This is a genomic window from Euzebyella saccharophila, assembly GCF_014855495.1.
Classification (GTDB): domain Bacteria; phylum Bacteroidota; class Bacteroidia; order Flavobacteriales; family Flavobacteriaceae; genus Euzebyella; species Euzebyella saccharophila.
Genome location: NZ_JACYFJ010000001.1, coordinates 922,741 through 980,411 on the forward strand (window position 1 = coordinate 922,741; position 57,671 = coordinate 980,411).

The following is a 57,671-nucleotide window of genomic DNA, read 5'->3' on the forward strand; positions in this document are numbered from 1 at the left end:
GTAGGGTTAGGGACAATACTACCAAGCACACCTTACAAAACGTGCTACTGACCAAGGAAGTGGTCATCAATATGGTCAATTTTGATATGGTGCAACAGATGTCACTTTCCAGTACGGAATATCCTAAAGGCACCAACGAGTTTGAGAAAAGCGGACTCACCATGGTTAAGTCGGATGTAGTGCAGCCTTTTAGAGTGGGAGAATCGCCTGTACAATTTGAATGTAAGGTTACAAAAGTAGAAGCTCTGGGAAGGGATGGAGGTGCTGGTAACCTCATTTTTTCCGAGGTAGTCAAAATACATATAGATCCCGCAATTATGGATGCTAACGGAGCAATTGATCAGCGTAAAATAGACCAAGTGGCACGAATGGGAGGCAATTGGTACACTAGGGCGAATAAGGGAATGTTTGCAGTGCCAAAGCCCCTATCAAGTATTGGAATGGGTGTGGATGCCCTGCCCAGTGCCATCAGGAACAGTACAGTGCTTACCGGAAATGATTTGGGTCTTCTGGGGAATATAGAAGAAAAACCATCTTCTAATGAGGTGGATGAATTTTTAAAGGAAAATTCTGGTTACAAGGGGTTGGATACCGAACAATTGCATCAACAGGCCCAAAAGTTATTGGCAAAGGGTGATGTGGCCACCGCCTGGAAAATTCTAATGATCAATGAAACGAATACAGTTATTTGAGTTCGAGGATTTTTCATGGTTCCCCACTTCCGTACGAACTGGTATGACCAATTTAATTGAGGTACTGCACCGTATGATGGGTATTTCCAAGGTATTGTCCAATCACTTGGCAGGAATTCTTAAGGAAAATAATCTTAAACAAATTGTTGATTTAGGCTCGGGCTCCGGTGGGTGTATGCCAGATATCCTTGAGCAGTTGCATCAAACTGATGGGTTGCAACATGTTCAATTGTTGATTACGGATCTGTATCCCAATAAAAAAATCATCGAAAAATTTGCTGCGGACGGGAATCCTAAAACTTCCTACCATCACAGTTCAGTAAATGCTACCGATTTGTCTCAAGTGCCTGCCGGTCTCAAAACCATGGTGAATAGTTTTCATCATATGCCTCCTAAAGCAGCAAGACAGATTTTGAAAACTGCAAAGGATAATAACGAACCCATTTTAATCTATGAAATGGCAGAAAACAACATGCCGTTATTACTTTGGTGGCTTCTTTTGCCCATTTCATTGGTCCTGCTTGTAGTGATGGTTTTTTTCATGACGCCATTCGTAAAGAACTTAACTTTAAAACAAGTTTTGTTGACGTACCTCATTCCTGTAATTCCAATTTGTTATGCTTGGGATGGACAGGCTTCGTTACCTAGAATGTACGCCATGAAAGACATGGATGTACTTTTAAATGGGCTTCACTCAGATACGTATAGTTGGAGCAAAGGGCCGGCGTTAAGGGCAAACGGCAAACCATTGGGTACATATCTTTTGGGAATGCCCAAGGCTTGAAATTTTGCATTTTAACTAGGAGATGTTTTTGGGATACGATCATTAATAACTTCTTTTCTTTTTCTTAGGTGGATCATTACAATAACCCTACTTTTAAAAATTAAATAGTTTCAGTTAACATATAATTCGTAGTCATGGAAGTACAGGGAAAAATTAAGAAAATCGGCGAGGTTCAAACCTTTGGAAACAATGGTTTTAGAAAGCGAGAAGTGGTAGTAACGACGGAGGAGCAATACCCACAGCATTTAATGATAGAATTTGTTCAGGATAAAACAGATTTACTGAACAATTACAATATTGGACAAGATGTAAAGGTAAGTATCAACCTTAGGGGTAGGGAGTGGACCAACCCTCAAGGCGAGGTAAAATACTTTAACTCCATTCAGGGATGGAGAATAGAAAACTTACAACAAGAGCCTAGTGGCGGACAAATGCCTCCGGTTCCACCGGCAGATGCTTTTGCCCCCGTAGATGATCTAAATGAGGAAGATCATGATGATTTGCCTTTCTAGATTAGTATTTTAAAAATATTGACCCGTGTTCAACTTATGTTCACGGGTTTTTTTATGCGTAATCGTTTCTATGCGTAAGTTTTTCTTAGTTCAATTTATATACTTTTGAAACAAATAGCTTTAGATGTATATTGTTTCTGAAAAGCTTGAATTCCCACCCATTGAAAATGCAAATGAGGAGGGATTATTGGCTGTTGGCGGTGACCTTTCTCCAGAGCGTTTATTGTTGGCCTATAGAAGTGGAATCTTTCCTTGGTTCAATGATGATGCTATTATAATGTGGTGGTCTCCAGACCCAAGAATGATTCTAAGACCAAGGGAAGTGAAGATTTCAAAAAGCATGCGAAAGATTCTCAAGTCCGATAACTTCCAGTTAACTAAAAACAAAAGCTTTCAAGAGGTAATAAGAAACTGTTCTCAAGTTGCAAGAAAAGACCAAGATGGCACTTGGATTACCCAAAAAATGCAAAACGCTTATAGGGAGCTACACCTAATGGAGAAGGCCGTTTCATATGAGGTTTGGCAAGATACTACTTTGGTCGGCGGACTCTACGGTATAGATTTGGGCCACGTATTTTGCGGGGAAAGTATGTTCTCTACGGTGAGTAATGCTTCTAAATTCGCTTTTATAAAAATGGCCCAAGAATTGGAAAGCAAAAATTATCTCATGGTAGATTGCCAGATGTATACCGATCACTTGGCCAGTTTGGGTGCAAAGGAAGTGCCACGCGAGACGTTTTTGGAACTTCTAAAGAGAGAAAACAAGACTGGCCAATAAAAGCATGACATAGGCGGGTTCCTGCCCGTAATTTTCAATACGGTATTCCAGCCCTGTCTGTAATTTGGTTACGGGGTTTACCAGCCATCCAATTTGGGAGGTGAGCCTTTGATCAAATTCTGGTTTTTGTGACTTGGCTGCGCTGAGCAGAGCTTCCGTTGAAATCAAAAAATAAGCTTCGCCCACGTCTAACTTTTCACCGCTTAAAGGCGTATCTAAAGCAAATCTATATCGAAATCTATGCGTAGTAACAGACGGACTTATTCTTTGCTCTACCCTAAAACGGTTTCCCAACCTTAAACTCCCATTTCTATTGGTAATGTTATATTGTTCCGTAAGTCGCAATTCGTTTTCCTTGTCATTTTCAAAATGTTCCCGCCATCTATATTTTACCCCCAAAGCGATACTCTGGTCAAAGCCGATATTTAGCTTTGAGAAATGGGAAATTTCCAGTTGCCTCACCTTGAGTTGAAGTTCCTCATCATAGAGGTAACTTCTGTTAGCAAACTCAAAGTTATGGGAGTAGTTGGTAGCCACATCATAATTGATGGCCACATTGGGCTCTGTATAAAAAACAAAATTTTCCTGCCCCCGTAAACTTGTTGCCCAAACAATCGTAATGAAAATGAGCGTAAAAAGTCTAGTAAAGAACATGGTCATAATTAGGAGGAAGCGACTTTCTTATTTTTTCAAAACCGCCATTGGCATTAAAAAGTATTTCAAATTGTTCATAGCCAGAATCACCTTTACCAGAGACAATAAGTTCGTATTTAATGGTAGGAAGCATCAAATTTTGAAATGCATTTCTTAAGGTAGTTTCAATAGGGTCTGCGCCAACAGGGTATTGCTGTTGCATTCTCCTAATCCTATACCTTTTAAATTTCTTTTCCAGGTACTTGGTCATTAGGGAATAAGAATCATTGGGGATATCTATTGACTTTATGAGAATCTCAACATCTTCCAGAACTCCATCCTCATCAAACTCAACGCTGTAATGTAAGCGGTCTTTTTTAAATTTTGCCTCATAGCTAACCTTGGTGCTATCTGTTTCTTTGTAAAACCGTACACGTTTTGCATTTTCCAACTTAGTGGAAATAAGTTCAAGCGCCTTCTCCGGAAATTGCGATTTTTTTATGCGGTACTCACGCTCATATTTATTTTGGGCCGTACCAAATTGAACGAAAAATAGCAGGCAAAGACTTAATAGGGTGAAAAATGGTTTCTTCATAAATTTTTGACTAAACTTCATTATATCTAAAGCAATCTGTTTCGTGATCGTTTACCATTCCGGTAGCTTGCATAAAAGCATAGACAATGGTACTGCCCACAAATTTAAAACCTCTCTTTTTTAAATCTTTACTTATTTGGTCTGAAATTTCAGTGGTTGCAGGAGCATCTTTATAAAACTTTACGTTATTTTTAATCGGTTGGTGGTTTACAAAGTTCCAAATGTAATGGCTAAAACTTCCAAACTCTTCTTGAACTTTCAAGAATGCTTGAGCATTACCGACAGTGGCATTAATTTTTAGTTTGTTTCTAATGATGCCGGCATTCTGTCTCAAAGCTTCCTTCTTCGCCTCATCATAGGTGGCGATTTTTCGGTAATCGAAATGATCAAAGGCCTCTTTAAAATTTCCGCGCTTTTTTAATATGGTAATCCAGCTGAGTCCAGCCTGAAAAGATTCCAATAACAAAAATTCAAACAAAGTTTCGTCATCTTTCACGGGTACGCCCCATTCTTGGTCATGGTAGGCTTCATAAAGCTCATCGCCTAAGCACCATCCACATCGGTGTTTGCTCATATTTGAAATATTATAAGATAAAGATAAAAGATTTATGAAGCAATTAAAGAAGTTCAGAGCTAGGGAAAACCATAAAATGTTTGCTTTGACTTTCGCTTAAATAGTATATAACATTTTTTGTAAGTTTTTGGGCGCAACTACAACTAAAGTAACCCAATTTTAGAGTAAATTATTTATGTCCGTTTCCACTATTAAAGAAAAAACTGTTCGAGAATTAATCGATAATGCCCTTTCGCAGGCCATTTCATATGGCGATTATAGGGCCATGGTGAACCAATTAGCATTGGAGGGGAAAGCTACAGGTCCCAATCAAACCGAGGCTCTGGCCAATTATACGATGCTTAACGACAGACGTATGAAGCGCTTTGATAAAACCGTAAAGGTTTCTGATGCGCAAATCGAAACGATTAAGAAATTAGATAGAAAAATTACTTTTTTGGTGCTTACCGAAAGTTGGTGTGGCGATGCTTCCCCATCGTTGCCGGTGATGAACAAAATTACCGAGCATACTGAAAAGATAGACTTTAAGGTCGTTTTAAGAGATGAACACGAAGCATTGATGAATAGATTTCTGACCAATGGGGCCATGTCCATTCCTAAATTGATTATTCTTGATTCAGAGACAAAAGAAGTTTTAGGCGATTGGGGCCCACGGCCGCAACCTGCAGCTCAAATGGTTTTGGATCACAAAGCGCAATACGGTAAAATAATGCCAGAGTTAAAAGAAGAATTACAACAATGGTATAACAAAGATAAGGGGCAGACCATTTTAAATGAGCTCTTAGCGAGCCTTCCCTTGAAATAAATAAGTAATAGTGCCTTTTTGATTGGCTTTTGATGAAGAGCTAAACTTTGCTTTATAGGCGTAGGCGATAGCATTTTCTACCAAGCAGCCATTTGAAGTACCTGAACTTTTTGCGTTAAAATCGGCATCAATTACATTTCCTGCAGAGTTTACCTCAATATTGATAACAACTTTTCCGCCCTCAATACAGGTGTATATAGGAGGTGGCAATCTATATCCGTTACGCTCTACTAAAGAAAATGAAACCGAAGTACGCCTTTTGGCCAAATTATTGGTGAACTCTTGTTTCTGGGCCTCTTTTTCGCCTAGCATTTGTTTGGCTTCCTCCCGTTTTTTACGTAATTCTTTTACCCTTTCCGCATACTCCGAATCTGAAATTTCATCACTGTTTTCACCTTCTTCGGCAGTACTTCTTTCCTCTAAAATCTCTTGCAAGGTTTTTAAAGGTTCAGGATTACCGTAACTAGGTTTTGCAGTTTCGTTATAGGCCATATGGCTTTTTACCAATTCGGACTCTTCCATTTCTTCCTCAACTTCCTCCTCTTCTTCAAGTTCCTCCAAAATCTCATCTTCCAAAAGCATCTCTACCACATATTCATCCTCTTCTTCTGTTCCCCCCAAATGAATGTTGTAAAGGCACAACACCACGATTCCCATGGAGAAAAAGGTGATTAGAAAAGATAATTGTTTGCGATTGAGATTCATAGTATGGATATAACCATATTTTATTTAAAATATTTTATAGTGTCGACGAACGGGAACTTTTAGGTAAACAATGTTACATTTCATCAGGTTCACCCAATAAATTTTTGGCAAAAGTATTGGGGTCTAGGGCATTATTTACGTTGAATTCGCCTATTTTGGTTCTTCTTAGAGCCGTTAAATGTGCACCGGACGCTAACTTAAGCCCCAAATCATGTGCCAAACTTCTAATGTAAGTACCTTTGCTACATTGTACCCTAAATTCAACATGGGGCATTTGTATGTTGGTTATTTCAAAAGCGGCAATGTGCACGGTTCTAGATTTTATTTCTACCTCTTTGCCGGCCCTGGCGTATTCATATAAACGTTTGCCGTCCTTTTTTAAAGCCGAGAAAACAGGTGGTTTTTGTTCAATATCGCCCACAAAACTACGTACCGTATCATAAATCATTTGCTCCGTAATATGTTCTGTAGAAAATGTTTGATCCACTTCTGTTTCAAGATCATAAGAAGGGGTGGTGCCGCCCAGAGTAATGGTGCCGGTATATTCTTTTTCTTGCCCTTGTAACTCGGGTATTTTTTTGGTGAATTTACCGCAGCAGATAATCAATAGTCCTGTAGCCAGTGGGTCTAAAGTGCCCGCATGCCCAATTTTTATCTTTTTTAACTGAAATTTCTTTCTAATGGCCCATTTCAATTTGTTGACCGCCTGAAATGATGACCACGTCAGGGGTTTATCAATAAGCAAAATCTGACCGGAAAGAAAATCTTCTTTGGTTAGGGTATTCATTACCTGAATAAATTTTGTTTAGGGTTGGGGATGAATCGCTTAGCCCCAGATACCGTATGCCACGGCAATCAAGCCTACAATTAGGCAGTAGATGGCAAAATACGATAGTTTACTCTTTTTTACCAATTGGATCATCCAAGTACAAGCGATTAGTCCGGCAACAAAGGCAGCAATAAAACCTGCGCCCATGGCCATTCCATTATTACCGTTAAAAGCAAGGTCGCCACTTAAAAGGTCTTTGGCAATTTTACCGAATATCAGTGGGACCACCATTAAAAAGGAAAACCGGGCCGCCTTGGTCTTGTCTACCCCCAATAAAACGGAAGTAGATATGGTAGCACCACTTCTGGAGATTCCGGGAAGCATGGCTATAGCTTGAGAAACGCCAATGATAAAGGCATTGGTAAAACTTACCTTTTTATCGGTATCCTTGGCCTTGTCCGCCAAATAAAGCAGAACAGCAGTAATAATCAGCATAAAGCCTACAAAGCGAATATTTCCGCCAAAAAAGGTTTCCAGTTGTTCTTCGAAGAACAGACCTACAAACACTGCGGGAATCATCGAAATAATGATTTTTAAAGAAAACTGGGTTTCCTCGTTCCACTTAAAGCTTAACAAACCAGAAATAATTTCCCAAACATCCTTTCTAAAAACCACTAGGGTACTTAGGGCGGTGGCAAAGTGTAAAATGACGGTAAACAACAAACTTTCTTCGGGAACGGAGTTGTCTCCTAAAATGGCCTTTCCCAATTCTAAATGTCCGCTTGATGATACAGGTAAAAATTCGGTCAATCCTTGAATGATACCGAGAATGATGGCGTCTAAAGTATCCAAAGTTTATTTCTTCTTGTGCGGATTCAACAATATGGCGTAGATTTCAATGCCTAGGCCAATCAATACTAGAGTGGGTGCCAACCGTATTCTTCTAAAGCTATAAATGGCTTCATTAAAAACGTTTGGGTCATCGCTACCACCGCCGCTCATTAAAATGAACCCCAATGTTATAAAGGCCAGGCCAATAAACATAAAGGTGTAGTTTTTCTTTTGGAAGATAAATTCTCGCTTGGGCGGTTGATTGGTAGGTTTTTGCTGTTTTTTTCCCATGCTGCAAATTTAGCGAAAAAGTAATTGCTTGAAATTTTTTATGAACTTCTTGACAGTGATTATGAAAGAGCTTCTAATAATAGAGGTCGTCCGTACGTAGGTTCAAGAAACGTTGGGTTGCAAAAAAGGTACATATCAAGGAAATAAGCATACCTATTAGGAATAGTGCACCAAAAAGGATACCCAAGGTTTTTAGGTCTTCAATTAGCGCGAGCTCTGGAAAATTCTGGTCCAAATAATACAGCAACCCCGCCAAAACCGCAGTTGCCAATAAAGCCCCAAGCATGCCGAGTTTTACGTTGGTCCATATAAAAGGCCTTCGGATAAACATTTTGGTAGCCCCAACCATTTGCATGGTTTTTATGATAAAACGTTTGGAGTAAATGGAAAGCCTAATGGAGCTATTGATCAACAAAAAGGCAATGAAGGTAAAAATACCACTGGCAATTAAAATCCAAAGGCTAATTTTTTTCACGTTTTCAGTGAGTAATCCCACCAAAGGTTTGTCATAACTCACTTCGGAAACATAACTTTTTTCCGAAAGGTTTTTGGCAATCTGTTCAATTTGTTCGGGAGTCACAAAATCGGCCTTCAACTGCACGTCAATGGAATTTTTTAATGGGTTGTACCCTAAAAAATCCTGAAAATCCTCACCAATCTCTTCACTGTGCTGTTCGGCGGCCTCTTCTTTTGAGACATAAATGGCGGCCTTGGTGTGTTCTGCTTGTAAGAGGTTCTTTTGCAACTGATCAACTTCAGATTCTTTGGCTTCGTCCTTTAAAAAAACCGAAATGGTAATCTGCTCCTTAAAGTGATCGGCCATTTTTTTGGTGTTAAGCACCAAAAGCCCCAAAATACCTAGTAAAAACAGTACAAGACCAATACTTAACGCCACCGAAAAGTAAGACGAAATAAGCTTCTGTTTTTGATACTGTTCAAATGATTTTCCCATATGCTCCTCTACGGCCGTAAATTTAGGAAAGTAAATTGAATAAACTTATTTTTGCCGCACACAGAAAATTAAAGAACACCCATGCAGTACGATTTTAATAACATAGAGAAAAAATGGCAAGAATATTGGGCCAAAAACCAAACGTTCAAGGCCAAGAACGATTCTGAAAAGGAGAAATTCTATGTGTTGGATATGTTTCCTTATCCTTCTGGTGCAGGACTGCATGTGGGTCACCCATTAGGCTATATCGCCAGTGATATCTATGCGCGTTACAAGCGCCATAAGGGTTTTAACGTGTTGCACCCTATGGGCTATGATTCGTTCGGACTTCCTGCGGAGCAATACGCCATTCAAACGGGGCAGCACCCGGCAGATACCACTCGTGTGAATATAGAAGGAGGAGTGGATAAGGAAGGGAAGAAAATTGAAGGCTACCGAAAGCAGTTAGATCGCATGGGCTTCTCTTTTGATTGGAGCCGAGAGGTGCGTACCTCGAACCCTAATTATTATAAATGGACGCAGTGGATTTTCATTCAGCTATTCAATTCTTGGTACAATACCGATGCCGATAAGGCCGAGGATATTGCCGATTTGATCACTGCTTTTGAAAAGAACGGAAACGCCAATATCAAAGCTGTTTGTGATGAGGATACCCCTTCGTTTACCGCCGAGGATTGGAAAGCCTTTTCCGAAAAGGAAAAACAAGAGGTTTTACTAAATTATCGCTTGACCTATTTGGCGGAAAGTGAAGTGAACTGGTGTCCCGCCTTAGGAACCGTTTTGGCGAACGATGAAATCGTAAACGGCGTATCGGAGCGTGGCGGCCACCCAGTGGTGCGTAAAAAAATGACACAATGGAGCATGCGCATTACGGCCTATGCGCAGCGTTTGTTAGACGGACTGCAAAAAGTAGATTGGCCACAGCCTTTAAAAGATTCACAGACTAACTGGATCGGGCGCAGTGTTGGGGCCGCCGTTGACTTTAACTTAAAAGATTTTGAGGATACTATATCCGTGTTCACTACGCGACCCGATACCATTTTCGGGGTGAGCTTTATGACCCTTGCACCTGAGCATGAATTGGTGGGGAAAATCACCACTCCGGAGCAAAAAGAAGCTGTGGAGGCTTACATAGAAGCCACTGCCAAGAGAAGCGAACGCGAGCGAATGGCAGATGTAAAGACCATTTCTGGGGTGTTTACCGGGGCCTATGCGGAGCATCCTTTTACGAAAGAACCGATTCCGGTTTGGATTGGGGACTATGTTTTGGCGGGTTACGGAACCGGTGCCGTGATGGCGGTGCCTTGTGGCGACCAACGTGATTATGATTTTGCCAAGCATTTTAATATTGACATTCCCAATATATTTGAGGGGGTTGATATTTCTGAGGAAGCTTTTGCCGATAAAGAGAATACGGTTATTGCCAATTCTGATTTCCTAAACGGATTACCCTATAAAGAGGCAACCAAAAAAGTGATTGCGGAATTGGAGAAATTAGGCCAGGGAGAAGGAAAGGTCAACTACCGCCTTCGTGATGCCGTTTTTAGCCGTCAGCGTTACTGGGGAGAGCCTTTTCCAGTGTATTATGATGCCGATGGCTTGCCACACATGATTGAAGAGGAACATTTGCCCATTACCTTACCAGAGGTAGATAAATACCTGCCAACGGAAACGGGCGAACCACCTTTAGGTAACGCTACCGAGTGGGCTTGGGATACGGTTGCCAAAAAAGTAGTTGAAAATAGCAAGATTGACAATAAAACAGTCTTCGCCTTGGATTTGAATACCATGCCCGGTTGGGCAGGGAGCTCGCAGTACTTTAACAGGTATATGGATCCAAAGAATGAGCAAGAGATCTTCTCCCAAGAGGCCATTAATTACTGGCAAGATGTGGACTTGTACATTGGGGGTAGCGAGCACGCTACCGGCCATTTGTTGTACAGCCGTTTTTGGCAGAAGTTTATGTTCGATAAGGGCTTGGTACCCAAAGATGAGTTTGCTAAAAAACTCATCAACCAAGGGATGATTACGGGGACCAGTGCTTTTGTTTATAGGTGGAGTCAGAATTATTTAGAAAAAGTAATTTTTCTCTCCCATGGTTTTATTTCAAAAGTGGTAGACGCTAGGGGATTTGTGAATGACTATTCTAAGCCATTAGAAAATCTAATTAGTTCATTGACTTCAAAACCTGGCGGTAGAGTTATCTCAGAGGCTAATTGGAAAAATTTTATGCCATTACATGCAGATGTGTCTTTGGTTAACTCTTCAGATGAGTTGGATGTAGAAGGCTTTAAAAATTGGAGACCAGAATTCAAGGATGCCATTTTTATTGGGGATAATGGTGAGATTATCGAAGGTGATAACGATAAATACATCGTAGGCCGCGAAGTAGAAAAAATGTCCAAGTCCAAATACAACGTGGTCAACCCAGATGCGATTTGTGAAGAGTTTGGGGCAGACAGCCTTCGTTTGTATGAAATGTTCTTGGGCCCGTTGGAGCAATCCAAACCTTGGAACACCGCCGGTATTACCGGTGTACACAGCTTCTTGAAAAAATTGTGGCGTTTGTACCATGGTGGTGCCGATGGGGCTTTTGAGGTAAGCGATGAAGAGCCAAACAAAGACTCTTGGAAAACCCTTCATAAGACCATTAAAAAAGTAGAGGAAGATATTGAGAACTTTAGTTTCAATACTTCGGTTTCTACCTTTATGATAGCCGTAAATGAGCTATCATCTCAGAAATGTGCGAGTCGTAAAATTCTAGAACCCTTGATTATTCTGGTATCGCCCTATGCCCCGCATATTGCTGAGGAGCTTTGGGAAAAACTGGGACATGACGAATCCATTTCTGAGGCGCCTTTTCCAAAATTTGAGGAGAAATATTTAGTAGAAAGCAGCAAGGAGTATCCAATTTCCTTTAACGGGAAAATGCGCTTTAAGTTGGAACTTCCGTTAGACCTGTCCAAAGATGAAATCGAGTCCACCGTAATGGCCCACGAAAAGACCCAGCAGCAGTTGCAGGGTAGAACGCCCAAAAAAGTGATTGTTGTTCCCGGTAAAATTGTGAACATCGTCGGATAAGGATTATTCCCTAGGATTGTACATCCTGAAAAAATCAATTGAATAATTAACACCCCTCCAATTTGAGGGGTGTTTTGTTATAAAAATGTTTTTTCTTGAACTCAAGTTATTGATTTGTAACGTTGTTCGGATTGAAAAAAAGATATTTGTAGGTAATGTATTTCAAACTCAAAATCTCAAACTCATGAAAATCGGTGTTCCAAAGGAAATCAAAAACAATGAAAGTCGGGTAGGTATGACTCCCGCCGGAGTGTATGAACTGGTTAAGAATGGCCATAGCGTACACGTACAATCTGGAGCTGGTGAGGGCAGTGGCTTTTTAGATCATGATTATAAAAAGGCCGGAGCGGTCATTTTGGACACGATTGGGCAAGTATACGGTATGAACGAGATGATCGTAAAGGTGAAGGAGCCCATTGAGGAGGAATATGAAATGGTCCAAAAGGGGCAATTGGTGTTTACCTATTTCCATTTTGCATCCAGTGAACCATTGACCAAGGCTATGATCAAAAGTGGGGCTACCTGCATCGCTTATGAAACGGTAGAAGACGAAGACGGAACGCTCCCTCTTTTAACGCCAATGTCTGAAGTAGCCGGCCGTATGGCCATTCAGCAAGGGGCAAAATATTTAGAGAAACCTGCCAAAGGACGTGGTGTACTTTTAGGGGGTGTTCCCGGGGTGGCTCCAGGCAAGGTTTTGGTGCTTGGTGCTGGGGTTGTGGGTATTCAAGCTGCTAAAATGGCAGCAGGTTTAGGGGCTCATGTTACCATTCTTGACATTAATATGAAACGCCTCAGGTATGTAAACGATGTGATGCCCCCGCATGTGGTTACCGAGTTTTCGAACGAGTTCAACATCAGAAAATATATCAAGACCCATGATTTGATTGTAGGCGGGGTATTGCTGAAAGGAGCTAAGGCGCCCAATCTGATAACCCGAGATATGCTAAAGGAAATGAGACCTGGTACGGTTATCGTTGATGTGGCGGTGGATCAAGGCGGATGTGTTGAAACTACCAGGCCTACCACCCATGAAGACCCTATTTATATAATCGATGACGTACTTCATTATACGGTGGCGAATATGCCCGGAGCTGTGCCATATACCTCTACCATGGCATTGACCAACGTAACGCTTCCCTATGTGTTGAAATTGGCCAATCTGGGCTGGGAAAAAGCGTGTGAAATGGATGCCTTGTTGAAAAAAGGCTTGAATATTACGGATGGTAAGGTTGTCTATAAGGAGATTATCGAGGCTTTTGATTGGGCCGAAGCCAAAGCATAGCACTGGTACATTTTGTCAGTAGAAATAACCTCGCTTCAAAATGGCGGGGTTTTTGCCGTTTATAGCAAAAGAATCTTGTGGTTGAAATGGGATTCTTACTATCTTTAAGACAATTAAATTAGAAGAATTATGATGGGATATTATATACTTATCGGTGCAATCGCCTTGGTGAGCTGGCTGGTAAGCAGTAAATTAAAAAGTAAGTTCAAGCATTATTCAAAAGTGCATTTGCGCAATGGAATGAGTGGTGCGGAAATTGCCGAAAAAATGTTGGCAGACCATGGTATTCGGGATGTGAAGGTGATTTCAACGGCCGGGATGCTAACGGATCACTATAATCCTAAAAACAAGACCGTAAACCTTAGTGAAGGGGTCTACAGTCAGCGAAATGCCGCAGCAGCGGCCGTAGCGGCACACGAATGCGGCCACGCGGTTCAACATGCACAAGCCTACGAATGGTTGACTATGAGGTCTAAATTGGTGCCCATTGTGAGCGTCACCTCAAGTATGTCAATGTGGGTGGTTTTTGGTGGTTTAATGTTGGGTGCCGCCGCTGGGGTTGGTCTCGGGTTTTGGATTGCTATTGCCGGTTTGGTGATGATGGGATTTGCAACACTTTTCAGTTTCGTGACCCTTCCTGTGGAATATGATGCCAGTAACCGTGCACTTGCCTGGTTGAAAAATCAAAATATTGTAACCCCTGAAGAATATAAAGGTTCGGAAGACGCCTTAAAATGGGCTGCTAGAACGTATTTAGTAGCTGCTATTGGTTCTTTGGCAACCTTGGTATATTGGGGAATGCAGGTGCTTGGCGGAAGGGACTAAGCACTGTAAGAGTGGCTATAAAAAATGCCCCGAACCATTGGTTCGGGGCATTTTCGTTTATAAGCCTTTTTTTGTTTGGATGATTTAATCTATCCAATCATTAATTTTGCCATCTATTATTTGAAGACCTACGCCTTCAATGCCGGTCAATTCGATCATATCGAGAATATCACGAATGGTGTTTTCTTCTTCCACTTGTTCCAATACGAACCAATCCAAGAACTTTTCGGTGGCCAAATCACCCAATTCACGGGCTTTCATCACTATGTTGTGAATAGATTTGGTAACGCTGATTTCGTGGTCAAGGGCATTCTCAAAAATATCAACGATGGAAGAATACTCGTGTGGGATTCCACTAATTTCCGGCGAAAGGGCATTTCCACCAGCATCGATGACGAATTGAAAGATTTTCATCATGTGCTCGCGTTCTTCTTCAGCTTGCTTGTAGAAGAATTTTGCGCCAGTAAAAAATCCGTTTTGATCGCACCAAGAGGCCATGGCCAAATAGGTGGCCGAGGCGTGTGCTTCTTTTTTTATCTGATTGTTGAGCAGGTCCATACACTCGACCTTAATACTCAAACTTTGTCTAGCTATATCTTTCATGGTATCTAACTTATCTTACTCAAAGATACCAAACAAACGGATACATGGCTAATTACCAAGACAGTTTATAACTAGTTTTAGATTGATTAAAAATAAAAAGAAGGCTGAAATGGACTGATTTACACCAATGCGGACAAAGAAACTTCGAACATGGAGAAGGCACCCACAAGTAATTCTTTTAGGTCGATAATTTCCAAAGTGTTCAGCACAAAGAGATGTTCTTTGTTACAGAGTGCCAAAATCTCAAAACCATGGGTGTTCAACTCTGCATCAAAATGATCTTCAATACGAATATTCGAGACTTTCTGACGTAGTGCCAACAATTGACAAAAAGATAATCGAACTACCTTCTGACCAAAGTCTATGTAAAAACATCTTTCCTTATCCGATTGGAAAAATGTGTAGTATTTAGATGAAAAAACCGCTTCCATTGGGGCAAATGTAAATCTTATTTAGATTTAATACAAATACTTTTTGAAGCGTTTTCGTTAAAATTCTGTATGTATGGGTAGGTCTATATAGTAATTTGTCGGTCAATTTGCTGGGCAAGGGAAATAAAGGTTTCCGTCCTTGATACGCCTTCTATTTGTTGAATTTCTTTATTGAGTACTTGCATCAGGTGTTCATTATCGCGGCATAATACCTTAATGAGAATGGACCAATTTCCCGTGGTGTAGTGGCATTCCAGTACTTCGGGGATTTTCTCCAATTGTTTTACCGCTACGGGATTGCTCATTGCCTTGTCTAAATAAATACCGATATAAGCCATGGTAGTATATCCCATCACTTTGGGGTTTATAACGAATTTTGATCCTGACAGCAAGCCCGAAGCTTCCAACTTTCGCAACCGTTGATGGATGGCAGCACCTGAAATACCTATGTTTCTAGCGATTTCAAGAATTGGTTTTCGAGCGTCTTCCATTAGATATCTTAGTATTTTTTTGTCAATACCGTCAATCTTTACGTTTTCATTATCAGATTTCATGATTAGGATGTCAATTTGATGTTCAAAGTAACGAAAAAAGTACACATCGAAAGTTGACTTTTGTCCGTTACACGAAGAAAGTCTCGGGATTATAGCCTAAATAGGTCACCTCAAACTCCTTGAATTTAATTCCATATTGCTCCAGTTCCGCTAAAATAGGCTCATACACTTCGCTCTGCAAAGGTATTTGCACCCCTGGCGACGTGATTTTTCTGTTTAAAATGGCCAAAGTGGCCATGGCAACTGGCAGGCCTACCGTCTTGGCCATGGCGGTATGGGTTCTGTTCTCCCCAGTTACAACCATGTTGGAGTCTATTTGATGTTTTTCGCCATTCAGTTCATAACCAAATTTGTGGTACATGACTATCATATCCTTATCGTCATCGTCAAGGCTCCAACTATCCTCTAAAATATATTGGAGCATCTGTGCCGGACTGGCTTTGGTGAGCGGTATTTTTTTCTCAGCATTAAAAAGGTCAAGCTCCAGAAGTTTTTCCCACATAATGTCATCTTGGTCAATTTTTAAATAGTGCCGTAGTTTTAATTCTACCGAATCTGTTGGTGAATAGGGCAAGAACAGGTTTGTAAAGTCACGGTAAGACATTCCCTGTGAATTTTCAACCTCATAGCCATCATCGGTCATGCCTAATTGTACGAACAAATTCCAGGCTTTTGAGAAACCTACGCGTCTTAGGGTGCCCCTATAAAGCGTCAAAGCATCCTGCAATCCGTATGCTTCGCGATATTTGAGTGAATCACGGTTGGCATATCCCTCAAAACGACCATAGTCCTCAATATCGAAAAATTCGGTACGTCTAAACAGCCTATGGTAGGGAATATACTTGTAAGTGTCTTCTTGAATGAATTTGGCCGCTCCGCCCTGTCCGGCAAGAACAACATTTCTAGGGTTCCAAGTAAATTTGTAGTTCCAGAGGTTGGTATCGCTTTCGGGGGCGACCAATCCACCTGTGAACGACTCAAAAAGTAACATCTTTCCGCCTTGATTGCGAATACGGTCAATTACTTGCATGGCACTCATATGGTCGATGCCAGGGTCGAGCCCTATCTCATTCATAAATATGAGTCTCTTATCCTTTACTTCTTGCGATAGTTTTTTCAGTTCAGGGCTTACGTACGAAGCAGTAATCAAGTGTTTGTTGAATTGAAGACAATCTTTTGCGACCACCAAATGCAAATGGGCCGGAAGCATTGAGACCACAATGGTACTTTTTTGAACCTGCTCTTTTCTCATGGCATCATTAAAAATATCAAGCTTAACCACTTTGCACAAGGGATGGTTCTTTATCTGATCGGGAATGTAATCGGGTTTTAGGTCGCCAATGGTGATTTCTAATTGTTCCGTGGCGGATTTTTCTAAAAAATAATCAAGCAAGTAAGAGGTAGATTTACCAGCCCCTAGAACCAAGATTTTGCGCATAGGCCTTTATTTTTGTGGAAGATTGTATAACTAAATGCAATAATCGTTATAAATATAAAAAATAATATCTTTGATGTTATGAACAAAACAATTTGTCTCTCAGGAATTTTGTTCGGAATGCTCTCCGTAATTATTGGTGCCTTCGGTGCCCATGGTCTAGAAAAAGTGTTAAATGCAGAAGCTTTGCAAACTTTCGAAACAGGAGTTAAATACCAAATGTACCATGCCTTGCTGCTTATTTTGGTGTCGGTAATTCCTAAAATTAGTGCAAAAGCGAAAAAGGCCATTTTTTGGCTTTTACTGATCGGAATTATTTTCTTCTCATTCTCCATCTATTTTTTGGCGACCAATGATTTAACTGCTTTTGATTTTAAAACTATTGGTTTCGTTACGCCTATAGGTGGCTCTTTATTGATTGCCGCCTGGGGTGTGTTTGGTTACCATGTATATAAAAGCTTCGACTAGAGGAAACTTTTAAACTATAGATAAACTCAACTACATGAACAACTTAAAACAGCGTAAGCAGCGAATTTCATTGAAGTCGTTTGGCATTAAACACCATGATTTCCATTATCAGCTCACCGCCGATGAATTGCATGAAATTACTTTGGAAAAAGGTATGGGTCAAGAGGCCTCTTCCGGGGCACTTGCCATTAAAACCGGTGAATTTACCGGGCGGTCGCCAAAAGACCGCTTTATAGTAAAAGACAATATTACCGAAGGCCAAGTGTGGTGGGGCGATATCAATATTCCTTTTTCCCCAGAAAAGTTTGATGCCCTTTATGAGAAGGTCATTGAATATCTCAATCAAAAAGAACTGTTCGTTCGAGATTGCTATGCCTGTGCCGATCATAATTACCGTATGGACATTAGGGTAATCAACGAATACCCATGGTCAAATATGTTTGCATACAATATGTTTATAAGGCCCAACGAAGAAGAACTAAAGAATTTTGACCCAGAGTGGACGGTTATTAATGCACCCGGGTTTATGGCCGATGCCGAGGTAGATGGCACCCGTCAGCATAATTTTGCCATTCTTAACTTCACCAAGAAAATTGCTTTGATCGGTGGTACGGGTTATACGGGTGAAATCAAAAAAGGAATCTTTTCTGCGCTCAATTTCATTTTACCGGTGGAAAAAAATACCCTTCCCATGCACTGTTCTGCCAATGTGGGTAAAAAGGGAGATACCGCTATCTTTTTTGGACTATCGGGAACGGGAAAGACCACCCTTTCTACCGATGCTTCCCGAAAATTGATTGGTGATGACGAGCACGGTTGGAACAATGAAAATGCCGTTTTTAACTTCGAAGGAGGCTGTTACGCCAAGGTCATTAATCTATCTCAAGAAAACGAACCTGAGATTTATGGCGCCATTAAGAAAGGGGCTATTTTGGAGAATGTGATGATGGATGCGGAAGGCGTAGTCGATTTTGTTGATACGTCCATCACACAAAATACGAGGGTAAGTTATCCCATTTACCATATTGATAATGTACAGCGACCTTCCATTGGTAAAAACCCAAAAAACATTTTTTTCTTGACTGCGGATGCCTTTGGGGTGCTGCCTCCCATTTCAAAATTGACCCCAAGCCAGGCAGCCTATCATTTTATTTCTGGATATACGGCGAAAGTGGCTGGCACTGAAGCAGGGGTTAAAGAGCCCATACCTTCGTTTTCTGCCTGTTTTGGAGCACCTTTCATGCCTTTACATCCTGCAAAATATGCCGAAATGCTCAGCAGAAAGATGCAGGAAGCGAAAGTGAATGTCTGGTTGGTCAATACAGGGTGGACAGGCGGACCGTATGGAGTGGGTACACGAATGAAATTAAAATATACCCGTGCCATGGTCAATGCTGTTTTAAATGGCGATTTAGGACTGTACAATTACGACGATTACCATATACATTCCGTTTTTGGCGTGGCCCAACCTAGGGAGTGCCCTGGGGTGCCTACCAGTGTTTTGAGTCCTCGAGCCACTTGGAACGATGACGAGGCCTATTACACCACGGCTTTTAAGTTGACCAACGCCTTTAGGGAAAACTTTAAAAAGTTTGAGGCCTATGCCAGTGAAGAAATTAGACGTGGCGGCCCACAACGGTACGCTTTTTAAGGAAGCCTTAGAAATGAAAAAAGCCTGTCAGTCGACAGGCTTTTATGTTATTTCTCACAGTTATAACCTTATTTCTTGTTCACTGTGGTGATGTACTTCTGAAGTGCCATGGTCATTGAAGGCGTTTCTGGTGTTGGCGCCTTGATGTCAATTCTTAGGCCTGCATCAGTAGCCGCCGAAACCGTTGAATTACCAAAAACCGCAATTCGGGTATCGTTTTGTTCAAAATCAGGGAAGTTCTTTAAAAGAGACTCAATCCCAGAAGGACTAAAGAAAACTAAAATATCGTAATAAACATTCCTTAGGTCAGACAGGTCGCTTATGACCGTCTTGTAGAAAATACCACGTTTCCACTCTACGCCAACTTCGTCCAATGTTGCAGGAATTATATCCTTTAAAACATCTGAGGAAGGAAGCAAAAATTTCTCGTTCTTGTACTTTTTGAACAAGGGCACCAAATCCGGGAAGTTTCTTTGCCCTACATAAATCTTACGTTTACGGTAAACTACGTATTTCTGTAGGTAATAGGCAACAGCTTCGGACTGGCAAAAATATTTCATGGAGTCCGGCACTTTAAAGCGCATCTCCTCTGCTAATCTAAAGAAGTGGTCTACCGCATTTCTACTCGTAAGGATGATGGCGGTAAAATTCTTTAAATCAATCTTTTGTTGACGGACGTCTTTTGCATCAACCCCCTCAACATGGATAAAAGGCCTAAAATCGACTTTGACTTTTTCCTTGTCAATCAGCCTTGAATAAGGCGAGTTTTCCATTTTCGGTTCCGGTTGTGAGACCAAAATCGTCTTTACTTTCATATAAGTCAAATTATAGTTTTAGATAACTACCAATTATAATGAACGGGGAAATTTCAAGTGCGCAAAGGTACAAAATAAAATAGAAAAAATAGTTGGTGATAAATTTTTGATGATTCCTCAGCACTGTGGCCCAACCGATTATATTAATTAGAAGAATAATTAAAATTGACGCATATACGACAACGATTGAGTTTTTTACTACATATACCATTAGCAAATTCGCAATGAACATGACGAGCCCGCTGTAGTTTAAATATGACAATTTTTTAAAAATTAACTCTCCAATGGTACGGCTGGAACCAAAAATGAATCCATTACTCAATTGCAACGCCATTTTAATTAATAAGAATCCAACAATACATCCTAGGATAATAGGGAACATAAAAGGATATTCATCATTGGGTTGGGCAATAAGTACCTGTCTTGCCAGATATACGAAAAGGGCAAAATTCAAGGTTTGGAAGATGCTGAAAAATATATGGAACCAACTAACCAGCTTTTCCTTTTTATTGTACATAAAGATGTACTTATTGTTAAACGGGAGGATTATGAAATTCATGAACCTCGCATAGAACAATCTTTTGGCCAGTACAAGAAACACTAGGCTACATATTAGTACCAGAGTCATCCAATCTGCTGTGCCGGCTGTTCTTAAAATAGGTTCCATTATTCAAATTTTGTATTGGTGCCGTTGATACCATAAAGCAAATCGTTTTCAGAAATGCCTATTCTAAAATACGTTGCATTGTCCATGTTTGGTTTAGGAAACTTGAATTTAAATGCTACGGTATCTTTGGAAATCAATTGCTTGGTTTGTGATTCTGCGGGAATTGCCTTTAGGGCAAAACGGTCCACTACATCCTTTGTGGGATTTAAATAGGCAATATTGAATTTTATTTTATCCAAACTTATGTTTTCATCATATGGATTGTACACTCTAAACGTTTGTTCTTTTTCAGTATTCAAGGAAATAGGTTCTTCCACTAGGGTCTTTAATTTTCTATAGGACTCAAAATTATCTATAAACTGCCCATAATACATTTTTCCGTCTCCCTTGGGCAGTTCCATATCGGCACCAGTGGCACGCTTAGAAACATATAAAACTTTTTGATGCTGTAGGGTACTCTCAGAGTTGTCAATGGAATATTGATTACGCCTGTACATAAAATTATTCAGTGAAAATGTGGGAACCCCACTATAGAAAGCGTACATGGGGGCATTTCTATAGGAATTTTCAAAGACTACGGGCATATCCCCAATTTTTTCCTGTATGCCTGAAATCCATTCCTTATTCCCATGTGTTTCATAATAAATTGGGGAAATGGGTTCGTAAATTAGCCCCACTCTTAGATACAGTATGAGAACGCCATTAATGATTCCTGTAATGTAAATCCACTTTCGAATCTTAGCGTTGGCGATTATTTGCTTAAAGGTTAAAATAGCCAATGGAACGGTAATTACAATTATCCACTGCGTTTGTATCCTCCTGTTAAAGCTAGAAACAAAGAAGAACAGAATGATACCGTAGGTTAAAAAAAGTAACGCCTTGGTCAAGCGGTCCGTAGATTTCGTTTTGAATAGGGATTGGTAGACCCATGGAAAGGTCAGGCCAAAAACGGCTATAAGATTTACAAAAAAGCCTAAGGTATATTTAGTGAAATTGTAAGGGTCATTTGGCCTATCGAACAAGTGGTATTTGATGGTGACAAAATCATTCTCAAACAACCATATAAAATGGGGTGTATAGCAAAACAACGCCACCAAAACGCCCAGCCAGGCATATTTGTTGGTAACCAATTTTATATTGGAAAATAGTACAAAGAAAATAACCAGGGCCGCATGGTATTTACTATACATTAACCCGGCCATTGTGATACCTAAAAACAGACCCCAGAGCCAATTGTTCTGTTCAAGAAAACGTTTATATGTATAAAGGAAAAATGCCGTAAAAAAAAGTAAGGGCGTATCCGGTAAAGTAAAGAATCCATAGGCATTTAATAATGCCATAGAAAATAACAAGACGAAAAAATGGGGAACATAGTCCCTTTTTTTAGGGTGGTCTATAGACATCCAGATAATGGCGAACATTCCAGTAGAAAGAAGACAACTTACAAACCTCACTCCTAATTCTCCCTCAAAAAGGAATCCGCTCAATTTTACCATGAGGGCTACCAACGGGGGATGGTCAAAATAGCCCCAGCTAAGGTTTTGGGCGTAGTGCCAATAATAGGCCTCATCAAAAATCAATGGAGTTAATGCCGATTGAATTACATTAAGAATAAAAATGAGTCCTAGTAATATTAAAAAAAGACGTGGAAATTTGGAGTTCATTATCGTTCCGATAACCGTTTTTTTGGGTGGTGTTCGCTTATATAACGGCCAAAATTACAAATTATGATGCTGCAATGAAGGCTAAAAATTTCACAATTAGAAGGTAGATTCACCGCAACAGCCTTTAAAATGCTATTTTTGCCCAGTTATCAACCACTGCATGACGGATTGCCTAGTAATTATACCAACTTATAACGAAATTGAGAATATTGAAGCCATCATTAGGGCCGTATTCTCATTGAATAAGGAATTTCATGTTCTTATAGTGGATGACAACTCTCCAGATGGAACTTCCAAAAAGGTGCTGGAAATGCAAAATGAATTTGCTAATTCCCTTTTTTTAGAAGTAAGGACTGAGAAATCGGGGTTGGGAACGGCATATATCCACGGTTTTAAATGGGCTATAGAAAGGAGGTATGACTACATTTTTGAAATGGATGCCGATTTCTCCCACAATCCGGAAGATTTGCCTCGGCTTTATCGGGCTTGCCTTAACGGTGCGGATGTTTCCGTGGGTTCCCGATATAAAAAAGGGGTAAATGTTGTAGATTGGCCATTATACCGTGTTTTGTTATCCTATGGCGCTTCTTTTTATGTGAAAATGATAACGGGGATGCGCGTTCATGATCCAACTGCCGGTTTTGTATGTTATAAAAGACACGTGCTCGAAAATATTAATCTAGACTCGGTTCGGTTTGTTGGATATGCCTTCCAGATAGAAATGAAATTTAGGGCCTATCTAAAGAATTATCATATCGAGGAAATCTCTATTATTTTTAGGGATCGGGTAAAAGGAAAGTCAAAAATGAATTCGGCTATCATCAATGAAGCGGTAGTGGGAGTTTTTATGATGAAAATGCGAAGCCTTTTTCAAAAAAGTAAATTTTAGGATGAAAAGAACACTAATAAAGAACGCCCACATAGTTAATGAGAATACTATTGTTGCAGGTGATGTACTCATAGAAGGTGATAGGATTGAACGAATAGATAGGGACATCAGTAGTGAAAATGCCCAAGTGATAGATGTAAACGGAAATCATTTGTTTCCTGGGATTATAGATGATCAAGTGCATTTTAGGGAACCAGGCCTAACCCACAAAGGTGATATAGCCTCTGAAAGTAGGGCCGCAGTTGCTGGGGGAATCACCTCTTATATGGAACAGCCCAATACCAATCCACAGACAGTCACTCTAGAAAAACTCGAAGAGAAATTTGCCATGGCTACCAATAGGAGTCATGCCAATTATTCCTTTCTATTTGGCGGTACCAATGATAATTTGGAAGAAATAAAGCGCTTGGACAAAAAGGCTTGTTCCGGGGTGAAGTTGTTTTTAGGGTCTTCTACAGGTAATATGTTAGTGGATGATGAAGAGGTTATCGAGAAGATTTTTAGTAGTACCGAAATGGTAATTTCGGCCCATTGTGAAGATGAGGGTACCATTAGGTCCAATTTAGCCTTATATAAAGAAAAATATGGTGATGATATTCCCGTCAAATATCATCCTTTGATAAGAAGCGAAGAGGCTTGTTATCTTTCATCAAGTAAGGCAATTGAACTTGCCCAAAAAACGGGTGCCCGTTTACATGTCTTTCATTTATCTACCGGAAAAGAAACTTCTTTGTTCAGAAATGATATTCCCCTAAAGGATAAAAAAATTACGGCAGAGGTTTGTATTCATCATTTATGGTTTTCAGATGAGGATTATAATACGAAAGGGACACTGATCAAATGGAATCCCGCAGTAAAAACGGCGGAGGATAGGGCCCAGTTATGGGAGGCGTTGTTAGATGATAGGTTAGATGTTATAGCAACCGATCATGCGCCACACCAATGGCAAGAAAAGGATAATGTCTACACCAAAGCACCGTCTGGAGGTCCATTAGTGCAGCATGCCCTGCCGGCCATGTTGGATAAGCATAAGCAAGGATTTATTTCCTTGGAGAAAATTGTGGAAAAAATGTGCCACAACCCAGCTATCCTTTTTGATTTGGATAAGCGAGGATACATTAGGGAAGGATATTATGCAGATGTAGCCATCGCCGATCTGAAAAGCAGTTGGATGGTGGATAAAAATAATATAGCCTATAAATGCGGATGGTCTCCTTTTGAAGATCATACCTTTGGTTCTCAAATTACACATACTTTTGTGAACGGGCATTTGGCATACGAGAATGGGCGTTTTTCTGAAGAAGCGCAAGGAAGGCGATTAGCTTTTGACCGATAAATTCAATATTTCAATGGCTTACTGGAAAAAGATAGCATTTCTTGTTTTGATTCTTTCCGCAGTCTCCTGTAATGAAAAATTATTGGAGAAGCCGGAAAACCTTATTGATAGAGGTAAAATGGTCGTGATTTTAAAAGATGTGGCTGTTTTAAACGCGGCAAAGACTACGAATATAAGCGTATTGAGGGAAAATAATGTAGATATTATGAACTATCTCTACCGTAAGCATGATATAGACAGTTTACAATTTGTGGAAAGCGATAAGTATTATGCCTCCCTTCCCGAAGAGTACAAATCAATTTATCAAGAGGTAGAATCCAGTTTGGAAAAAGACCAAAATGCTTTTAAAGATGCCAAGGAGGTTAGGGACAGTCTTAGAAGAATAGAATTGGAGGAAAGGCAGGCACGCGTGCAAAGAACTAAGGATTCTCTTCAAGAAATTTCCGGGAGCAAAAAGTGATGGTAGGTTCTAAGGGCTCAAATTTGAATTGAAGCATGTTTCTAGCCTTCTCGTTCGAGTAAATTTCCCTGTTCTTAAGTGATTTTACAGAGTTCTTGGTAATCCTTCTTCCCGTTTTAAAGAAAAGGTTTCGGAACCAATCAAACCAACGGCCTAATTCAAGCTGCCATTGTTTAAGTTCCTTTGTTGGAGGCTTAAGTCCCATAGCCGTAGTAATTTTAGTAAGAATTTGTTGGTAGCTCAGGTTTTCGGCTACAGCAATAAAACGCTCGTTTTTTATATCAGATTCCATAAGTGTAACCATCATGTTTACCACATCGCTAACTGTTATAAAACCCGTTCCTCCAGGAGGATAAAATGAATATTCTTTCTTTGCTACCCTAAAAAGGGAACCGCTTCCTGAGTTCCAAAAACCAGGGCCAATAATTACTCCCGGATTGACCATTACAACATTCAACCCCTCTTGGGAACCTCGCCAAACCTCCATTTCTGCAGCGTGTTTGGTAAGTGCATAAACATTGGCGTCCTGTGATGACCAAGGGTTCTCCTCATCCGCTTGACTTCCGTTAAGACTGTTACCTATTGCTCCAATGGTACTCACATAGCATAGCTTTTTGATTTTATTCGCTATGCACATGTTGACGATGTTCGCCGTCCCTTCGGTGTTTATCTTTTGTAGTTTTTGATAATCCCCGGGGTCAAAAGAAATAAAGGCAGCAGCATGATATACCCATTCCACCCCTATAAAGGCAGTTTCAAGCGGAGTAATATCATTGATATCGGCTTCGATCCATTCTATTTTATGAAATAGGTTTAAGGATGTTTCGCCATCATATCCAAAGATTTTTTTAACCCCTTGTAAATCGCTAGTTCTTCTGTGAAGGGCCCTCACTTTTCGCCCTTGCTTTAAAAGCTGCAGTAAAAGATGGGCTCCCACTAAACCTGTTCCTCCGGTCACTAAAATCATACGTCAAATGTACTCATAACCCTTGAATTTATTATCTGACTTTCCATTGGAAAAAACATTATGACAGAAGCACATCTTTAAATAGTAATAATTGGGGAGCGCTATAAAAAGTGGTCTTTTGTAGCTGCTTTGCTTGTGCCTAGCTATATTTGCAAAAAATCTTTGAATTCGCTTATCATGGCTACCAATTTTGTTGAAGAATTAAAATGGAGAGGGATGTTGCACGATGCAATGCCCGGTACGGAAGAACACCTAATGAACGGTCTGCAATCTGCTTACGTGGGTATTGATCCTACCGCAGATTCCTTGCATATTGGGCATTTGGTAGGGGTGATGATGCTAAGACATTTTCAACTGGCCGGGCACAAACCATATGCCTTGATCGGTGGTGCTACCGGTATGATTGGGGATCCTTCCGGAAAATCTGCAGAGCGGAATTTACTGGATGAACCAACACTTAGACACAATCAAGAAGCCATTAAAGAGCAGTTGAGTAGGTTTTTGGATTTTGACAGTGCATCTGACAACGGTGCGGTCTTGGTGAATAATTATGACTGGATGAAGGATTTTTCCTTTCTTGGTTTTATCCGAGATGTAGGGAAACATATTACGGTCAACTACATGATGGCCAAGGACTCCGTAAAGAAACGCTTGTCTACCGAGGCTAAGGAAGGAATGTCTTTTACAGAGTTTACCTATCAATTGGTTCAAGGTTATGATTTTCTTCATCTATACAGAGAGTATAACTGCACTCTACAAATGGGCGGGAGCGATCAATGGGGAAATATTACCACAGGTACAGAACTCTTGCGTAGAATAGGAAATGGAAAAGGCTATGCTTTGACCTGTCCTTTAATAACCAAAGCAGACGGAACCAAATTTGGTAAGACCGAAGGTGGGAACATTTGGTTGGATTCAGAAAGGACCTCTCCCTATCGTTTTTATCAATATTGGTTGAACACTTCTGACGAGGACGCTGAAAAATATATTAAGATATTCACCTTTTTGTCCAAGCAGGAAATAGAAGGGCTGGTGGAAGAACACAAACAGGCGCCGCATCTGCGTGCGCTTCAAAAACGTTTGGCAGAAGAAATAACGGTTATGGTCCACTCTAAAGAGGATTTGGAAAATGCGCAAAAGGCCAGTAACATTCTTTTTGGTAAATCTACCTCGGATGACCTTAGAAAATTGAACGAACAGACCTTTTTAGATGTTTTTGATGGAGTTCCGCAAGCGGAAGTTTCCCGTACGGAAATTGAAAGTGGTTTGGATATGATCGGGGCTTTGGCCGATAAGACCGGATTCTTAGGCTCCAATAGTGAAGCCCGTCGCGAGTTAAAACAAAATTCCATTTCCGTAAATAAGGAAAAGGTAAAACCCGATTATCAAATTACGGAGGCCGATTTGATCAATAATAAATACGTGCTCTTACAAAGAGGTAAGAAAAACTACTTTGTGTTGGTAGTATCCTAAATAAATAGCGCCACTTTATTCAATAAAACAAGATTGGTTGCGTTAGATTTTAATAGTCTTTAAAATCTGATTGCAATGAAGAATTTTGTGTACGCCCTGGTGGCCATTTTTGCCCTTGTGAGCTGCGATAAGCTAGATGAACTTACCAAATTTGATATTGAGTATAAAAGCAATGTAACTATCCCATCAACGGTGGGTATAGATGTTCCTTTTGATGTTTCTACTCCGGATGTGGAGACCAATTCCGAGTCAAAATTTGAAGTTAATGACACCCGAAAAGATTTAATTGAGGAAATTAGGCTTAAGGAACTAGTTCTGACAATAACCTCTCCTGATGAAGCGGATTTTAGTTTCCTAGAGTCCATTGTTATTTATATTTCTGCGGAAGGATTGGATGAAATCAAAATAGCCGAGGAAGTTGAAGTGGATTCCAATACCGGTAATTCTTTGGATGTGGATGTGGTAGATGTAGACCTAAAGGAGTATATAAAAAAGGACGAGTTCAAACTGCATTTGGAAACTGTTACCGATGAGGTTATTAGCAGGGACCATGAAATTGAAGTGAATTCTACCTTTTTTGTAGACGCAAAAATATTGGGGCTTTAGAGCACCATTAGATTACACCCGCGAACATCTGAATGATCGAACCTTCCTAGGATTTCAAAGCTACCGTCCGCATGCAATTTGCCTAAATCTTGGGTGGCAATAAAGGAACAGGAATATTGATTGGCCAAGTCAATGATATTGATACCTCCGCTCTTTCCGTTTTTTTGGAGGCTTAAAGGGTCTTCTGTATCCCTAATTAAGACTTTCATCCAGGGCGGAGTTTTAAAAATTCCGTTTCCTTTGGAGTACGCTTGGGATAAAAGCTCCGTCATGCCGTATTCTGAATGGATGTTTTTTAAACCAAGACCATTTTGTAAAATTTTGTGAAGCTCTTCCCTAATTAGTTCTTTACGCCGGCCTTTCATGCCTCCTGTTTCCATTACTATGGTATTGTTTAGCTGTAAGGAGTTTTTTTCGGCAAGGTCCAAAAGTGCAAATGAAACACCGATCAATAAAGTTTTTTGACCTTGTTTTTCCAGTTCTACAAGGGTCTTTTCAAGTTTGTTCAAATCATTTAGGTAAAAGCCACTTTTTGGATGGTTACTATCTTTTATGAGATAATCCGCCATATATATAAGCGATGAACCTTGGCGTTCCAAATAGGAGGGTAGCAAGGCTAAAATACAATAGTCCTTGATGTTTCCGTAAAAAAGTTCAAATGCTTTTGTAAAACTGTCCGTATATAATTTAGGGTCTAGGACGTAATGCTTACTTGTTATACTCCCGGTTGTTCCACTGCTGGTAAAAAGGGTTTCAGGAATTTCTTTGGTCGTTAAAATGTGTTTGGATTTAAAGAATGAAATGGGTAAGAAAGGTATGTCTTCAACTTCCAAAACATTATTTGGGCTCTTGCCCAAATGACTACAAAATTCATGGTACACCACATTATTTGCATACTGATATCGGAAAGTTTCTAAGGTGTGTTCCTTAAATTCCTGTGAGGTGGAAATGGAAAATAGCGAGTGTGAATCCATAAATTATACTTGTCGCAAAAATACTGCAAACCATACTACCATACGAACCTTGTTGAGTTGTTAAAAAATTTAACAGTTGACCAGTTGGACAGTTAAAGTATTCTAATTAAGGTAAGATAGTTTACTATATGTTTTGAAGCGATTTTTAGACCTGTACCTTTACCAAAATGCCCTATTGGGTTATAAGTAAACAAAATAGACACAGATGATTCAGGTTAAAAACAATGACACGGTAAAAGTACATTACACAGGAAAACTGGAAGATGGTAAGGTTTTCGATAGCTCTTTGGAAAGAGGGGAACCTTTGCAATTTACTTTAGGTCAGGGACAAATCATCCCGGGATTTGAAAAAGGGTTGATCGATATGAAGGTGAACGAGAAAAAAACCGTTAGCATACCCAAAGAAGAAGCTTATGGTGAACCTAACGATCAATTGATTCAGGAGGTGCCTAAGAATCAATTACCGGAAAATATAGACCCACAGGTTGGAATGGCCTTGGTTTCGGAAGGGCCTAACGGTCAAAAAATCAATTTGGTTGTCAAAGACGTGAAGGATAGCAGTATTGTGGTAGATGGTAACCACCCTCTGGCAGGTCAGGATTTAGTTTTTGATTTAGAGCTTGTGGAAATTCTATAATCCACACAATTTTAAGATATGAAAGGCCCGTTTTTGCGGGTCTTTTTATTTTACAATGAGTTTCCGGTTTACCGTTCCTTCGTCCAATTCTATCTGCAGGACATAAATTCCCGGCTTTAGGGAAGCTATATAAAGCGTGTTGTTCCTTATTTTTTCCCTTAACACCGGCTTGCCAAAAACATCGTATGCCGTGAAACCTTTAGGTTGGTTCGCCGATGAAACTATTTTTACCGATTCTCCATATGCGGGATTGGGATATAGTTTCACTTCTGTAGTGGCTTCTTGTGGACCAATGGAAGTAAAGGATTCTTGCGCACAAATGGGTGCTGCCATAGTCACAAAGGCAATAATGAGTAGCAAGCGCATGGTAATTGATTTGGGATCAATACGTTAAAAGTAGTTCAGAGAATTTAATTGGGCATAAAATTGTTGTGAATGCACAAAAATTGTAGGTTAGCATTCACGGCGAGTGCATTTCATCGAGAAAAAAGGAAAACTCAAAGTGGCTGTTCCAACGGTATAGGACAAAAAAGGTATTACTTAACAATTAGCTTTCTAGTGGCCACGTTGTTAAGTTCAAAAACTCGGAGCACGTAAACTCCGGCATCCAGGTCCCTTAAAAATAATTCTTTACCTGTAATTTTCGTCTCAAGAACTTTAGTGCCCAAAACATCATAGATAGCTATTTGTTTGGGCGCATTTTTTGTAGTGCTTATAAAGACCTTGCCATCTGTTACCGGGTTAGGGTAGAGTTTTAACCCATCAATTTCTCCATTGCCCTGGCGAACTTGGCCATAGCTAAAAGAGATAAACAGCATTGTTACAATCAAGTAAAGGTGCTTCATATGGTAGGTTAAACAAAAAATGTACCACAAATATAATAAATCTTTATATCCAACGTTGCCGCGATTGTATAAACGGTAGGGTTTTACGGGTAGAAAGCAAAAAACCCCGCATTTGCGAGGTTTTTCGTTAGCTCATTTACTAAAATTTAGTTGAAACCAATGGCCCATCCTGAGGCCCACTCTGGCTCCCCACCTTTATTGCCAGCACCTGTAGCATCGCCTTCAGTATAGAAGTCGGTATTGGCACCTGCGTAGTTAGTGGCTTCGAAACCAGTTGCAGGACTAGCAAATTCGATAGTTGTAATTGCCAAGTTGTCTGCATCTATTCTAGCATTGGCTTCTACATCAGTATCCTTAACATTGATGCCTAAATCAATACCTTCAGTATAGAAATTTTCAACAGTGAAACTACCGCCTCCTTCTTTAAAGAAAAGAGCTCCTTCAGATACTGGGCCTACTACTGTAATGTTAGTCAAAGTAGTAGTAGTAACAGGCGTGGCGTCTCCGTCATCACCGTTGTTAGAACCTTCAATGCCTGCTTTGGCACCATCTTTAATGTACCAGTTAGTTCCGTTACCTGTCCAACCATCTGCAAAGTCTATAGAATCATCTCCACTTCCAATAGAAACAAGATTTACACCGTCAACAGACCCGCCAAAGAACTCGATACCGTCATCACCGCCCATATAAGACTGAACGTTTTCGAAAGTAGTACCAGAACCCACACCGAAAAGGGAAACACCGTTGAACTCTTTATCGTTAGAGAAAGTAGCACCGGTATATTCAACTCTTAGGTAAGTAATGCTACCGGAATTGTCCTCAGCATTTGCACCACCGTATGTAAGATCTCCTACCTCTGTAGTAACATCAACTCCTTTGTTGGTTGGGGCATCACCGGCGATAACCAAACCGCCCCAGTCACCTGGAGCAGGGTTTTCTACACCTGAAGTCATTACAACAGGTGCAGCGGCAGTACCATTGATATTGATGGTAGCTCCTCTTTCAACGCCAATAAAAGCAGCTGTGCCACCCGTAGCCTTGATCATGGTTCCGGCAGGAATGGTCAAAGAGCCACCTTCTTTTACCACAAATCCACTAGTTAAGATGTATTCGATATTAGCATCTAATTCAACATCTCCGGTTGCTTCACCTGCTAGGTTTTGCTGAGATGAAGGGGCACTATTGCTAAGTCCGGTAGTCCATCCGGCGGCCCAATCAGGAGCAGCGGCACCATTACCGGCACCAGTGGCCACACCTTCGGTATAGAAATCCAAGTTTGTTCCTGCATAGTTAGTGGCAGCAAACTCAGAAGGAGTATCAGCAAACTGAATGTTGGAAATCATCAAGTCGTCAGCATCAATTCTAGCGTTGGCCTCAACATCAGTATCTTTAACATTGATACCTAAATCAGCACCGCTTACATAAAAGTTGTCAATAGTAAAACTACCACCGCCTTCTTTAAAGAAAAGGGCGCCTTCGGCAACCGGGCCAACTACTGTAATGTTAGTCAAAGTAGTAGTGGTTACAGGAGTAGCGTCTCCGTCATCACCGTTATTTGAACCTTCAATACCAGCTTTGGCACCATCTGCAATGTACCAGTTAGTACCGTTACCTGTCCAACCATCCGCGAAGTCTATGGAATCGTCACCACTTCCAATAGAAACCAAGTTGATACCGTCAACAGATCCGCCAAAGAACTCGATACCGTCATCACCGCCCATGTAAGATTGAACGTTTTCAAATTTAGTTCCTGAACCAACACCGAAAAGGGAAACACCGTTGAACTCTTTATCGTTAGAGAAAGTAGCACCGGTATATTCAACTCTTAGGTAAGTAATGCTACCAGAGTTGTCGGCAGCATTCGCACCTCCATAGGTAAGGTCACCTACCTCTGTAGTTACATCAGTACCCTTGTTGGTTGGTGCATCACCAGCAATAACTAAACCACCCCAATCACCTTGGGCAGGATTGGCAGCACCTGAAGTCATTACTACAGGAGCAGAAGCTGTACCATTGATATTGATGGTTGCTCCTCTTTCAACACCAATAAAAGCGGCAGTACCTCCGGCAGCTTTGATAGTGGTTCCGGCAGGAATGGTCAATGTTGAACCAGATTTTACAACATAAGCACCGGTCAAATTATAAGCTATGGAAGCATCCAATTCAGTATTCTCAGTAACTTCTCCTTCTAGGTCTTCAGTTTCTGCTGGCTCTTCACTACATGGAGTACATGAACCACCACAGTCGATACCGGTTTCGTCACCGTTCATTATACCATCACTGCAGGTAGGGTCGTTACTAGGTCCGTTGTCGTCATCGCTACAGGACACCACAAGTGTCAAAGCGGCCAGACCGAGCATTATGGAGAAAATCTTTTTTTTCATCATTACAAGGTTTAATAGTTAAATAATTGTTGTTTATTATTTAGATTAAAAACTAAATGTCAACGAAAGAGAAAAATCGGTTCCTCTTTTGTATGAAAGGTCGGTTATAGGCCCGTCTTCCAAGAAGCCCACCACTGCAGGGTTTTCTGTGGCTAGATCACCTTCGGCATTTTCTGTCACCCTTTCAATCAATGGGTTCAAAAGGTTCTTGGCGTTAAAACCAATACTTAGATGCTTGTTTAACTGCATAGATGATATAAAGTCAAGCGTTACATAGCCTTTGTCCATCAAATGGCCACGACCGGTACTGCCCAAAGCATAAAGTCTTTCAGAAAAATAGTTGGCTGCCAAGGTGCCGCGGAATTCCCTTTCTTTTCTAAACTGTCTATAGAAACTGATATCACCGTTCAAAATAATATCGGAAGCTCCTTGCAGTGGCGCTTCTGTATTGGTGAAGGCAGCCGATAATCTTGTTTCATTGGCGACTTTCTCAGAATCTAATTGTTGGTTGGTTTTTAGATAGGAAATATTTCCGCCTAAAGTCAATCTTTCTTCAAGCACGGCATCTTCCGTATCAATATCGTTTTTGATGAGGTTGACACGAGCTTCCAATTCGGCACCAAAAGCAGTGGCATTATCTCCGGTATTGGCATAACTAAGGTCATTTGCCGCTGATACCACCAAGAAAGTGTTAATCGGGTTTTCAATATATTTTGCGAATACCCCAAAGGAGATGATTTCACTGGAAGTTGGGTAAAGTTCCCATCTAACATCAAAATTGTAGTTGGTGGAGTTCTCTAGATCAGGGTTACCATATGAATCTTGAGTTATATCTTCTTGGAACAAGAAAGGAGCTCTTTCTTTAAATTGAGGTAAGGTATACGTTTTACTGGCGGCAAATCTCAGATTTTGCTTGTCATTAAGCTCGTACTTTAGAGCTAAGGAAGGCAAGAATTCAAAAGTGTCCAATTCGTTTTCGTCCTCACCAAAGGTGGTGTTCCAATTAATTTCTTGAATAATTTGTTCTGCTCTTAAACCAGCAAAAAGCGTGAATTTAGGATTGAATTTGTATTCAAGGGTAGCAAAACCGGCATTGATGGATTGGTCTCCGCCAAAAGTCTGTGGGTCCAATGCTCCGGGAATGGTAGAAGTACCTCTAAAGGTCCTAATTTGATATAGACCTGAGCTTAACGTATTTTGATCAAAATATTCATCAATTTGTCTGATGTCTACCTCAGGTTGATCGTTAGGTCTTAAGAACTGAAAGTTAAACTGTGTGGCGTCAAAGTCTACATTTTTAAACCTACCGTTATAGCCAACGGTCAACTTGCCGTCAAAGCCCTCATCTTCATTTTCCTTGAATTTGTAAGTGGCCGAAATGTTAGCGGCTATCTCCTCCTCATCAAGTTCTTGAAAGAATCTATGGTTTTCCGATGCAGCGGAAACCAAGGCAAACGATTTTGGTCCATCAGGATTGTTGTTTCTGCGAGGTAAGACGGTATTTTGTCTTCTGTCCGGTACCAAGTTTTTTACATAATTGTATGCACCTCCCCAGTTCACATCCAATTTGTCGTTCAGGTTGTGTTCACCCAATAATTGATGTACATATAAGGTGGTTCTTTCAAAAGTGGCCCTTTGAATAAAACCGCCACCTTCTGGGGCATCATCTTCCCTATCAAGAATACCGAAAAACTCTTGTTGTTTTTGGCTTGAATTGTTCAATACAAGCAGGTTGTATTTAAAATTGTTAGTGTTGTTCAGTCTAAAACCAACATTGCCCATTAAGGTTGTGGCGGTAGAGTAGTCAAAAGTGGTAAAGTCAAAAGCTGAATTAGGTAGCCCGTTTCCAACATTGGGCTGCCCGTTATTAATACCTTCGTTGTAGGAGAAATTGTTCCCAAAGGAAGCTACGCCAAAAAGGCTAAGTCTTGATTCTTCCCCAATAGTATAGGTGTCACCTCCTTTTAGCGAAAAGCTAGAATTGACAGGAGTACCATATGCCTCACGATTCCAGTTGGTTTCAAAAGTATCTGAAAAAGGATTGTCTGGAATATCATAATTGTAGAAACCTGAAAAATTAGGTCCGTCGTTCAGATAAAATTGCTCAACTCCCAAGGCTTCTGTATTGCCTCCTACCGAAGCACTCACATCAAAAAATCCCGTTCCGTTATAATTTCTAGAAACAATATTTACGTTGGCTCCACCAAAATCACCATAGTTGGCAGCGTTATAAGTTTTATCGATTCCTATCGACTCTATAATGCTTGAGGAGAATACGCCAAGATCAATGTTCTTTTTGGAAGTGTTGTTTGAAGGTAATGGCAAACCGTTTAGGGTAGTAATGTTGAATCGATCACCCAGTCCACGAACATATACATTTCCTGAACCCTCTTCCTTTGAAATACCGGTTACCTTAGTAACCGCTGAGGCCGCATCGGAAACACCTTTTCGCGCCAATTCTTGTGCTCCAATAGAAGTTTCAAGAGTAATGGCTTTCTTTTGGTCCAATAATAATGCTACTTCAGAATCCTTTCTGGCGACGGTGGTAACCACTACTTCTTCAAGGGAAACGCCTTCTGAGGCACTCATTGGAATATTGACAGTGGCTACTTTGCCAGCTTCCACTGCTATGTTAGGTATTTCAACCGTTTCATAACCTAAATAGCTAAAAACCACAGTGTAGGTTCCGGGCTCTAGATTGGGGATTTCATATAGCCCATCAAAGTCTGTTGTAGTACCCGTAGTGGTACCTTTAATAATCACATTGGCAAACGCCAATGGTTCGTTGTTGAACTCTTTGTCAGTAAGTTTACCTCCGATACTTCCTGTATCTTGGGAGAACATTTGAAGCGTTGCGAACAACGCTAGGGAAACAGTAAATAATAATCTCATTTCTTCTTTTTAGTACGCCGCAAATAAAGAGACGTGCTGTAAAAGTCGGGTTACGTCCATGTTAAATATATTTTGCAATAATGTTAGTTTAACGTTACAATATTAAATCAACGTTAAGCAGGTTTAGGATACATGTATTATCTTTATCTTGGCCCGATCATTAAAGAAAACTATCCCATGAAAAAGAAAGATATCAAGATTCTGTTGGTAGACGATGAGCCTGATATTCTGGAGATTATAGGTTACAATCTCACCTCAGAAGGTTATCAAGTATTTACTGCAAAAAATGGGGCAGAGGGAGTTGCCCTTGCCAAAAAAAGACAGCCGCATCTCATAATTTTAGATGTTATGATGCCAGAAATGGACGGTATTGAAGCTTGTGAGGTCATTCGTAATACTTCCGGTCTTGAGAATACTATAGTCACTTTCTTAACGGCCCGTGGAGAAGATTATTCACAAGTAGCGGGTTTTGAAGCTGGAGCAGATGATTACATCACTAAGCCTATTCGTCCTAAAGTTTTGGTAAGCAAGGTAAAGGCATTGCTCAGAAGGCTTAAGGAGGATACTTCTTCTGATGAAATTGTAAAAGTGGGCAATATTGTAATTAATAGGGAGGAGTATAAAATTATCAATGATGGGGAAGAGATTATTTTGCCCCGTAAGGAATTTGAACTACTTTCTTTATTGACCTCCAAACCTAGTAAGGTATTTAAGCGCGAAGTGATTTTGGATCGTGTCTGGGGCAATGAAGTTGTTGTTGGTGGCCGTACCATAGATGTTCATATCAGAAAACTTCGAGAAAAGATAGGCGAAGACCATTTTAAAACGGTTAAGGGAGTAGGGTATAAATTTGTACTCTAGTTACCCATTTTCTTATCGTTTTCAGTTATTTGCCGTAATTTTGGGCTTTGGTCCAAACCTTTGTTTTGGCCTTTTAAAAAATGTAATCCAAGATGGCCACTCAATTAAAACGGTCTTACCGCTTTGCCTTTAGGTCTTCCTTTGTTCTATCCTTGGTGTTTGGTATAGCCCTTTCTGGGCTTCTCTACATTTGGGATATGTTTAATCCTGCTTTTGCGGCAGTCGCTACCCTAATGCTCTTTGTTATAGCCTTTATCGCTCTCCAAATAAGGATAGAACACTTTATCTACAGACGTATCAAACAAATTTATGATGACGTTACCCTACTAGAATCATCATCTTTGGTAGAAGGTCCCATTACCACAGATATGAAGACCCTCACAGAGGAAATTGAAAAGTTTGCGAAGGATAAAAAGGTTGAGATAGATACCCTTAAAATACGGGAAGAATACCGTAAGGATTTTTTGGGAAACGTATCCCATGAGCTAAAAACCCCTCTTTTTACCGTACAGGGCTATATTGAAACCTTGCTAGACGGTGCAATAAATGATAAGAGCGTTCGAAAAAAATACCTACAACGGGCCAACAAGGGCGTAGATCGTCTAATTTATATCGTAAAAGACCTGGATCTTATAACAAAGTTGGAAGTAGGGGAGCTCAATCTTCGCAAGGAGAAATTTGATATTATAGAGTTGATCCAGAACGTGTTTGACCTACTGGAAATGAAAACGGAAAGTAAGAACATCGTACTTACTTTTGACATGGAATACGATGTACCTGTTTATGTTTTTGCCGATAAGGAAAAGATACAACAGGTAGTGACCAACCTACTTGTAAACTCCATAAAATATGGTCATTCTAACGGAACTACAGAGGTAAGTGTCGAAAATCTGATTAAAAATAAAGTAATTATAAGGGTGACCGATAACGGGGAAGGAATCCCCAAGCAACATATACCTCGCTTGTTCGAAAGGTTTTATAGAGTTGATAAAAGTGGAAGCCGTAGTGAGGGTGGGTCAGGTTTGGGACTAGCCATCGTAAAACATATAATTGAGGCCCATAAGGAGAAAATGTACGTTGAAAGTGAGATAGGAGTAGGAAGTGAGTTTTCTTTCACTTTGGAAAAAGCCTTGATAGAAGCGGATGATGAAGAGTTTGAATTAACGGAAGATGATGCTATATAGCTAAAGATATTTGCTGTGGGAAGTAAGAATAAACTAAAAAGATTTAAAGAGAATGAAGGCTTTGAAAATGTAATTCAACCTTCAAGGGAAGAAATTAAGGCGGGTTTTCCGTTACGGGGAAAATGGTCGGAACAGTTTAAGAATGACAACCCTATTGTATTGGAACTCGGTTGTGGAAAAGGAGAATACACCGTTGGCCTTGCCAAACAAAATCCGGATAAAAATTTTATCGGTATTGATATAAAGGGGGCGAGGCTTTGGAGAGGTGCCAAGACGGCCGTTGAGGAAAACATGGAAAATGTCGCCTTCTTGCGTACCCAAATTGAATTGATAGATGAGATTTTTGCGGAAGGGGAAGTCGCAGAAATATGGATAACTTTTCCAGACCCACAAATTAAGTACAAGCGTACCAAACACCGTATGACCAACCAGGTTTTTCTAGACAGGTATCGTAAAATCCTTAAACCCGATGGCATTGTTCATCTAAAGACGGATAGTGAATTTATGCACGGTTACACACTGGGGCTTTTGCACGGTCTGGGACTTGAAATTATCTATGCCAACCACGATGTGTATAAAAATGAGGGGAGCCCCAGGGAAGTTTTGGAAATTCAAACTTTCTACGAGAAACAATACCTGGAAAAAGGTAAGCCTATCACCTATCTTCAATTTAAGATAAATTGATGTATGCTACATTTGCTGATTCTGTTTTTCGCTACCTTCTCAGCGGCCTTCATGGCCACCGTGCCTCCCGGTTTACTTAATATGAATGCTGCTAAAACCAGCGTAGAAAAAGGCAAGGCAGACGGAATCATTTTTAGTTTAGGTGTTGCAACAGTAGTGGTACTTCAAGCCACTATAGCCGTTTATATCTCTAAATTCCTGTATAATAATCCCCAAGTAATTGATGTGCTTTTAAAGATTGCTGTGGGCGTGTTTGCCTTCTTTGCGGTCTATTTTTTTGTAGCTGCCAAAAAAACCAAGAAAAAGGTAAAGAAGAAGGTGAAGGTTAGTAAGAAGAATAGTTATTTTAAGGGCATGCTTCTTGGGGCACTGAATCTTCTCACTATCCCTTATTACAGCGGACTAAACATCATGTGGAACGCATCTGGATGGATCAAGTTCAAAATATGGGATATCTTAACTTTTGTCCTGGCGGCAGGAGCAGGTACTTTTACCGTGCTGTATATGTACACCGTGTACTTTAATAAATTGGAACGGAAGACCAATCGGTTTTCCAAAAACAGCAATTACATCTTAAGTTTATTAATGCTGGTGTTGTTGGCCATTACCTTATCCCGTATCTTTTACAGATGAAACCTGAAAACCAGAATTTTTTTGAAAAGGTGTATGAGGTTGCCAGGCTCATTCCTGAAGGTAGGGTTACCTCCTATGGTGCCATTGCCAAATATTTAGGGGCTGCCCGTAGTGCCAGAATGGTAGGTTGGGCTATGAACGGCTCCGGAAAATACGATGATGTACCTGCTCACCGGGTCGTGAACAAGGCGGGTTTGTTAACCGGAAAACATCATTTTGACGGTACCAACCTCATGCAACAGTTATTGGAAAATGAAGGCATTACCGTTGTTGAAAATCAAATCGTCAATCTGGAAAAACACTTTTGGGACCCGTTTAAAGAGCTGGGCTAATTCCGTACCTAGTCAAAAGTAAGCGTGAAGGTCGTACGCTCTTTTGAGCTCACCTGAATGCCTCCTTTATGCAACCGCATGATTTGTTTAGATAAGCTCAATCCGATACCTGTACCCGTATTTTTGGTGGTAAAAAAGGGGACAAAAATTTCATTGATCAATTCTTCCGGAATTCCCAGGCCATTGTCAATGACCTGAATGTATTTCTTGTCTTTTAAATCTACTCCCGCTACCAATAAAATCTCTCCATTTTCTTGATTGTTCAATGATTGTTGGGCATTTTTTCCAAGATTTAGCAGAACTTGGGTGATTTGCTTTACATCAATATAAAGTTCCAGGTCTTCAGGGCTCACCTGTATTTCAATTTTAGTGGAAGTAGGTTCGTCCGGGCTTTCCAATAATAGGGCCACTTTCTCCAAAACGTTCTTGGCGGGAATTAATTCCCTGTCCGGTTCCGGAACGCTTAAAAATTTTCGGTATGATTGAACAAAGTTCATCAAATCAGAGCCTTGTTCTTTTATCACCTCCAGCCCTTTTGCGGCACTGCTCAAATGTTCTTCGGGCAAATCGGCACCCTTCACCACATGCTCTCCCTTTTTAAAATATCTAAGGATGGAGTCTGAAATAGAAGTAATAGGGGTGATGGTATTCATAATTTCATGTGTGAGCACCCTGATCAGTTTCACCCAAGAATCGGTTTCTTTTTCATCCAGCTCTTTTCTAATATCCTGTACAACTACCAATAATAACGGACTGGCATCTACGGTAACTGCCGTAGCCTTGAGGGCCAATTCTGTCTTCTCGCGCTCATTGGTGAGTTGGTGTGTGTTGCTTTCAAAAGGCTGAAGATTTTCAAACTTTTGAAAAAGTTCTTCGTCTACTTGCTTCAGCTGTTTTACGTGATTGAGCGGATGGTAGTTTAAAAGTCGTTCTATGGTGGGGTTGGCGTAAAGAATATGACCCTTGTCGTTGATGGTCATGATACCAATATCCGCCTGTTTTAAAATCTCTTGGTAAAATTGCTCCTGGGCCTGTTTTTTTAGGTGAATGTCTTGAATCATTTCATTGAGTACATTCAAGCTATGGTTGAGTTCCTTCAAGGATTGTACACTTAATTTTTCTGGAAACCTCAGGGTAAAATCCTCATTTTTGATAGCATCAAAGAAATAGGCAATTTTTCGGTTGGTCTGGTTTACATAGTAAATAAGAAAATAGGTCTGTAGAATGAGAAGGAACAAGCACAATACCGCAAGTATGTAATTTTCGTTTACCGATAAAAAACCTAGGGCCACAGCTGTTAAGGTGAGCAAAATAATACGGAAGACCAGTTGTAAATAGATGTTTCTGCTAACCATAAGACTAGTTTTTACCTCTTTTTTTCAGCTTGTTGTACAGCGTTTGTCTAGATATGCCCAACTGCTCCGAGGCAGCACTATAATTTCCTTCATTTTGCTCAAGGGCACTATTGATCATCAAAAGCTCCATCTCCTCCAAAGTAGCCGGGCCGTTGAGGTTGGTACTCACGGTTTGTTTGTTGCTGAGCAGAAAATCTTCCGGTTTAAGAACATTTCCTTCAGATAGGATAACGGCACGCTCAATGGTGTGCAAAAGTTCCCTGATATTTCCTGGCCAAGGGTAGGAAAGTAATTTTTCCTGTGCTTGCTGATTTATTTTCAGGGACGGCTTGCCATATTTAGAGGTGAATTTTTTCAGGAAGAAATCCGTAAGCACTAAAATATCATTGTCACGGTCCCTAAGTGCCGGTACTTCAATTCTAATCGTATTGATGCGGTATAAAAGGTCTTCCCTAAATAATCCATCGGCAACCATCTGGTCCAAATCCTCATTTGTGGCACAAATAAGCCTAATATCTACAGGAATGGATTTATTGGAACCCACCCGTACTATAGTTCTATTTTGAATGGCCGAGAGCAGTTTTGCCTGTGCCTGAAGGGATAAATTTCCTATTTCGTCCAAAAACAAGGTGCCTCCATTGGCTGCTTCAAATTTTCCAATTCTGTCTTCCTTGGCATCGGTAAAGGAACCCTTTATATGCCCGAACAATTCGCTTTCAAAAAGGTTTTCTGAAATAGAACCCATGTCCACAGGAATAAAAACCTCATGGTTTCTTGCGCTTAGTTTGTGAAGTTCACGGGCGATCAATTCCTTTCCTGTACCATTTTCACCCGTAACCAAAACGTTTACATACGTTTTTGCCACTTTGCCTACCATTTTAAGAACACCGTTGAGCGCTTTTGAATTACCAATAATATAGTTCTTGTTTTGGTTGATGACTTGCTTTAAGTGGGTTTCCTTTTCCTTTAATTCATGGACTTCCTTTTTTGATTTTCTAAGTTCAAAGGCCGATTTTACCGTGGCCAAGAGCTTGTCATTGTTCCAAGGTTTCAATATAAAGTCGGTAGCTCCTTCTTTGAGTGCCTTAACGGCCAAATCTACGGCGCCGTAGGCGGTCATCATGATAACGGAGGTCTGTGGTGCCTTTTTTTGAAGTTCCCTCAACCAATAAAGTCCTTCGTTACCGGAATTGACACCAGCAGAAAAGTTCATATCAAGCAGTACGATATCAATTTCCTTTAAATTGGGAAAAGAAGTAATTTGATTGGGGTTAGAAATGGTCTCTATTTTCTTGTACTCAAACTGCAAGAGAATTTCTAGAGCGCTCAGAACGCTCTTGTTATCATCTATGATCAATATATGTGCGTCAGTCATATAGAATACGGAACCAATTTTATAGGTACAGGATAAAACTACAACAAGAGTTCGTAAAATTTTTTACAGTGTCAAAAAAATGGACAATAGTTGTACATAAATTTTACAGGTTGGTGGAGGGTTGTAAACTCTTTGTTTTGTAAATAGTTGTTTTTCAGTGATTTAATTTTGTGGCACGGGAATAGTAATAAGTTTGGCACACGAATACAATTATGAGCCAATTAATAAAATTTTTAGTTTTTCTTTTACTCTGGATATCGGCAAAGTTGGCCGCACAAGATTCTTGGACGTTGAATGAATGTGTTGACTATGCCCTAGAGCACAATTTGCAATTAAAGGATTTTGATTACACCACGGACAGTAATCGGGAATCATACAGGCAATCCGTTAGAAATTTGCTTCCCTCTGTAACGGGGTCCTCTAATTACGTCATCAATTTTGGTAGAAGTACCGATCCTTTTACCAATGATGTCGTTACTACTGATTTCTTTTCCAATCGCTTTACCCTCGAGAGTTCCGTTGATTTGTTCAGGGGTTTTCAGAAAATTAATTCCATTAAAGCCCAAAAGCTGTTGTATAAGGCTACAAGGGAAGAAACACAACAGCAAAAATTTTTATTGGCTTTTCGAGTTATGCAGGCCTTTTACGATATAAAGTTTTTCGAAGGTTTGGTGGCTATTTCTAAGGAACAAATGCAGGTTTCGCAGGCCAATTATGATTTGGTAGCCAAACAAATTGAGCTAGGCTTAAAAGCAGGTGCCGATTTGTATGAAGCCGAATCCCTCTTATTGACCGATAAATTAAACGTTACCCAAAGTGAAAACCAATTGGCGGGCGCAAAACTTCAATTGATTCAGGAGATGAACTTGGAAGGGGCCAATGATATAACAATAGTTGAGGGCCTCGGTTTGGATACCGCCAAGAATGACGAAACTCTTATACAATCAGATACGATCTATCAGCAAGCTACCGCTTTTATGCCCATTTTAAAAGCACAAGAATTGAGGGTGGAAGCTGCCAAAAAGCAATTGGCGGTGGAACGTGGTGGACTGTTACCTTCATTAAGTCTTTTTGCCGGTACCGCAACAGGTTATTTTGAAACCACAAGAGATAGTTTAGGAGTTACGGTACCCTTTAGGGATCAATTTAGGGACAACACCAGTAGGTATGTGGGAGTGAGCCTCAATGTGCCCATTAGTAATGGTTGGGCTACAAGGTCTAGGATCAAGCAGCAAAAAATTGAGCGTTTAAGGGCGCAGAATAATTTGGAGATCCAGCAACAGGTAATTTTTCAGACCATTCAACAATTGGTTCAGGAATATGAGTCGCTACAGGTACAAAGTGAGCAGAGCGCGCAAAATGTAAAGGCTCAAGAATTGGCTTTTACCATAGCTCAAAAAAGATATGAAAAAGGATTGATCAATGCATTGGAATTATTTACTGCAAAGAACTTATTCGCCAGCGCCCAAAATGAAAATTTACAAGTAACCTTACAAACCGAAATAAATAAAAGTACACTGGATTTTTACCGAGGACTGCCAGTTTTTGATATGGAGTTACAGTAGGTGGTTAGTAGTTAAAAGTTAATAGTTAGAAGTGATGAGTAGTGAGATTTGAGTATTGAATTTTAACTTTTTTCTTACGAACAACGAACAACGAACAACGAACAACGAACAACGAACAACGAACAACGAACAACGAACAACGAACAACGAACAATAATATAAGAATAAAATGGACATACAATTAGAAAAGAAAAAAGGACTTAAAGCCAAACACTACGGTTACATCGGGTTGGGAGTGGTACTACTTTTGGTAGGGTACCAACTCTTATTTGCCAGTTCTGTTTCCACTTTTAGAACGGATCGGGAAAAGCTGTCTTTAGGAACGGTAACCGAGGGTAAGTTTGATGATTACATAACCATTAGCGGTAATGTGGCTCCTATTGCTACCATTTATATGGATGCCTATGAAGGCGGTAGGGTATCCGAAAAATTAATTGAGGAAGGTGCTACCGTTAAAAAAGGTGATATCATCCTTAAACTGGAAAATATGAACCTCTACGAGCAGATTTTGGCCAGTGAAAGTAATTTGGCATTGAAACAGAACGATTTGCGATCTACCAAGTTAACTTTTGATTCCCGTCAAGTAGAAGGAAGACGTTCATTGGCAACTGCAAGTACAGACTTGCAACGCTTAAAGAGAAACTATGAGCAGAACAAGGCCCTTTATGATGAGGAACTTATTTCTAAAGAAGAATATTTGTTGTCCAAGGAAAATTATGAATTATCCCAAAAGCAATATGAAATTGTAAAGCTACAGACAGAGCAAGATGATGAGCTTAGAAAAACTTCCTTAACGGGTCTAGATGCCGATTTGGCACGTATGCAAAAAACGCTGGGCATGGTTTATCAAAGATTAGATCATTTAAATGTTCGGGCCCCTGCGGACGGTCAGCTCGGGTTCTTGGATGCGGAAATAGGTCAGAGTATTTCCCAAGGCCAACGAATAGGTCAAATCAATGTGCTTACCGATTTTAAAATTGAAGCTCAAATAGATGAACACTATATTGATCGCGTTAAAAGAGAACTTACCGCAGTTCTGGAAAGAAACGGTACCGAGTACCCGCTGAGATTGAGAAAAGTATATCCTGAGGTACGAAATGGAAGGTTTAAAGTAGACTTGGTTTTTACCGATGAAAAGCCAGAGACCATCAGGGCAGGACAGAGCTACAACATAAGGTTACAATTGGGTGAATCTAGCGATGCAATGCTTTTGCCAAAAGGGAGCTTCTTTCAAAGCACGGGAGGTCAATGGGTATTTGTAGTAGGTGCCGATGGTTCCGAAGCACATAAAAGAAACATTAGAATAGGGAAACAAAACTCCAGATATTACGAAGTTTTAGAAGGACTTCAACCTGGCGAAAAGGTCATTACCAGTAACTATGATTCTTTTGGAGAGGCAGAGAAAATCGTATTGAAATAGGAAGTAGTTAAAAGTTATTAGTTAGTAGAAGTGAGTAACAACCAACTGTCACATCGAGCGCAGCCGAGATGAACCAACAACGAACAAAAAACAGAACATCATGATAAACATTAGTAATTTAAAAAAGAGCTTTAGAACGGAAGAAGTAGAAACCTTGGCTCTTAATCAGGTTAATTTAAAAGTAGAGGATGGCGAGTTTGTGGCCATAATGGGCCCTTCGGGTTGTGGAAAATCCACTTTGCTCAACATCATAGGTATGTTGGATAGTCCTACGGAAGGAACTTACAATTTTGCTGGAAATGAGGTAAGCAAATTAAAGGAGCGTCAGCGTACCGAACTCAGAAAAGGAAATCTTGGTTTTGTCTTCCAGAGCTTTAATCTTATAGATGAGCTTACGGTTTACGAAAATGTGGAATTACCCCTCATCTATTTAAAGATGGGGAAAGCGGAAAGAAGGGAAAAAGTGAGGTCTGTTTTAGAGCGAATGAAAATTGCCCACAGAGAAAAACATTTTCCGCAGCAATTGTCCGGTGGACAGCAGCAACGTGTGGCCATTTCTAGGGCTGTGGTTACCAATCCGAAATTGATTTTGGCAGATGAACCTACCGGTAACCTGGATTCCAAAAACGGAATTGAAGTGATGAACCTATTAACGGAACTCAATCAAGAAGGTACCACCATTGTCATGGTGACCCACTCAGATAGAGATTCGCACTATGCGCACCGGGTGGTCAATCTTTTCGATGGGCAAATCGTAACCGAAAGTAAAAATAGGGCCATTGGCGCTATGATGTAGGAGTTTATTCATCAATCCTTGACTAAGTTCAAGATCAATCAAAAAATAAAAAATCGTCCCCTAATCAAGGACGTACGGTGTCGGTAGTTACGAGTGAAGAGTTAATAGTTATGAGTGTTGAGATGTGGGTATTGAGAATATTTACAAATAGGTAGGTTGAAAATTGACATAGGACATAGGACATAGGACGAGAGACTAATGACGTAAGACGTTGGAATTAAGAGTCGAAAGTTAGAAGATAATAGTTAAAAGTTGTGATTCATATTGGGAAATTAAATGATGATTATTTTCCTTACGAACAACGAACAACGAACAACGAACAACCAACCGGCATCAATATCAAAAAACAAAAATTATGTTTAAAAATTATATAAAAATCGCTTGGCGCAACTTGTTAAAGAACAAGCAGCAGACCATCATCAATCTATTGGGCCTTACCATGGGTACCGTTAGCTGTTTGGCCATTCTTCTGTACGTTTTTGCACAGTTGGGCTATGACGAACATCACGACAATGCCGATAGTCTTTACCGAGTTGAAACTGTCATTGAAAAAGATGGCCAGGAGCCTTTTGAAACGGCAACTTCATCGCCACCCATCGCTTTTGCCATGAAGGAAGATTATCCTGAAGTGGAGGAAGCCACTAGAGTAGTGCTGACCGATGTTTTCTATAGCATGTTGATGCGTGCCGCCGATAGCGAAGATTCGTACTACGAATCTCGGGTCTATATGGCAGACTCTACCTTTTTCAAGGTTTTTGATTTCAAATTGATAGAAGGTGATAAGAATACAGCTCTCAACGAGCCCAATGCAGTGGTGCTTTCATCTAGTTTGGCAGATAAGCTTTTTGGTAAAAAGGAGGTTTTGAACAAAGCCATCGTTTGGGGAAGTGGAGAAGGAGCGCTCACGCTAACCGTAAAAGGTGTTTTTGATGAGAAGGCTCAAAAATCACACCTAAATCCCAATTACTTGGTGAGTATGAGTACCCCAGGGATGGGAACCTTCGTCCAGAATTTTGACAATTTCGCCACCAACAACTTTGTGCATAGCTATGTGAAATTGAGCCCCAATGTAAGTGCCTCCCAATTGGAAGCGAAATTACCGGGGTTTATTCAAGAAAGGGCTTCCGAAGATTTGAAAAGTGCCGGAATGGGCAATAAGATTCTAGAACTACAAAAGGTAAAAGACATTCATCTGTACAGCGAAGGCAGAACCAATCAGTTGGGTAAAGTCTCTAATATTACCTTTCTGTATTTTCTGTTGAGTCTTGCCTTTTTTATTCAATTGGTGGCCTGTATCAATTTTATCAACTTGAGTACCGCCAGAGCTAGTAAAAGAGCGCGAGAAATTGGAGTACGAAAAGTGGTAGGCGCAGGTAAAAACTCGTTGATGGGCCAGTTTTTAGGGGAGTCCGTTTTGCTTTCGCTCTTTGCTATGTTCATTAGCATTCCCATTGTAATTCTATTGCTTCCCTTGATAAATGATTTGACCCAAGAATCTTTGACCTATTCACATCTGTACCAATGGCAAATTGTTTCGCTTTTAGTGACCATAGGAGTTGTTACAGGTCTGGCGGCCGGAATTTATCCTGCCATTATCCTGTCCTCCATTAAACCGGTAAGAGCTTTAAAAAGTGCAACTATTTTACAATCTGGTAGCGGGAATTTCCGGAAGGCATTGGTCGTATTTCAGTTTGTGGTCTCTATCGGACTGGTTGCCACGGTAATTATTATTTCCCAACAATTTGAATTCACCCAGACAAAAGATTTAGGCTATAAAAAAGACAATCTCATTGCTTTAAGGATAGGTACGGAAGAAGCTTCCACAAAATTCGAATCCTTGAAATCCTCATTTTTGAATATTCCCGGAGTAACGAGTGTGGCGAGTGGTAATTACGCTCCTTCGGAAATGATTTTGGCCGATAACGGTTTTTATCTTCCCGGAGGTAACAGCGAAAACAGAACGGTGGTAAAAAGAAATGGGGTGAGTGATGGGTATTTTAAAACCATGGGCATTTCATTGATTAAAGGGCGCGACATTACAGCTGCAGATACCGTTGATCAGATAATCGTGAACGAAGCAACCTTAAGAGCGTTCAATATCAAACTTGAAAACGCATTGAGTAGCACGTTGCTGCAGAGTTACGATGGTGAAACTGACGAAATGCGCATTATTGGCGTGGTAGCAGATTATCATTTTGCATCCCTTCGGGAAGAGATTCAGCCCCTGTTTCTTCATAAGGAAACGGAACCCAATTGGCTATTCCTAAAAACCAATTCGGATAATTATGGAAGCCTACTTGCGGGAATGGAAGACCGATGGAAATCTACCGTAAGCAATGTGCCCTTTGATTACCGTTTTGTGGATAAGGAAGTGGAGCGTCTCTATGATGAGGAAAAGCGATTGGGGCTCATTTCCGTGGCATTTACCTTTTTGGCGATATTCATTAGCTGTTTGGGTCTATTTGGATTGATTTCTTACGTGACCGAACAAAAGAAAAAAGAGATAGGTATTCGGAAAGTATTGGGAGCAAGCGTGCATTCGGTAGTGCAATTGCTGACGAAAGATTTTGTAAAACTAGTGCTGATAGCCTTTTTGATTGCATCGCCCATAGCGTATCTTTTGATGTCCCGCTGGTTGGAAGGTTTTACGTACCGCATTGAAATTAAATGGTGGGTATTTGTGCTAAGCGGCGGTTTTGCCCTAATCATAACATTGTTAACGGTAGGCATGCAGTCGTTAAGGTCTGCAGTGGCCAATCCGGTGAAGAGTTTACGAACGGAGTGAGTCTATAGTTATAGTTATAAGTGGATAGTTATGAGTATTGAGATGTGAGTATTGAGAATGTTTTACGAATAGGAAGGTTGAAAATTGACATAGGACATAGGACTTAAGACTTAAGACGTTAGAATTATTGGTTGAAAGTTAAAAGTTAGGAGTTAATAGTTATGAGTGTTGAGATGTGAGTATTGAGAATGTTTTACGAACAGGGAGGTTAAAAATAGACATAGGAAATAGGACGTAAGACGTAGGACGAGAGACGAGAGACTAATGACGTAAGACGTAAGACGTTGGAATTATTGGTTGAAAGTTAGAAGAAAATAGTTAAGACTTATGAGTTAATAGTTGGAAGTTAAAAGTTAAAAGATGCTTTTTTCCTTACCAACAACCAACAACCAACAACCAACAACCAACAACCAACAACCAACAACCAACAACCAACAACCAACAACCAACAACCAACAACCAACCGGCATCATCATTAAAAAACTAGAGTCATGTTTAAAAACTATATAAAAATCGCATTTAGAAATGCCTTTCGGTACAAAAGAAATAGCATTATAAATATTGCAGGCCTAAGTTTGGGATTGGGTTCGGTGCTATTGATTGCCTTGTATATAGCTGACGAGTTGCATTATGATGAGTTTGTTGAAGACGCAGAACAAGTATACCGAATCAATATTGACGCTAAAATGGGCGCTGAGGAATTTTTTGCGGGTTATACCCCTCCTCCAGTAGGTAAAACCATGGTTGAAATCTACCCAGAAGTAGAAGCCTATACAAGGCTTTATAGGCCAGGGGCAGACATAGTTGAATATAGCGATGGTTCCACCAAAAATGTTTTTAATGAAGATGCTGTTTTTGGTGTTGACCCCAATTTTTTGGAAATATTGACATATCCTTTATTGCATGGTAACCCAAAAACCTGTTTGACCGACCCTAACAGCATCGTGCTCACCCAAACCGTTGCGCAAAAATATTTTGGCAATACAGACCCTATGGGTAAAACGCTTTATTACGGTTCTAAAAGAATACCTCTAAAAGTAACCGGTATTTTGGAAGATATGGACAAATTATCGGCTTCGGTAGAATTTGATATGCTGATGCCTGTTGAGAATTTTGGCAATGTCACGTATTTTGAATGGAGTTGGGTGTGGCTTAATATGGCTACCTACGTAAAGTTGAGCAAAAACGCTGTTAACAACCCTAAGACTATTGCCAATTTAGAAGCAAAGTTTCCTGCTATGGTCAAGACCCATGGAGCAAGCGCTTTTGACCGTATTGGGCAGCCTTTTGATGAATTTTTGGATAAAGGAAACCGCTGGAATTTTCATTTACAAGCCTTGCGGGAAATTCATTTGCGGTCCGATGGTATTGAGTCTATCATTACCGAACAAAATAGCCTAAAAAACTTATACATTTTTGGGGCCATTGCGCTATTCATCATCATTTTGGCCTGTGTGAATTTCACTAACCTGGCCACGGCACAATCGGTTAAAAGAAGTAAGGAGATTGGAATAAGAAAAGTATTGGGTTCTTTTAGATTGCAATTGATTCGGCAATTTTTGGTGGAAGCTTTTTTATATACGGCAATAGCCAGTTTGCTTTCATTATTATTGGTGTGGTCTGTGCTGCCCGTGTTCAACGAAATATCTGGCAAGAACATTTCATTGGTCTATATTTTTAAAACTGACATTTGGGTGTTTCTGTTGGGGTTAAGTATGTTAACGGCTCTTTTGGCTGGAACCTACCCCGCATTTTACCTTACGGCATTCAAACCAGTACAAGTACTCAAAGGGGTTCAGAACACTACAAACCCCAAAAACAGTTTTGTTAGAAACGGCCTGGTCGTTTTTCAGTTTGCCGTTGCCTCTATCATGATCATTGCCACATCAATTGTCTATTTACAATTGAAATTCGCCCAAAACAAAGACTTGGGGTACAATAGGGAAAATATTGTTGTTCTGCACCATACAGAAAAATTGGGTGCCCAAGAAGAAACCTTTCGTGATGAATTGGCTTCCCTTACTGAAATTAAAAGTGCCAGTATATCATCAAGTATGATTACTCATGGTGCTTTTGGGGATTTTTACTTTCCCGAAGTCACCAATAAAAATGAGAACATTGCCAAGGACATCCTTTTGGAATCTTATTTGGTAGACCATCAATTTATAAACACTTTAGGCTTTGAACTGGCCCAAGGACGGAGTTTTGATAAAAAGTTCAACGATTCATTATCTGTAATCATCAATGAAGCAACTGCAAAACAGATTGGATGGGAAAATCCGGTTGGTAAACGAATTCAATATCCCGGCGGGAAAAATGAGTCCTATACCGTCATTGGTGTGGTCAAAGACTTTAACCTTCAGTCTTTACATAGTAGAATTGCTCCTTTTGCATTGTTTTCTGACCAATCTAAAAGTTACGATAGTGGCACTTCCTTCATCTCTTTGAAATTACAGTCTGGTAACCCCAAAAAGATCTTGGAAACGCTAGAGCGAAAATGGAACGATTATGAACCTACAGTACCATTTGAGTTTTCTTTTTTGGATGACGATTTGAATACCGCCTACATCGCTGAAAAGCGACAGGCGACGTTGTTTGGCATTTTTGCTTTTCTATCCATATTCATCGCATGTATAGGTCTACTAGGACTAATAGCATTCACCGCACAGCAAAAATCGAAGGAAATTGGTGTCAGAAAAGTTCTTGGAGCTAGTATGGCAGAAATACTCCAATTATTGGCGGTCGATTTTGTAAAACTGGTACTGATTGCATTATTGATTTCATCCCCAATTGCAGCGTATTTTATGAATAATTGGTTGCAAGATTTCGCTTATAGGATTTCAATACCTTGGTGGGTATTTGTTACCACGGGAGCGGCGTCCATATTAATTGCCTTGGTTACCGTTAGCTATCAAGCCGTAAAGGCGGCAACCACGAACCCGGTGAAGAGTTTACGAACGGAGTGAGTCTATAGTTAATAGTTATAAGTGTTGAGTTATTAGTTGGGAGTATTGAGAAATGAGTAGTGAGATGTTAGTAGTGAGAGTATTTTTTACAGTAACGGGCTAGGACGTAAGACTTAAGACGTAAGAGTTGTTGATTAAAGTTGTTAGTATTTAGGTGTGAGTATTGAGATTTTTTTTCCTTACGAACAACGGAACAACGGAACAACGGAACAACGGAACAACGGAACAACGAACAACGAACAACGAACAACGAACAACCATCATCAAAAAATAAAAGTCATGTTTAAAAACTATGTGAAAATTGCCTGGAGGAGTCTCAAAAAGCAACCTTTTATCACCTCTTTGAATGTGTTCGGTTTGGCCATTGGTATGGCAGGGGCCCTATTAATTGCCCTCTATATCTATGACGAACTGAATTACGATACCATGTTTGCGGATTCGGAAAGAGTCTATAGGGTGAATGCCGATATAAAATTTGGAGGGGCAGTAATGGACATGGCTGAAACGGCTGCCCCTATGGCTTCTGTTTTGGAGAAGGATTTTGATCAGGTAGAAACGGTAACCCGCATACGAAATTGGGGAAGCTTATTGGTTTCAAGTGAGAACTCCAAAGCCAACGGTAAAGAAGATAGGTCGGCTTACGTAGACCCTAATTTCTTTGCGTTTTTCGGACTTCAATTTTTGGAGGGAGATGTGCAATCCGCCTTAGAGAATAGCAATGCCTTGGTGCTCACCAAAAGTACGGCCCAAAAGTATTTTAAAGATTCCGAAGCTTTTGGTAAAACCATCCGGTTGAACAATGAAGAAATTTATACGGTAGCCGGTGTGGTAGAGGATATGCCCAAAAATTCATTGCTACGTGAACACACCGTATTTATGTCCATGCTGGGTTTTGAAGACTCCCGGTCAACCCAATGGGGTAGTCATAACTACTTCACGTTTGTAAAAATGCTTCCCGGTTATTCCATTGAAAATTTTCAGGCTCCCCTACAATCGTTAGTGTCTTCGCATTTGATTCCCTCTGTACAAAGTTATTATCCCGGTATTACCGAAGAGTCTTTTCTAGCCTCGGGCAATTACGTTCGCTATAGTACAACCGCCTTGGAAGATATTCACTTGCATTCCAATCGGCATATAGAATTGAGTCAGAACGGTAGAATCGAAAACATCTATATTCTGGCCTCCATTGGTCTGTTTTTGCTCATATTGGCGAGTGTCAACTTTATGAACCTGTCAACGGCACACTCTCTAAAAAGGGCCAAAGAAGTAGGCATTCGAAAAACATTGGGTTCTAAAAAACAGAGTTTGGTCAGTCAATTTTTAACGGAGGCGGGCCTCATCAGTTTTGCTTCTTTAATAGTAGCATTGTTACTGGCTATTTCCGCATTGCCATATTTTAATGAGTTGGCAGGTAAAGAAATGACGATGCCTTACAATAGTCCTATTTTCTGGTTGCTTCTTTTGATGGGGAGTGTTTTTCTTGGTTTGCTTTCCGGGTGGTATCCGGCCTTTTTTATGTCGCGATTTAAACCTGTGAAAGTTTTGAAGGGCAGTGGAGAGCAAAGTATTGGCGGAAGCCGGGTAAGAAGTGCATTGGTCGTTACCCAATTTGCCATTTCGGTATTTCTCATTGTGGGTACTTTGGTTATCTATCATCAATTGCAATACATTCAAGGTAAAGATTTGGGGTATTCCAAAGAACAAGTATTGGTGCTCAATGATGTTTTTACTTTAGGCAATCAAAAACAGACATTCAAAGAACAGGTCAAAAACCTGGGTTCCGTAGAAAATGCCACCTTGAGCAGTTACTTACCTACACCTTCCAATAGAAGTGATAATTCTTATTTTGAGGAAGGAGTAACCGATCAAGAGTATGCCGTACAGATGCAACGGTGGTTTGTAGACCACGATTATGCATCTACATTGGATTTAGAGGTTGTGGCCGGCAGGGATTTTAGCAGAGACTTTCCGACTGATTCTTTGGCCATGATCATCAACGAAAGTGCTTTGTCCAAAATGGGTAAAACGGCGGATGAGGTACTAGGGAAGAGATTTTCAAGCGATTTAGGAAATGAAGGTGCTACGTTTTACACCGTAGTTGGGGTGGTCAAGAATTTTCATTTTGAATCTCTTCGCAATGAAATTGGGGCGTGGAATATGGTACTGGGAGATTTTTCAAATGCCATGGTGGTCAAATTGAAACCGGGCGATTTTAGTTCGAGCATTGGCCAAATAGAAAATATTTGGAACGAACTGGTGCCCAGCCAGTCTTTTGACTATTATTTCATGGACGAGTCTTTTAATGACACCTATCAAATGGAACAAAGATTGGGACATATCTTTATCGTATTCACCATCTTGTCCATCATTATTGCCTGCTTGGGTCTTTTTGGACTGGCCGCTTTCAATGCCCAAAAGCGTACAAAGGAAATTGGGGTTCGCAAGGTATTGGGCGCTAGTGTGGCACAAATTACGTATAAGTTGACCTTGGATTTTCTAAAGCTTGTGGGGCTTTCCGTATTGGTCGCATTGCCATTAGGTTATTTCGCCATGAACAGATGGCTTCAAGATTTTAGTTATCGAATCGATATTCCTTGGTGGATACCTGTTTTAGCGGCTTTTGCAGCGGTGTTTATTTCAGTAGTTACGGTCAGTTTTCAAAGTATAAAAGCAGCGATTTCAGACCCAGTGAAGAGTTTACGAACGGAGTGAGTTTGTAGTTAATAGTTAAAAGTTATGAGTGTTGAGATGTGAGTATTGAGAATATTGCTACCAACCATGATTTAAAATTGATATAGGAAATAGGAAATAGGACATAGGACATAGGACATAGGACGTAGGACGTAGGACGAGAGACGTAGGACGAGAGACTAATGACGTAAGACGTTGGAATTAAGAGTCGAAAGTTAGAAGATAATAGTTAAAAGTTGTGATTCATATTGGGAAATTAAATGATGATTATTTTCCTTACGAACAACGAACAACGAACAACGAACAACGAACAACGAACAACGAACAACGAACAACGAACAACGAACAACGAACAACGAACAACGAACAACGAACAACGAACTGTCACATCGAGCGCAGTCGAGATGAACCAACAACGAACAACCATCATCAAAAAACAATCATCATGATAAAAAATTATTTAAAAATCGCCTGGAGGAACCTCATGAAAAACAAAGGTTATTCCATTATAAATATTGGTGGACTTGCTTTGGGTATGGCGGTAACCCTGATTATCGGACTTTGGGTGCATGATGAATTGTCTCACAACAATTATTTCAAAAAGAAAGACCGTATAGCCCAAATTTTTCAGTCACAGACCTTTAACGGTCAGGTTGGTACAGGGCCGGCCATTCCTCGTCCTTTGGAATTTACCTTGAGGGAAGGCTATGGTGATAACTTTAAACATCTGGTCATGGCTTCTTGGACAACCCCCTTGTATCTCAACTACGGAGAAAAAAGCCTCTCTAAAGAAGGGAATTATATGCAAGAGGGAGCACCTGATATGTTGGATTTAAACATTCTCAGGGGAGAAAAAGATGGGCTACGAAAAATTAACGGAATTATGCTTTCCAAATCCGTAGCGGATGCCCTTTTTGGGGAAGAGGAACCCATTGGTAAGGTGGTGAAAGTAAATAGCCAATTTGATGCTGAGGTAACAGCGGTATATGAAGATATTCCGGTAAACAATTCCTTTAACGATTTGCAGTTTATCCTTCCTTGGGAAAAATACTTGACCCTATTTGAATGGATCAAGAACGCTGAAGACCAGTGGGGCAATAACTCGTTTCAGTTATTTGCGGAAATTCCTGAGAACAGTACTATGGGTCAGGTAACGGCGACCATAGAAGATGTTAAAAAGAACGAAAGTGGTGATGAAGCCGAGTTTGAGCCTAAATTGTTCTTATTGCCCATGAAAGATTGGTATCTGCGAAGCAGTTTTCAGAACGGGCAGCAGGTGGGCGGCAGGATCAAATATGTGTGGCTTTTTGCCATTATTGGGGCCTTTGTGCTTTTATTGGCCTGTATCAACTTTATGAATTTAAGTACCGCCCGTTCTGAAAAAAGAGCTAAGGAGGTAGGCATACGTAAATCAATTGGTTCGCAACGCAGTCAGATCATCAACCAATTTTTAAGCGAATCGTTTCTCGTAACGCTTTTTGCCTTTATCCTGGCGGTAATTATGGTGCTACTTCTTTTGGATGGCTTCAACGATTTGGCCAGAAAAGAAATCGTATTTCCATGGCAAAACGGATTTTTCTGGTTGATTTCTATTGCCTTTGTTTTGTTAACTTCCCTTTTGGCAGGAAGCTATCCTGCCCTGTATTTATCGTCATTTAAACCGGTAGATGTATTAAAGGGAACCCTTGCTACAGGAAAATATGCCGGTCTGCCACGAAAAATTTTAGTGGTATTGCAGTTTACCGTTTCGGTGGCATTTATTATTGGTACGGTCATCGTCATGCAGCAAATCAACCATGCCAAGAATCGGCCTGTGGGCTATGATGCCGAAGGTTTGGTACAGGTGCCCGTGATGAGTACCGATTTTGAAGGTAAATATGAGTTGATGAGAAGTGAGTTTATCAAGTCCGGTGCAGTAGTTGAGATGTCCGCATCCAGTGCTCCCACCACTCAAATATGGTCTAACAGAGGAGGCTTTACTTGGGATGGAAAACCCGATAGTTTTCAAGAAGATATAGCTTGGACGGAAGTTACTCCTGAGTACGCCAAATCGCTCAACCTTAAAATTTTGGAGGGCCGCGATTTTAATCGGGAGTTTGCATCGGATTCCAATGCGGTTTTGATCAATGAAACGGCCAAAAAGTATATGGGTTTGACCAACCCGGTCGGAACATTTATTAAAGACGAAGACATAGAAGACCCATTTCCTCCTATGAAAATCATTGGGGTAGTCCAAGATATGATCGCTCAATCGCCCTATGAGCCTGTAAAGCAAGGCGTATATGCTTTTGATAAGTATGGAAATCAAAGCTTTTATAATTTACGGTTGAATCCCGATAGAAGTGCCAGTGAGAATATTGCAATCATTGAGAATGTGTTTACGACGCACTTCCCCGATATTCCTTTTCAATACGATTTTGTAGATACCGAGTATGGGGAAAAGTTCGCTTCCGAAGAGCGTATTGGCACCTTATCTGCCATTTTTACGGCACTGGCCATTCTCATTAGTTGTTTGGGGCTATTCGGACTCACTTCTTATGTGGCAGAGCAACGTAAAAAAGAAATTGGGGTCCGTAAAGTGCTGGGAGCCTCGGTCTTTAATGTGTGGAATATGCTTTCGAAAGACTTTTTAAAGTTGGTGGTCATTTCATGCTTCATTGCCATTCCTATCGCTTATTATGTGATGAACGGCTGGTTGCAAGATTATCCGTATAGGGTCTTATTGGAGTGGTGGATATTCCTTTTAGCGGTTGTGGGGGCTATGGCAATTACCATTTTAACGGTAAGTTTTCAGGCTATTAAAGCTGCAAGTGCCAACCCCATAAAGAGTTTGCGAACGGAGTAGGGTATTTTTTGGGAGTTAGAAGTTTTGAGTATTAAGAGGTGAGTATTGAGAATATTGTTAAAATCCATGATTTTAAGATTGACATAGGGCATAGGACATAGGACGAGAGACGAGAGATGAGAGACGAGAGACGAGAGAATAGAGAAGTAAAACGTTGGAATTAAAATCTGAAAGTTAGAAGATAGGAGTTAAAAATTATGAGTTGGTAGAATTGTGTATTGAGTTTTTATTTTTTCCTTACCAACAACCAACAACCAACAACCAACAACCAACAACCAACAACCAACAACCAACAACCAACAACCAACAACCAACA

51 protein-coding genes (1 of these 51 running past the window's edge) are annotated in these 57,671 nt (G+C 40.4%); 28 read left to right on the forward strand and 23 right to left on the reverse strand.

From position 1 onward, the window contains the following. The 4 genes from IL355_RS03800 to aat all read left to right on the forward strand — a co-directional run. A protein-coding gene (locus tag IL355_RS03800; RefSeq protein ID WP_192461341.1) for a flavin reductase family protein crosses the window boundary here: on the forward strand, window positions 1–692 show its 3' portion. 187 nt of this gene lie to the left of the window's left edge; 692 of the gene's 879 nt are visible here — the last part of the coding sequence; its start codon lies beyond the left edge, outside the window; it ends in the stop codon at window positions 690–692. Further along, window positions 670–1,476: a hypothetical protein gene (locus IL355_RS03805; RefSeq protein ID WP_192460852.1), complete on the forward strand. Its 807-nt coding sequence runs from the start codon at window positions 670–672 to the stop codon at window positions 1,474–1,476. Before IL355_RS03800 ends, IL355_RS03805 begins: the two co-directional genes overlap by 23 nt. Before the next feature lie 134 nt (window positions 1,477–1,610). Beyond that, complete coding sequence (locus tag IL355_RS03810) at window positions 1,611–1,988, forward strand: DUF3127 domain-containing protein (RefSeq protein WP_187456581.1); 378 nt, start codon at window positions 1,611–1,613, stop codon at window positions 1,986–1,988. Window positions 1,989–2,112: 124 nt separating this feature from the next. Continuing rightward, complete coding sequence (aat, locus tag IL355_RS03815) at window positions 2,113–2,766, forward strand: leucyl/phenylalanyl-tRNA--protein transferase (protein WP_192460853.1); 654 nt, start codon at window positions 2,113–2,115, stop codon at window positions 2,764–2,766. Here the strand turns inward: aat and IL355_RS03820 are convergent. The 3 genes from IL355_RS03820 to IL355_RS03830 are packed head-to-tail and all read right to left on the reverse strand — an operon-like array spanning window position 2,737 to window position 4,568. Then, on the reverse strand, window positions 2,737–3,420 hold the full coding sequence (locus IL355_RS03820; protein WP_192460854.1) for a DUF2490 domain-containing protein: 684 nt from the start codon (window positions 3,418–3,420) through the stop codon (window positions 2,737–2,739). The two genes, aat and IL355_RS03820, sit on opposite strands and share 30 nt — an antisense overlap. Continuing rightward, entirely contained in the window at window positions 3,407–3,994 is a 588-nt protein-coding gene (locus tag IL355_RS03825; protein ID WP_225621104.1) for a hypothetical protein, read from the reverse strand. Before IL355_RS03825 ends, IL355_RS03820 begins: the two co-directional genes overlap by 14 nt. 10 nt (window positions 3,995–4,004) lie before the next feature. After that, window positions 4,005–4,568, reverse strand: coding sequence for a DNA-3-methyladenine glycosylase I (locus IL355_RS03830; RefSeq protein WP_192460855.1), 564 nt, complete (start codon window positions 4,566–4,568; stop codon window positions 4,005–4,007). 175 nt (window positions 4,569–4,743) lie between these two features. On the opposite strand from IL355_RS03830, the gene IL355_RS03835 reads away from it, so the two are divergent. Continuing rightward, on the forward strand, window positions 4,744–5,373 hold the full coding sequence (locus IL355_RS03835; RefSeq protein ID WP_192460856.1) for a thioredoxin family protein: 630 nt from the start codon (window positions 4,744–4,746) through the stop codon (window positions 5,371–5,373). Here the strand turns inward: IL355_RS03835 and IL355_RS03840 are convergent. The 5 genes from IL355_RS03840 to IL355_RS03860 all read right to left on the reverse strand — a co-directional run bounded on the left by IL355_RS03840 (window position 5,350) and on the right by IL355_RS03860 (window position 8,921). Then, the gene (locus IL355_RS03840) at window positions 5,350–6,078 is read right to left on the reverse strand and encodes a hypothetical protein (RefSeq protein ID WP_192460857.1); all 729 of its coding nucleotides are present in this window, start codon (window positions 6,076–6,078) and stop codon (window positions 5,350–5,352) included. The two genes, IL355_RS03835 and IL355_RS03840, sit on opposite strands and share 24 nt — an antisense overlap. Before the next feature lie 73 nt (window positions 6,079–6,151). Next, on the reverse strand, window positions 6,152–6,865 hold the full coding sequence (gene truB / locus IL355_RS03845; RefSeq protein WP_192460858.1) for a tRNA pseudouridine(55) synthase TruB: 714 nt from the start codon (window positions 6,863–6,865) through the stop codon (window positions 6,152–6,154). A 39-nt stretch (window positions 6,866–6,904) separates the two neighbouring features. Continuing rightward, window positions 6,905–7,699, reverse strand: coding sequence for an undecaprenyl-diphosphate phosphatase (locus IL355_RS03850; protein ID WP_192460859.1), 795 nt, complete (start codon window positions 7,697–7,699; stop codon window positions 6,905–6,907). A 3-nt stretch (window positions 7,700–7,702) separates the two neighbouring features. Further along, window positions 7,703–7,969 carry a DUF3098 domain-containing protein gene (locus IL355_RS03855; protein WP_187456572.1) on the reverse strand — a complete coding sequence of 89 codons (267 nt, stop codon included), beginning with the start codon at window positions 7,967–7,969 and terminating at the stop codon, window positions 7,703–7,705. Window positions 7,970–8,042: 73 nt separating this feature from the next. Continuing rightward, window positions 8,043–8,921, reverse strand: coding sequence for a cell division protein FtsX (locus IL355_RS03860; protein WP_192460860.1), 879 nt, complete (start codon window positions 8,919–8,921; stop codon window positions 8,043–8,045). Window positions 8,922–9,002: 81 nt separating this feature from the next. Here IL355_RS03860 and IL355_RS03865 point away from each other — a divergent pair, with 81 nt between their 5' ends. The 3 genes from IL355_RS03865 to IL355_RS03875 all read left to right on the forward strand — a co-directional run bounded on the left by IL355_RS03865 (window position 9,003) and on the right by IL355_RS03875 (window position 14,112). Beyond that, window positions 9,003–12,002 carry a leucine--tRNA ligase gene (locus IL355_RS03865; protein ID WP_192460861.1) on the forward strand — a complete coding sequence of 1,000 codons (3,000 nt, stop codon included), beginning with the start codon at window positions 9,003–9,005 and terminating at the stop codon, window positions 12,000–12,002. Window positions 12,003–12,186: 184 nt separating this feature from the next. After that, window positions 12,187–13,287: an alanine dehydrogenase gene (ald, locus tag IL355_RS03870; protein WP_192460862.1), complete on the forward strand. Its 1,101-nt coding sequence runs from the start codon at window positions 12,187–12,189 to the stop codon at window positions 13,285–13,287. Window positions 13,288–13,416: 129 nt separating this feature from the next. Continuing rightward, window positions 13,417–14,112, forward strand: a complete 696-nt coding sequence (locus IL355_RS03875; RefSeq protein ID WP_187456568.1) for a zinc metallopeptidase — start codon at window positions 13,417–13,419, stop codon at window positions 14,110–14,112. 84 nt (window positions 14,113–14,196) lie between these two features. Here IL355_RS03875 and IL355_RS03880 read toward each other — a convergent pair whose 3' ends face one another. The 4 genes from IL355_RS03880 to IL355_RS03895 form a co-directional block, all read right to left on the reverse strand. After that, window positions 14,197–14,715, reverse strand: coding sequence for a ferritin (locus IL355_RS03880; protein WP_192460863.1), 519 nt, complete (start codon window positions 14,713–14,715; stop codon window positions 14,197–14,199). A 119-nt stretch (window positions 14,716–14,834) separates the two neighbouring features. Continuing rightward, window positions 14,835–15,146, reverse strand: a complete 312-nt coding sequence (locus IL355_RS03885) for a hypothetical protein (RefSeq protein WP_192460864.1) — start codon at window positions 15,144–15,146, stop codon at window positions 14,835–14,837. An 83-nt stretch (window positions 15,147–15,229) separates the two neighbouring features. Continuing rightward, window positions 15,230–15,700 (reverse strand): Lrp/AsnC ligand binding domain-containing protein, encoded by a 471-nt coding sequence (locus IL355_RS03890; protein ID WP_192460865.1) that lies wholly within the window; start codon window positions 15,698–15,700, stop codon window positions 15,230–15,232. A gap of 67 nt (window positions 15,701–15,767) precedes the next feature. Next, a complete protein-coding gene (locus IL355_RS03895) occupies window positions 15,768–17,138 on the reverse strand; it encodes a saccharopine dehydrogenase family protein (protein WP_192460866.1) in 1,371 nt (456 codons plus the stop codon). A gap of 78 nt (window positions 17,139–17,216) precedes the next feature. Here IL355_RS03895 and IL355_RS03900 point away from each other — a divergent pair, with 78 nt between their 5' ends. Next, complete coding sequence (locus tag IL355_RS03900; RefSeq protein ID WP_192460867.1) at window positions 17,217–17,603, forward strand: DUF423 domain-containing protein; 387 nt, start codon at window positions 17,217–17,219, stop codon at window positions 17,601–17,603. A gap of 34 nt (window positions 17,604–17,637) precedes the next feature. Further along, entirely contained in the window at window positions 17,638–19,254 is a 1,617-nt protein-coding gene (gene pckA, locus IL355_RS03905; protein ID WP_192460868.1) for a phosphoenolpyruvate carboxykinase (ATP), read from the forward strand. Between the two features lie 68 nt (window positions 19,255–19,322). On the opposite strand, the gene IL355_RS03910 is transcribed toward pckA, so the two are convergent. Genes IL355_RS03910 through IL355_RS03920 form a run of 3 tightly spaced genes read right to left on the reverse strand, consistent with a single transcriptional unit; the run spans window position 19,323 to window position 22,400 of the window. Next, a complete protein-coding gene (locus IL355_RS03910) occupies window positions 19,323–20,069 on the reverse strand; it encodes a uroporphyrinogen-III synthase (protein WP_187456561.1) in 747 nt (248 codons plus the stop codon). A 10-nt stretch (window positions 20,070–20,079) separates the two neighbouring features. Further along, the gene (locus tag IL355_RS03915) at window positions 20,080–20,736 is read right to left on the reverse strand and encodes a DUF4271 domain-containing protein (protein ID WP_192460869.1); all 657 of its coding nucleotides are present in this window, start codon (window positions 20,734–20,736) and stop codon (window positions 20,080–20,082) included. Then, complete coding sequence (locus tag IL355_RS03920; protein WP_192460870.1) at window positions 20,736–22,400, reverse strand: ArnT family glycosyltransferase; 1,665 nt, start codon at window positions 22,398–22,400, stop codon at window positions 20,736–20,738. Before IL355_RS03920 ends, IL355_RS03915 begins: the two co-directional genes overlap by 1 nt. A 160-nt stretch (window positions 22,401–22,560) precedes the next feature. Between IL355_RS03920 and IL355_RS03925 the strand changes: the two genes are divergently transcribed. Genes IL355_RS03925 through IL355_RS03935 form a run of 3 tightly spaced genes read left to right on the forward strand, consistent with a single transcriptional unit; the run spans window position 22,561 to window position 25,085 of the window. Next, window positions 22,561–23,289: a polyprenol monophosphomannose synthase gene (locus IL355_RS03925; RefSeq protein ID WP_192460871.1), complete on the forward strand. Its 729-nt coding sequence runs from the start codon at window positions 22,561–22,563 to the stop codon at window positions 23,287–23,289. A gap of 1 nt (window position 23,290) precedes the next feature. Further along, window positions 23,291–24,625: a dihydroorotase gene (locus IL355_RS03930; RefSeq protein ID WP_192460872.1), complete on the forward strand. Its 1,335-nt coding sequence runs from the start codon at window positions 23,291–23,293 to the stop codon at window positions 24,623–24,625. Between the two features lie 13 nt (window positions 24,626–24,638). Continuing rightward, window positions 24,639–25,085, forward strand: coding sequence for a DUF4296 domain-containing protein (locus tag IL355_RS03935; RefSeq protein WP_192460873.1), 447 nt, complete (start codon window positions 24,639–24,641; stop codon window positions 25,083–25,085). Here the strand turns inward: IL355_RS03935 and IL355_RS03940 are convergent. Continuing rightward, complete coding sequence (locus tag IL355_RS03940) at window positions 25,045–26,052, reverse strand: NAD-dependent epimerase/dehydratase family protein (protein ID WP_192460874.1); 1,008 nt, start codon at window positions 26,050–26,052, stop codon at window positions 25,045–25,047. The genes IL355_RS03935 and IL355_RS03940 overlap by 41 nt on opposite strands. A gap of 177 nt (window positions 26,053–26,229) precedes the next feature. On the opposite strand from IL355_RS03940, the gene tyrS reads away from it, so the two are divergent. Then, complete coding sequence (gene tyrS, locus IL355_RS03945; RefSeq protein ID WP_192460875.1) at window positions 26,230–27,525, forward strand: tyrosine--tRNA ligase; 1,296 nt, start codon at window positions 26,230–26,232, stop codon at window positions 27,523–27,525. A 75-nt stretch (window positions 27,526–27,600) separates the two neighbouring features. Beyond that, window positions 27,601–28,131 carry a hypothetical protein gene (locus IL355_RS03950; protein WP_192460876.1) on the forward strand — a complete coding sequence of 177 codons (531 nt, stop codon included), beginning with the start codon at window positions 27,601–27,603 and terminating at the stop codon, window positions 28,129–28,131. Here the strand turns inward: IL355_RS03950 and IL355_RS03955 are convergent. Next, window positions 28,128–29,105, reverse strand: a complete 978-nt coding sequence (locus tag IL355_RS03955) for a LuxE/PaaK family acyltransferase (protein WP_192460877.1) — start codon at window positions 29,103–29,105, stop codon at window positions 28,128–28,130. The genes IL355_RS03950 and IL355_RS03955 overlap by 4 nt on opposite strands. Window positions 29,106–29,310: 205 nt before the next feature. On the opposite strand from IL355_RS03955, the gene IL355_RS03960 reads away from it, so the two are divergent. Then, the gene (locus IL355_RS03960) at window positions 29,311–29,742 is read left to right on the forward strand and encodes an FKBP-type peptidyl-prolyl cis-trans isomerase (RefSeq protein ID WP_192460878.1); all 432 of its coding nucleotides are present in this window, start codon (window positions 29,311–29,313) and stop codon (window positions 29,740–29,742) included. Window positions 29,743–29,787: 45 nt separating this feature from the next. Here IL355_RS03960 and IL355_RS03965 read toward each other — a convergent pair whose 3' ends face one another. The 4 genes from IL355_RS03965 to IL355_RS03980 all read right to left on the reverse strand — a co-directional run bounded on the left by IL355_RS03965 (window position 29,788) and on the right by IL355_RS03980 (window position 35,863). Next, window positions 29,788–30,108, reverse strand: coding sequence for a T9SS type A sorting domain-containing protein (locus tag IL355_RS03965; RefSeq protein WP_192460879.1), 321 nt, complete (start codon window positions 30,106–30,108; stop codon window positions 29,788–29,790). A 170-nt stretch (window positions 30,109–30,278) separates the two neighbouring features. Next, a complete protein-coding gene (locus IL355_RS03970; RefSeq protein ID WP_192460880.1) occupies window positions 30,279–30,587 on the reverse strand; it encodes a T9SS type A sorting domain-containing protein in 309 nt (102 codons plus the stop codon). 146 nt (window positions 30,588–30,733) lie between these two features. Continuing rightward, window positions 30,734–32,974: a hypothetical protein gene (locus IL355_RS03975; protein WP_192460881.1), complete on the reverse strand. Its 2,241-nt coding sequence runs from the start codon at window positions 32,972–32,974 to the stop codon at window positions 30,734–30,736. Window positions 32,975–33,016: 42 nt separating this feature from the next. Continuing rightward, window positions 33,017–35,863, reverse strand: coding sequence for a TonB-dependent receptor (locus IL355_RS03980; RefSeq protein WP_192460882.1), 2,847 nt, complete (start codon window positions 35,861–35,863; stop codon window positions 33,017–33,019). A gap of 177 nt (window positions 35,864–36,040) precedes the next feature. On the opposite strand from IL355_RS03980, the gene IL355_RS03985 reads away from it, so the two are divergent. The 5 genes from IL355_RS03985 to IL355_RS04005 all read left to right on the forward strand — a co-directional run bounded on the left by IL355_RS03985 (window position 36,041) and on the right by IL355_RS04005 (window position 39,557). Then, window positions 36,041–36,724 carry a response regulator transcription factor gene (locus IL355_RS03985; protein ID WP_192460883.1) on the forward strand — a complete coding sequence of 228 codons (684 nt, stop codon included), beginning with the start codon at window positions 36,041–36,043 and terminating at the stop codon, window positions 36,722–36,724. A gap of 197 nt (window positions 36,725–36,921) precedes the next feature. Continuing rightward, window positions 36,922–37,908: a sensor histidine kinase gene (locus IL355_RS03990; RefSeq protein WP_380081204.1), complete on the forward strand. Its 987-nt coding sequence runs from the start codon at window positions 36,922–36,924 to the stop codon at window positions 37,906–37,908. 15 nt (window positions 37,909–37,923) lie between these two features. Continuing rightward, window positions 37,924–38,592 carry a tRNA (guanosine(46)-N7)-methyltransferase TrmB gene (gene trmB, locus IL355_RS03995; RefSeq protein WP_192460885.1) on the forward strand — a complete coding sequence of 223 codons (669 nt, stop codon included), beginning with the start codon at window positions 37,924–37,926 and terminating at the stop codon, window positions 38,590–38,592. A 3-nt stretch (window positions 38,593–38,595) separates the two neighbouring features. After that, the gene (locus IL355_RS04000; protein WP_192460886.1) at window positions 38,596–39,225 is read left to right on the forward strand and encodes a LysE family transporter; all 630 of its coding nucleotides are present in this window, start codon (window positions 38,596–38,598) and stop codon (window positions 39,223–39,225) included. Next, on the forward strand, window positions 39,222–39,557 hold the full coding sequence (locus IL355_RS04005) for an MGMT family protein (RefSeq protein WP_192460887.1): 336 nt from the start codon (window positions 39,222–39,224) through the stop codon (window positions 39,555–39,557). The genes IL355_RS04000 and IL355_RS04005 overlap by 4 nt, the downstream gene beginning before the upstream one ends. An 8-nt stretch (window positions 39,558–39,565) precedes the next feature. Here IL355_RS04005 and IL355_RS04010 read toward each other — a convergent pair whose 3' ends face one another. Both IL355_RS04010 and IL355_RS04015 read right to left on the reverse strand, forming a co-directional pair. Then, window positions 39,566–40,912: a sensor histidine kinase gene (locus IL355_RS04010; protein ID WP_192460888.1), complete on the reverse strand. Its 1,347-nt coding sequence runs from the start codon at window positions 40,910–40,912 to the stop codon at window positions 39,566–39,568. A 4-nt stretch (window positions 40,913–40,916) separates the two neighbouring features. Continuing rightward, complete coding sequence (locus IL355_RS04015) at window positions 40,917–42,287, reverse strand: sigma-54-dependent transcriptional regulator (protein ID WP_192460889.1); 1,371 nt, start codon at window positions 42,285–42,287, stop codon at window positions 40,917–40,919. Between the two features lie 212 nt (window positions 42,288–42,499). Here IL355_RS04015 and IL355_RS04020 point away from each other — a divergent pair, with 212 nt between their 5' ends. The 7 genes from IL355_RS04020 to IL355_RS04050 all read left to right on the forward strand — a co-directional run bounded on the left by IL355_RS04020 (window position 42,500) and on the right by IL355_RS04050 (window position 57,355). After that, the gene (locus IL355_RS04020) at window positions 42,500–43,852 is read left to right on the forward strand and encodes a TolC family protein (RefSeq protein WP_192460890.1); all 1,353 of its coding nucleotides are present in this window, start codon (window positions 42,500–42,502) and stop codon (window positions 43,850–43,852) included. Window positions 43,853–44,021: 169 nt separating this feature from the next. Continuing rightward, entirely contained in the window at window positions 44,022–45,272 is a 1,251-nt protein-coding gene (locus IL355_RS04025) for an efflux RND transporter periplasmic adaptor subunit (protein ID WP_192460891.1), read from the forward strand. A gap of 100 nt (window positions 45,273–45,372) precedes the next feature. Continuing rightward, on the forward strand, window positions 45,373–46,068 hold the full coding sequence (locus IL355_RS04030) for an ABC transporter ATP-binding protein (protein ID WP_187456538.1): 696 nt from the start codon (window positions 45,373–45,375) through the stop codon (window positions 46,066–46,068). A gap of 355 nt (window positions 46,069–46,423) precedes the next feature. Continuing rightward, the gene (locus IL355_RS04035) at window positions 46,424–48,853 is read left to right on the forward strand and encodes an ABC transporter permease (protein ID WP_192460892.1); all 2,430 of its coding nucleotides are present in this window, start codon (window positions 46,424–46,426) and stop codon (window positions 48,851–48,853) included. 491 nt (window positions 48,854–49,344) lie between these two features. Continuing rightward, complete coding sequence (locus IL355_RS04040) at window positions 49,345–51,819, forward strand: ABC transporter permease (protein WP_192460893.1); 2,475 nt, start codon at window positions 49,345–49,347, stop codon at window positions 51,817–51,819. 279 nt (window positions 51,820–52,098) lie between these two features. Next, the gene (locus IL355_RS04045; protein ID WP_192460894.1) at window positions 52,099–54,531 is read left to right on the forward strand and encodes an ABC transporter permease; all 2,433 of its coding nucleotides are present in this window, start codon (window positions 52,099–52,101) and stop codon (window positions 54,529–54,531) included. Between the two features lie 424 nt (window positions 54,532–54,955). Continuing rightward, the gene (locus IL355_RS04050) at window positions 54,956–57,355 is read left to right on the forward strand and encodes an ABC transporter permease (protein ID WP_192460895.1); all 2,400 of its coding nucleotides are present in this window, start codon (window positions 54,956–54,958) and stop codon (window positions 57,353–57,355) included. Window positions 57,356–57,671 lie beyond the last annotated feature (316 nt).

Bases quoted from the DNA above. Each gene is read 5' to 3' on its own strand.
- IL355_RS03805 (WP_192460852.1), top strand. From the start codon at position 670: ATGAAACGAATACAGTTATTTGAGTTCGAGGATTTTTCATGGTTCCCC.
- IL355_RS03810 (WP_187456581.1), top strand. From the start codon at position 1,611: ATGGAAGTACAGGGAAAAATTAAGAAAATCGGCGAGGTTCAAACCTTT.
- aat (WP_192460853.1), top strand. From the start codon at position 2,113: ATGTATATTGTTTCTGAAAAGCTTGAATTCCCACCCATTGAAAATGCA.
- IL355_RS03820 (WP_192460854.1), bottom strand. From the start codon at position 3,420: ATGTTCTTTACTAGACTTTTTACGCTCATTTTCATTACGATTGTTTGG.
- IL355_RS03825 (WP_225621104.1), bottom strand. From the start codon at position 3,994: ATGAAGAAACCATTTTTCACCCTATTAAGTCTTTGCCTGCTATTTTTC.
- IL355_RS03830 (WP_192460855.1), bottom strand. From the start codon at position 4,568: ATGAGCAAACACCGATGTGGATGGTGCTTAGGCGATGAGCTTTATGAA.
- IL355_RS03835 (WP_192460856.1), top strand. From the start codon at position 4,744: ATGTCCGTTTCCACTATTAAAGAAAAAACTGTTCGAGAATTAATCGAT.
- IL355_RS03840 (WP_192460857.1), bottom strand. From the start codon at position 6,078: ATGAATCTCAATCGCAAACAATTATCTTTTCTAATCACCTTTTTCTCC.
- truB (WP_192460858.1), bottom strand. From the start codon at position 6,865: ATGAATACCCTAACCAAAGAAGATTTTCTTTCCGGTCAGATTTTGCTT.
- IL355_RS03855 (WP_187456572.1), bottom strand. From the start codon at position 7,969: ATGGGAAAAAAACAGCAAAAACCTACCAATCAACCGCCCAAGCGAGAA.
- IL355_RS03860 (WP_192460860.1), bottom strand. From the start codon at position 8,921: ATGGGAAAATCATTTGAACAGTATCAAAAACAGAAGCTTATTTCGTCT.
- IL355_RS03865 (WP_192460861.1), top strand. From the start codon at position 9,003: ATGCAGTACGATTTTAATAACATAGAGAAAAAATGGCAAGAATATTGG.
- ald (WP_192460862.1), top strand. From the start codon at position 12,187: ATGAAAATCGGTGTTCCAAAGGAAATCAAAAACAATGAAAGTCGGGTA.
- IL355_RS03875 (WP_187456568.1), top strand. From the start codon at position 13,417: ATGATGGGATATTATATACTTATCGGTGCAATCGCCTTGGTGAGCTGG.
- IL355_RS03880 (WP_192460863.1), bottom strand. From the start codon at position 14,715: ATGAAAGATATAGCTAGACAAAGTTTGAGTATTAAGGTCGAGTGTATG.
- IL355_RS03885 (WP_192460864.1), bottom strand. From the start codon at position 15,146: ATGGAAGCGGTTTTTTCATCTAAATACTACACATTTTTCCAATCGGAT.
- IL355_RS03890 (WP_192460865.1), bottom strand. From the start codon at position 15,700: ATGAAATCTGATAATGAAAACGTAAAGATTGACGGTATTGACAAAAAA.
- IL355_RS03895 (WP_192460866.1), bottom strand. From the start codon at position 17,138: ATGCGCAAAATCTTGGTTCTAGGGGCTGGTAAATCTACCTCTTACTTG.
- IL355_RS03900 (WP_192460867.1), top strand. From the start codon at position 17,217: ATGAACAAAACAATTTGTCTCTCAGGAATTTTGTTCGGAATGCTCTCC.
- pckA (WP_192460868.1), top strand. From the start codon at position 17,638: ATGAACAACTTAAAACAGCGTAAGCAGCGAATTTCATTGAAGTCGTTT.
- IL355_RS03910 (WP_187456561.1), bottom strand. From the start codon at position 20,069: ATGAAAGTAAAGACGATTTTGGTCTCACAACCGGAACCGAAAATGGAA.
- IL355_RS03915 (WP_192460869.1), bottom strand. From the start codon at position 20,736: ATGGAACCTATTTTAAGAACAGCCGGCACAGCAGATTGGATGACTCTG.
- IL355_RS03920 (WP_192460870.1), bottom strand. From the start codon at position 22,400: ATGAACTCCAAATTTCCACGTCTTTTTTTAATATTACTAGGACTCATT.
- IL355_RS03925 (WP_192460871.1), top strand. From the start codon at position 22,561: ATGACGGATTGCCTAGTAATTATACCAACTTATAACGAAATTGAGAAT.
- IL355_RS03930 (WP_192460872.1), top strand. From the start codon at position 23,291: ATGAAAAGAACACTAATAAAGAACGCCCACATAGTTAATGAGAATACT.
- IL355_RS03935 (WP_192460873.1), top strand. From the start codon at position 24,639: ATGGCTTACTGGAAAAAGATAGCATTTCTTGTTTTGATTCTTTCCGCA.
- IL355_RS03940 (WP_192460874.1), bottom strand. From the start codon at position 26,052: ATGATTTTAGTGACCGGAGGAACAGGTTTAGTGGGAGCCCATCTTTTA.
- tyrS (WP_192460875.1), top strand. From the start codon at position 26,230: ATGGCTACCAATTTTGTTGAAGAATTAAAATGGAGAGGGATGTTGCAC.
- IL355_RS03950 (WP_192460876.1), top strand. From the start codon at position 27,601: ATGAAGAATTTTGTGTACGCCCTGGTGGCCATTTTTGCCCTTGTGAGC.
- IL355_RS03955 (WP_192460877.1), bottom strand. From the start codon at position 29,105: ATGGATTCACACTCGCTATTTTCCATTTCCACCTCACAGGAATTTAAG.
- IL355_RS03960 (WP_192460878.1), top strand. From the start codon at position 29,311: ATGATTCAGGTTAAAAACAATGACACGGTAAAAGTACATTACACAGGA.
- IL355_RS03965 (WP_192460879.1), bottom strand. From the start codon at position 30,108: ATGCGCTTGCTACTCATTATTGCCTTTGTGACTATGGCAGCACCCATT.
- IL355_RS03970 (WP_192460880.1), bottom strand. From the start codon at position 30,587: ATGAAGCACCTTTACTTGATTGTAACAATGCTGTTTATCTCTTTTAGC.
- IL355_RS03975 (WP_192460881.1), bottom strand. From the start codon at position 32,974: ATGATGAAAAAAAAGATTTTCTCCATAATGCTCGGTCTGGCCGCTTTG.
- IL355_RS03980 (WP_192460882.1), bottom strand. From the start codon at position 35,863: ATGAGATTATTATTTACTGTTTCCCTAGCGTTGTTCGCAACGCTTCAA.
- IL355_RS03985 (WP_192460883.1), top strand. From the start codon at position 36,041: ATGAAAAAGAAAGATATCAAGATTCTGTTGGTAGACGATGAGCCTGAT.
- IL355_RS03990 (WP_380081204.1), top strand. From the start codon at position 36,922: ATGTTTAATCCTGCTTTTGCGGCAGTCGCTACCCTAATGCTCTTTGTT.
- IL355_RS04000 (WP_192460886.1), top strand. From the start codon at position 38,596: ATGCTACATTTGCTGATTCTGTTTTTCGCTACCTTCTCAGCGGCCTTC.
- IL355_RS04005 (WP_192460887.1), top strand. From the start codon at position 39,222: ATGAAACCTGAAAACCAGAATTTTTTTGAAAAGGTGTATGAGGTTGCC.
- IL355_RS04010 (WP_192460888.1), bottom strand. From the start codon at position 40,912: ATGGTTAGCAGAAACATCTATTTACAACTGGTCTTCCGTATTATTTTG.
- IL355_RS04015 (WP_192460889.1), bottom strand. From the start codon at position 42,287: ATGACTGACGCACATATATTGATCATAGATGATAACAAGAGCGTTCTG.
- IL355_RS04020 (WP_192460890.1), top strand. From the start codon at position 42,500: ATGAGCCAATTAATAAAATTTTTAGTTTTTCTTTTACTCTGGATATCG.
- IL355_RS04025 (WP_192460891.1), top strand. From the start codon at position 44,022: ATGGACATACAATTAGAAAAGAAAAAAGGACTTAAAGCCAAACACTAC.
- IL355_RS04030 (WP_187456538.1), top strand. From the start codon at position 45,373: ATGATAAACATTAGTAATTTAAAAAAGAGCTTTAGAACGGAAGAAGTA.
- IL355_RS04035 (WP_192460892.1), top strand. From the start codon at position 46,424: ATGTTTAAAAATTATATAAAAATCGCTTGGCGCAACTTGTTAAAGAAC.
- IL355_RS04040 (WP_192460893.1), top strand. From the start codon at position 49,345: ATGTTTAAAAACTATATAAAAATCGCATTTAGAAATGCCTTTCGGTAC.
- IL355_RS04045 (WP_192460894.1), top strand. From the start codon at position 52,099: ATGTTTAAAAACTATGTGAAAATTGCCTGGAGGAGTCTCAAAAAGCAA.
- IL355_RS04050 (WP_192460895.1), top strand. From the start codon at position 54,956: ATGATAAAAAATTATTTAAAAATCGCCTGGAGGAACCTCATGAAAAAC.